We start from the raw sequence: 56,778 nt of genomic DNA on the forward strand, positions 1-56,778 counted from the left end.
CGCGCTCGGCATTTCCTATGGTTCAGCAGGACGACCTTCCGTGGCCAAGACCGACCGGATCATTCCCCTGCTGGTGCCCAAGTCAGGCGGCTGAAGCCGTTTGAAACTCCACTCCGGCGGCCATCTGGCGCGCCGGAGCGACTTTCAATTCGGGCTTCGTCAACCTCTCAAACAGCCGTCATCCACTTCGCCAGCCGGTGCGCCGCCTCCTCGAGCTGGTCGAGACGGCGGTGGAAGCACAGCCTGAGGAAGGCTTCGCCGCCCGGGCCGAAGGCCGTGCCCGGCGCCAGGCCGACATTGGCCTTGTCGACAATCTCGAAGGCGGCGCTGCGCGAATCGGTGATGCCGTCCACCCTGAAGAACAGGTAGAAAGCACCTTGCGGCACGGTGAACCGGGCGCGGTCGGTGGCGCCGAGAATGCCGCAGACCAGATCGCGCGCCTTCCTAGCCCTCTCCACCTGTTCGGCGACGAAGACATCGCCTTCATCGAGCGCCGCGACCGCGCCGCGCTGCATGAACTGGGCGACACCTGAATTCGAATACTGGATCAGGTTCTCGAACACCTGCTGCAAGCTCGGATGGGTCTTGATCCAGCCGACGCGCCAGCCGGTCATCGCCCAGTTCTTGGAGAAGCTGTTCACGAACAGGATGCGGTCCTCTGCGGTCGCGATGTCGAGGAAGGACGGCGCGCGGCCTTGGCCATAGTGGAACAGCGAATAGATCTCGTCGGCGATGATCCAAAGGCCATTTGCCCGGGCGAGATCGAGAATGGCGCGCAAAGTCTCATGGTCGGCGGTCCAGCCGGTCGGATTGGACGGCGTGTTGATGAACAGCGCCCTGGTCCTGGGCGTGATGGCGGCCGCGATCTTCTCGACGTCGCACGACCAGCCATTGCCGGATTGATCGAGCGTGACCGGCACCGGCACTGCACCGGCGATGGCGGCGGCGGCGTCGAAATTCGGCCAGGCGGGCGACAGATAGATCACCTCGTCGCCGGCACCGGCGAGCGCGTCGAGCGCAAGCTGGATCGCATGCATGCCCGAGCCGGTGACGATGAATTCGTCCTCGGCGAAGTGTTTGCCGAAATGCCTCTGGTAATAGCGGGCAAGCGCCTGCCTGAGATCGGGGATGCCCCTCTGCCAGGTGTAGAACGTCTCGCCACCGGCCAGCGCCTTCGACGCGGCATCGGTGATGAAGGACGGCGTCGGCAGATCGCCCTCGCCGGCCCAGAGCGGGATCAAGCCGTCGCGCAGCCTGCCATAGTTGACGACGGCGACGATACCGCTTTCAGGCGCAGCCAGGGCCTCGGGGCGCAGGTTCTGGATCAGGGTCATGGGCAGGTCCGTTCGAACAGGGATAGCATGCCGGCTGTTCTACTACGGGCGAAAGCAAAAAACCCCGGCCGTGAACGACCGGGGTTTTGGTCCAGAAGAACCTGATGTCTTTATCTCCTGGCGAGCAGATCGCGGATTTCGGTCAGAAGCTGCACATCGGCAGGCGGCGGCGCGGCGGCAGGCGCGGGCTTTTCGGCCTCCAGGCGCCTGCGCAGGTTGTTCACCGCCTTGACCATCAAGAAGATGATGAATGCGAGGATGAGAAAGTTCAGCACGACGGTGATGAAGCTGCCATAGGCGAAGACGGCGCCCTCTTTCTTTGCCTCCGCCAGCGTGCCCGAGTGGACGTTCGAGGACAGTCCGAAGAAGTAGTTGTTGAAGTCCAACCCACCGAAAATCGCGCCCACGATCGGCATGATGATGTCGTTGACAAGGGAATCGACGATCCTGCCGAAAGCAGCGCCGATGATGACGCCGACGGCCAGGTCCATCACATTGCCCTTGGAAATGAATTCCTGGAATTCTTTCAGCATTTCGACCCTCCTTGCCATGATCGGCCGCATTCTCCAGCGCCGGCCAAGCCCACAATAGCAAAAACCTCCGGTTGCAAAACCGGAAAAAGGGCCAAGGCACCGGTTTGTTTTTACCCGCATCATCAGACGTCCATGCGCCGAACGCCGCGATGGACTCAGCTTCCAAGCTGTGGTTGCGTGCGGTGAGCGGGCGTCGAGCCGGCCAGGGAGGAAGCGCGAGCCGTGCAGGGCTTGTTCATCGTTGTCATCGCGATCGCTTATGTGACGCTTCTGTTCGCCATCGCCAGCCTTGGCGACCGCCGCTCGGCCAGCTCCGGGCCCGGTCGCGCACGTCCGTTCATCTACGCGCTCAGCCTGGCCATCTATTGCACCTCCTGGACGTTTTTCGGTTCTGTCGGCCTGTCTTCCGAGCGCGGCCTGGAGTTCCTCGGCATCTATACCGGCCCGGTGCTGGTGTTCGTGTTCGGTTTTCCCTTGCTCAACCGTCTCGTGCGGCTGGCCAAGACCGAGAAGATCACCTCGATCGCCGACTTCCTCGGCGCGCGCTATGGCAAGAGCTTCACCGTGGCCGCCATCGCCACGCTGATCGCGACCATCGGCGCGGTGCCCTATATCGCGCTGCAGCTGAAGGCGATCTCCGGTTCCGTCAGCCTGATGGTCGAGCATTACACCGGCTCGCCGCCCTCGTTCGATCCTTTCGTCAGCGACATCTCGCTGGTGGTCGCCATGCTGCTGGCGCTGTTCGCGGTGCTGTTCGGCACGCGCCACGCCGACGCCACCGAGCACCAGGACGGGCTGGTGCTGGCGGTGGCGGTCGAAACCGTGGTCAAGCTTGCCGCCTTCCTGGCGATCGGCCTGATGGTCACTTTCCTGATCTTCGGCGGGCCCGGCGACATGTTCGGCAAGCTGGCCGAAAACGGCCAGGTGCGGCAGGCGATGAGCTATTCGACGTCACTCGCCACCTGGCTGGTGCTGACCTGCCTGAGTGGCTTCGCTATCATCCTTCTGCCCCGGCAATTCTACGTCACCATCGTCGAGAACCGCAGCGAGGCGGAACTGCGCACCGCGACATGGGTGTTTCCGCTCTATCTGGTGGCGATCAACCTGTTCGTGCTGCCGATCGCCTTCGCCGGACTGTCGCTGGTCGGCACGAAGACGAGCAGCGACCTATATGTGCTGTCGCTGCCCTTGTTCGGCGGTCACGATTTCCTGGCCATGGCTGCCTTCATCGGCGGCCTGTCGGCGGCCACCGCCATGGTCATCGTCGAGAGCGTGGCGCTGTCGATCATGATCTCCAACGACCTCATCATCCCGCTGTTCGTGCGGCGGCTGCTGAGGACGACGTCTTCCGAAAACGAGGACTGGTCGACGCTCATCCTCAACGTGCGGCGGGCATCGATCTTCATCATGCTTTTCATCGCCTTCCTCTACTACCGCGAGAGCACCGACAGCGCGCGGCTGTCGTCGATCGGCCTGATGTCGTTCGCGGCGATCGCGCAATTCGCGCCGGCGCTGATCGGCGGGCTGATCTGGCGCGGCGCCAATGGCAGGGGCGCGGCCCTCGGCATGGTCGCCGGCATCCTGATCTGGGGCTACACGCTGCTGTTGCCATCGCTCGTCGCGCCCGAAACCGGCATATTGGTGCATGGCCTGTTCGGCTTCGAAGCGCTGCGGCCGCAGGCGCTGTTCGGCACCGTTGCGGAGCCGTTGAACCACGGCGTGCTGTGGAGCCTGTCGATCAACGCACTGTTTTTCGTGCTGGGCTCGCTGTCGCGCGCCGCGGTGCCGCTGGAGCGCATCCAGGCGTCGATCTTCGTGCCGCGCGAAGCCGGGCCGATGCCCAGCCTGCGCCGTTTCCGCACCGCCGTCACCGTCAACGACCTGAAGGACACCATCGCGCGCTATCTCGGCGTGCAGCGCACCGAGCGGTCGTTCCAGTCCTTCGAAAAGACCACCAACGTCATCCTGCATGGCAATGAGCAAGCCAGCATGGACGTCATCCGCTTTTCCGAGCAGCTTTTGGCCAGCGCCGTCGGCTCTTCGTCGGCGCGGCTGATCCTGTCGCTGCTGTTTCGCCGCCACGACCGCGAATCCAGGGATGCCTTCCGGCTGCTCGACGACGCCACGGAAGCGTTGCAACACAATCGCGACCTGTTGCAGATCGCGCTCGACCAGATGGAACAGGGCATCACCGTCTTCGACCGGGATTTCCGGCTGATCTGCTGGAACCGCCAGTACCGCGAGCTGTTCGACCTGCCCGACGACATGGGCCAGGTCGGCGTCTCGCTCGACCAGATCCTGCGCCATCTGGCGGAGCGCGGCGATATCCCGACCGACCAGCGGGTGACGATGCTCAACCGGCTGACCAGCTTCGTCAGCCCCTGGCAGATGGAACTGAAGACCAGCGGCCGGATCCTGGAGCTGCGCTCCAACCCGATGCCGGACGGCGGCATCGTCGCCACCTATGCCGACATTTCCGGCCGCGTCGAGCAGGACCTGGCGCTGAAGCGGGCGAACGAGTCGCTGGAACAGCGGGTGAAGACCCGCACCATCGAACTGACCAGGGTCAACGAGGAGTTGACCCGGGTCAACGAGGAACTGGCGCAGGCGCAGATGCTTGCCGAGGAGGCCAATCTGGGCAAGACGCGCTTCCTCGCCGCGGCCGGCCACGACATCCTTCAACCGCTCAACGCCGCCAGGCTCTACTGCTCGTCGTTGATCGAAAAGGCCGGCAAGGGCCCGGCCGGCAAGGCCGCGGTCAACATCGACTCCTCGCTGGAATCGGTCGAGACCATTCTGGGCGCCGTGCTCGACATTTCCCGCCTCGATGCCGGTGCCATGAAACCGGACGACACGGCCTTCAACCTAGACGCATTGCTGCGCCAGATCGGCAATGATTTCCGGCCGCTTGCCGCGGAAAAGCAACTCAAGCTGACGATCATGCCCTCGTCGCTGACAGTGATGACGGATCGCAACCTGTTGCGCCGCCTGATCCAGAACCTCGTTTCCAACGCCATCAAATACACACGTCACGGCCGCATCCTGGTTGGCGTGCGGCGGCGCGGCGAACTGGCGGAAATCCAGGTGATCGACACTGGCATCGGCATTGCCGGCGACAAGCTGAACACGGTGTTTCGCGAATTCACCCGGCTGGACGAAGGCGCGCGCGAGGCCGAAGGCCTCGGCCTCGGCCTTTCGATCGTCGATCGCATCGCGCGGGTGCTGAGGCTTGAAATCCGTATTTTCTCCAATCCGGGCAAGGGCACGCGCTTTTCCGTCATCCTGCCGGTGGCGGCCGTGCAGGAACCGAAACGCGAGGTCGAAACCAGGGCGCCGGCCCGCGCGGCGGCTTCGCTGGCCGGACTGAGCGTGCTGTGTATCGACAACGACGCCCGCATCCTGGAAGGCATGCGGCTGCTGCTCGAAGGCTGGGGCTGCGCCGTCGAGACCGTGTCCGGCACAACGAACCGGGATATCGCGATCCGCCGCCCGGACATTGTCCTTGCCGACTATCATCTCGATGGCGAAACCGGCCTCGACGCCATCGTCGGGCTGCGAGCGATCCACGGCGACGACCTGCCCGCCGTGCTGGTCACCGCCGACCGTTCCAACGAGGTACGCACGGCGGCGGCCGGGCTCGACGTCCCGGTGATCAACAAGCCGCTCAAACCGGCCGTGCTGCGCTCGATGATGGCCAGGGTCAGGCCGCTGGCGCCGGCGGCGGAGTAACTGTCAGATCTGCTTCATTTCGGCCCCGCCGACGGCGCCCAGGCTTCGAGATAGGCGCAAAACATGTCGGCCATCGCTTCGGCATGGCTTCTATCTCTGCCGACGGGCGAGGCGTTTCCGAAAAACTGGTCGCCGGGCCGACATCCGCATAACCATCCGCCAGGTTCGGGCGCTCAGCTCACCGGCTGCAGCGGATCGCTGCCGATCTTGGACAGCAGGATCACCGCCTGGGTGCGGCTGTCGACGCCGAGCTTCTGCAATATCGCCGAGACATGCGCCTTGATCGTCGCCTCTGAGACGCCGAGCTCATAGGCGATCTGCTTGTTGAGAAGGCCTTCCGCCAGCATGCCGAGCACGCGGGTTTGCTGCGGCGTGAGCGCCTGCAAGCGCTTGATCAGGTCCGATATTTCGGGATCGCGCTCGACACCGAGATCGATGCCGGCCGGTGCCGCGATATCGCCCGCAAGGACCGATCGCACGGCGTCGCGGATTTCCTCCATGCTGGCCGATTTGGAGATGAAACCGGACGCGCCGAGGTCGAGCGCGCGCCGGATGGTCGCCGGGTCGTCATGGGCGGAGACCACCACCAGCGGCGCCGCCGGATGGATGCCGCGCAACGAGATCAGGCCGGAAAGGCCGCTCGCGCCCGGCATCGACAGGTCGAGCAGCACCAGATCGACCTCCTCGTTGGCCACGACCAGCGCCTTGGCGCTTTCGAAATCGCCGGCTTCGTGAATAGCGGTGACATTGCCGATGCCGGCAAGCGCTTCGCGCAACGCACCGCGAAACAGCGGGTGATCGTCGGCGATGACGAAAGAATAGCCTGATGGCAAATATCCCTCCCCGGATCCCTTGATGGTCTTCTGTTTTCTCGGGACCTGATGCAACGATTATGAGGCGCTTCGCGCTGTTTTCAAGCAGCAAAGCCGGCGCACCGGATTTCCCCAGACGGCCTGTCTTCAGGTCTTCTGCGAGTTGGGTTTGGCGCCGTCGCCGCTGTCCTTGTCCATATCTTTGACGATGCCCATGAAGCCCTTCAGGAAACGCTCCATGTAGCTCATCGTCTTGTTGAAATCCTCCTCGCTCGGCAATGTCGATTCGAGGCGGGCCGAGAGCGAATTCTCGAGCCTGGTGACGCGCTCGTCCATGGCTTTCATCGAGGTTTGCAGGCGATCGACCTCGTCCTGGAAGGCAGCGCGTTCATCGGCCGCCATCTTGCAGACGAGTTGGCCGGAGCGCTCCTCGCAGATCGACATCGCGCCCGTCTGTGTGTCCATGCGGACATAGCCGTTGGCGGATTTCTCCAGACGATAGCGGTCGGTCTCCTCGGAAAAGGCGGACGCCGCGACCAGCGAAACGAGCGCGGCGGGGATCAAGATGTGCTGCAGACGCATGTTGTCCTCCATGGCCAAAGCCTGAGATATCGCATGTTTGCGCCGGAAATGGGGAAGATCCTTGGCACGGCCTTCCCCGCACGGCTGGTTCGGACTATAGCGCAACCATGTCTCAGATTATCTACAAGATAACCCCGGAAGGGCCTTGGCGCGAGGCCGAAGCGAACGGCCGCTTCACCGGAGCGCCGATCGATGTCGCCGACGGCTTCATCCATTTCTCCACGGCGGCACAGGTCAAAGAGACGGCGGCGAAACATTTTGCCGGCCAGGCGGGGCTTCTGCTGGTCGCCATCGACGGGACCAGCCTGGGCGATGCGCTAAAATACGAGGCCTCCCGCGGCGGCGCGCTGTTTCCGCACCTCTACGGCGTGCTCGACCTGAAAGCCGTGCTGTGGGTTCGGCCGCTGCCGCTCGGCGCCGACGGCACCCACCAGTTCCCGGCGCTGGAGGCCGAATGAGCGTGCTCGACCGGATTGGCCAGAAGCTGCTCTTCACGTTCGACCCGGAAACCGCGCATGGCCTGTCGATCGCGGCGCTGCGCTGCGGCCTGCCGGTCGGCGCACGGACGGCGCGCGATGCGCGGCTGAAGGTCAGCCTCTGCGGCCTCGATTTCCCCAATCCGCTCGGCATGGCTGCCGGTTACGACAAGAATGCCGAGGTGCCCGATGCGCTTCTCGGCCTCGGCTTCGGCTTTGCCGAGGTCGGCACGGTGACGCCGCTGCCGCAGCCTGGCAATCCGAAGCCGCGCATCTTCCGGTTGCCGGCGGATGAAGCGGTGATCAACCGGCTCGGCTTCAACAATGAAGGCCATGCGGCCGCCGAGAAACGCCTGGTCGGCCGCAAAGGGCGCCCCGGCATCGTCGGCGTCAACATCGGCGCCAATAAGGACAGCGCCGACCGCGTCGGTGACTATGAGCGCGGCGTCATCCGCTTCGCGCCCTACGCCAGCTATCTCACCGTCAATATTTCCTCGCCCAATACGCCCGGCCTGCGCACCATGCAGGCGCGCGAACAGCTTGGCGAGCTCCTGTCGCGCGTCATGGCCGCGCGCGCGGCGGCGGCAAGGCAGCCGCCGGTGTTTCTCAAGATTGCGCCGGACCTGGTCGAAGCCGAGCTGGAAGACATCGCCGCCGAGGTCACCCAGAAGGCCATAGACGGCATCATCGTGTCCAACACCACCATTTCTCGCCCGGCGCTACGCTCCAGCGGCGCGGCAAGCGAGACCGGCGGGCTTTCCGGCCGGCCGCTATTCGAGCGCTCGACCATCGTGCTGGCCCGTATGCGCAGGCTGCTGGGGCCGGACATGGCCATCACCGGCGTGGGTGGGGTCAACTCCGCCGAGACGGCGCTCGAGAAGATCCGCGCAGGCGCGGATCTCGTCCAGCTTTACACCGGCATGATCTATGCCGGGCCGGCGCTGCCGGGACGCATCGTCGCCGGCATGGCGCGTTTCGCCGACACGGAACGGCTCAACTCCATCAGCGATTTGCGCGACCGCCATCTCGACCAATGGGCTTCAAGGCCGCTCAACTGAATGCCGTCCGCAGCCGCAACCGCAGGATAGCCAGCAGGCTGAGGCCACGCACCAGCAGGAAGACATGCAATGCCGCCCACAGGCCATGATTGCCGAAAGCGGGCGCCAGCGTAATCAGCGCGGCGGCGAAGGCCAGGAAAGACAAAAGCATCATGTTGCGCATGTCGCGCGACCAGGTCGCGCCGATGAAGACGCCGTCCATCTGGAAAGCCAGCACGCCGCTCAGTGCGGTGAAGGCCGCCCAGGGCAGGTAGGTGTCGGCCACCGAGCGGACTTCCTGCGACGTTGTAACGACGGCAACCAGATTGGCACCGGCCAGCAGAAGCACCAGGGTTGCGGCGCCCGCCAATCCGAACCCCCAGAACAGGGTCAACCGCACCGCGCGCCGGAACGGGTGCTCAGCCCGCGCACCGACGGCGCGGCCGGCGAGCTGTTCCGCGGCGGTGGCGAAACCGTCGAGGAAATAGCCTGCGACGAGGAAAAAATTCATCAGCACGGCGTTGGCGGCCAGCGTGACCGTGCCGAATTGCGCACCCTGGCGGGTGAACAGCGCAAAGGCGGCAAGCAGCGAGAACGAGCGGATCATGATATCGCGGTTGAGCGACAGCATGCGCAGGAACGCGCTCATGTCGAGCAGGCGTTGGCGTGGCACGGGCGGACTTGCCCTGAACCGCCTGATGACGATGGCGAGGCCAAGTAACATGGCCAGGAATTCGCCGGTGACGGTTGCCCATGCGACGCCGGCGACGCCCCAGCCAAGCTCCAGGCCAAGCAGGATGCAGAGCGCGATGTTGATGCCGTTCAGCACCAGCTGCAGCACCAACCCGAGCCCGCCCTCGCCTCGGCCGAGGACATAGCCGAGAATGGCGTAGTTGATCAGCGAGAAAGGTGCCGCGAGCAATCTGATGCCGATATAGACGCCCATCGCCTCGCTGACGCGCGGCCCGGCATCCATGAACCACCGCCCGCCGGCCGCGATCAGCGGCGAAAGCGCCGCCAGCACGATGCCGGCGACAACAGCGATCAGCACCGCGCGCCAGAACACCGCCTGTTCCTCCAGCGCGTCGTTGCGCCCGAAAGCCTGGGCGACCAGACCGGTGGTGCCGGAGCGCAGGAAATTGAAGGTGGTGAAGACGACGTCAAAGACCAGTGCGCCTGCCGCCAGGCCGCCAAGCAAGGCGGCGTCGCCGAGCTGTCCGACAACAGCCGTATCGACCATGCCGAGCAGCGGCGTCGTCAGGTAGGCGAGCGTCATCGGCACGGCGATGACGAGCACCGTGCGGTTGGTGACGACAAAGGATCCGGGAACGATTGGGGATCCGGCGTCGGCTGGGATTGCACCCTTCTCCAAAGAATTGCTGCCTTGCTGATTGCGGCTTGATCGAACAGCCGGTGTGCCCCATTTTCCGGCCACCGCGCAATCCACCCTTGCCATGGCGGCCAACCGAAATTCCGGTCTGGCGCGAGCCGCCGGATCCGGTCCATGTCCCTCCAGATCGTCCATCATCCCGACTACGACGCCGGCTTCGCCGTCAACCATCGCTTTCCGATGAGCAAATATCCGCTGCTGATGGAGGCCTTGCGCGCACGCGGACTGGCCGTGCAGGGGGCGCTCAGCATGCCGGAAGCGGCACCCGCACCATGGCTGAAGCGTGCCCATGCGGCTGACTATGTCGACCAGGTCATCAGCTGTTCGGTGCCGGAAAAGATCGAACGCGAGATCGGCTTTCCGGTCGGCCCGCGCGTCTCGCTGCGCGCCCAACTCGCCACCGGCGGCACCGTGCTGGCGGCCCGGCTGGCCTTGCGCCACGGCATCGCCTGCAACACCGCCGGCGGCAGCCATCATGCGCGGCGCGCGCAAGGCGCGGGCTTCTGCACCTTCAACGACGTCGCCGTCGCTTCGCTGGTGCTGCTTGCCGAAGGCGCGGCGCGGAACATACTCGTGGTCGATCTGGATGTGCATCAGGGCGACGGCACGGCGGATATCCTGGCTGGCGATCAGCGCGTGTTCACCTTCTCCATGCATGGCGAGCGCAACTACCCCGCGCGCAAGATCGCCTCCGACCTCGATGTCGCACTGCCCGACGGCACGGGCGATGCCGCCTATCTCGAAAGGTTGGCCGCCATCTTGCCGGAGCTGTCCGCCCATGCGCGCTCGGACATCGTTTTCTACAATGCCGGCGTCGACGTCCATGCCGAGGACCGGCTCGGCAGGCTGGCGCTTTCAAACGACGGGCTTCGCGCCCGCGACGCCATGGTGATCGGTCACTTCCGCTCGCGCGGCATCGCGCTATGCGGCGTCATCGGCGGCGGCTATTCGACCGACGTGGCCGCGCTCGCGGCGCGCCATGCCATTCTGTTCGAGGCGGCGGCGGACTACGCCTGACCGCTATTTCCTGTAGTTGGCGATTCTGAGCAGGATGAACGCCGGAACCACGATCGCCGCACCCAGCAGAATATAACCCAGGAAGCGGTCGATGGCATGGAAGCCCAGATTCCAGAGATCCAGGAAGAATTTGCGGATGCCATAGAGCACGTCCATCGGCGACCAGCCGAAGGCGGTCATGACGAGGCCGACGAGGAACGACACCACCAGCAACTTCAGGAGTACCCTGAGCGGGGTGTCGCCGAGAAAGCGCGTCAATGCGGACAAGACCTGTCTCCGGCTCTGATCGCCCGATTCGGCGACAGGATCAGAAATACGCACTTGGCCGCCCCGCTTCAAGCCGGACGGGCCAAGCCGCCGAACCCTGGCCGACAAAGCCTGTGGCGGCCAATCCGGCTGTGCGGCGGTTTTCTTGTTAGGATTTTTTTCCTTGACGGGGTGAGGGCAACTATGGTAGATATTTGGTTATGGTGCTGAGTTGCGCCAGGGACCCGCCGCACAGGCGGGTTTATCCGTTCAAGGCTCCGTCAACAGCGCGCAGTCGAAGGCTCCGAAGGAACTCGTTAACGCGGATCGTGCCCTGGTACCAAGCCGGCGACCATAGGCGCATGGCAGGCGAGCAGCCGGTGGCGGCTGATCGCGGCCGGCTTATCTGTTTTCTAACCAATTGCCGCTATTGCCATTCCTGGAGCGGGAGCCAGGCTTTGATGGAAGCGGAAAAAATCGGCGCGCGCCGCGCGGTCATGCTTTCGGTTGTCGTGCCGTGCTATAACGAGCGGGACGGCGTGGCTGAGCTTCACCGACGCGTCACCGCCGCTTGCCTGGCGCAAAACCCTTCCTACGAGATCGTGCTCGTCATCGACGGGGCGACCGACGGCACCCGCGAGGCCGTTTTCGAACTGGCGCAAAAGGACGACCATGTCGTCGCCATCGACCTTGCCCGCAACTATGGCCACCAGATCGCGCTGAGCGCGGGGCTGGAGTTCTGCCGGGGCCAGCGCATCCTCATTCTCGATGCCGATCTCCAGGATCCGCCTGAACTGCTCGGCGCGATGATGGCCAAGATGGATGAAGGCTTCGATGTCGTTTACGGTCAAAGGGCCAAGCGTGATGGCGAAGGCTGGTTCAAGCTGGCTTCCGCGTCGATGTTCTACCGGCTGCTGCGCCGGATGGTCGACGTCGAGATCGCGCCGGACACCGGTGATTTCAGGCTGATGAGCCGCCGCGCCCTCGACCATCTGAACGCCATGCCGGAGCGCTACAGGTTCATTCGCGGCATGGTGAGCTGGATTGGGCTGAGACAGGCCGCCTTCTCCTATGAGCGGCAACGGCGTTTCGCCGGCGCCACCCACTATCCGCTCAAGAAGATGGTCCTCCTGGCTGTCGATGCGATGACCAGCTTTTCCATCGCGCCGTTGCGGTTTGCCTCGCTTCTGGGAATGCTTTCCGGCGTGCTGGGGATGGTCGTGCTCGGCTATACGCTGCTCGAGTGGTCGCTGGGAAACGTGCTGCCGGGTTGGACCAGCCTTGCCGCGATCATGCTGATCCTGGGCAGTGTTCAGCTTCTGGTGCTCGGCATATTCGGCGAATATCTCGGCCGGATGTACATGGAGACGAAGCGGCGGCCGCTCTATTTCGTCAACGAGATCGTTTCGCGAAGCGATGTGGCCGTCGAAAACCAGGACCTGCCTGTCCACCGCCTCCAGGAAATGGTGAAGAGAGCCGCGCGTGGCTAAGGCGACGATCGACCGGCCGCAACGGGACCTCTCGACCGGAACGAACGCGAAATGGCCGGGAGCCGCGACATGAACCAAGCCACGGCAATCGCGATGGCTACGCCGTCGCTCGAGGATGCACAGCGCAGCAGGCTGTTGTTCTGTCTTTTCTGCGCCTGCACCGTTGCCTACGTGCTGATGAGGCATGCCAACTCCCTCCTTCTGGATCCTGACAGCTGGTGGCAGGTGAAGGTCGGGCTGGATTTCCTGGCGAACCGGACATTTCCGACCGTCGACCCCTATTCCTATACCTTCGCCGGCCAGCCCTGGATCGCCAAGGAATGGCTGGGGCAGGTGCTTCTGGCGCTCGCCTATGGCGCCGGTGGCTGGAATGGCGTCGTCACGCTGATCATCGCCACGATCGGCCTGACAGTCTTCCTGATGGGATGGTTCCTCAGCGCATGGCTGAAGCCGGTGTTAGCGGTGGTGCTGGCTTTCGTCGCGGCTTTCCTTGTCGCCCCGATCTATACGGCGCGCCCCCACGTTTTCACGTTGCCGATCATCGTCATTTGGACGGCAATGCTGTTTCGCGCGGCGCGGGAGGAAAGAGCGCCATCCCCGTGGCTGCTCGCGCTCGTCGTGTTGTGGGCGAACCTGCATGCCACGTTCACCTTGAGCTTCGTCATCGCCGGCTTTGCCGGTCTGTATCTCCTGTCGCGCACAGGCCTGTCGAAACCAGCTCTTTTGGCGAAATGGGTCGCGTTCGGCCTGCTTTGCCCAGTGGTCAGCCTGGTCCATCCCTATGGCGTCAAGGCCATCCTGGCGACGCTTACCGTCGCCTATGGCAACGAGGCGGTGCCGCTTATCCTGGAGTGGCGGCCCTTCAACGCCCAGGAAGAACTCATCAAGGAAGCCGTGATGCTGCTGGCGCTTTTCGGGCTGCTGGTGTCACGGCTGCGGATCGGCTGGGCCAAGGCACTGTTCATCGTCTTCACCTTGCATGCCTATCTCAGTCACCAGCGGTTCATGTATCTGTTCTTCCTTCTGGTTCCGCTGGTGATCATGGCTGAGGTCGCACAGCAATATCCCGCACTTTCAGCCGCGACCTGGCTGGCGCAAAAGCGCGACGGATTGGAAAAAGTCTTCGCCAGGCATTACTACGCAATCTCAGGCGCGGTGGCCGTCCTGCTGATCGGCGCGGTCTCGGTCCTCGGCAGCGTCCAACAGATCGCGCCGAGCCCGAAGACGTCCGCCAGCGGAGCACTCGCCTTCGCAAGGGATCAGCACCTGTCCGGCAACGTGCTGAATTCCTACAATTTCGGCGGCACGCTGATCTTCCACGGGATCAAGACCTACATCGACGGCAGGACGGACCAGCTGTTCCTGGACGGGTTCACGAAAGCCGACGACGCGACCGGACACAGTGACGGCAAACCACTGCTCGAGGCCCGGCTGAAGAAATACGCCATAGGCTGGGCGCTGCTGGCAGCCGGCGACACCCGCATTCCCTTCTTCGAGGAATTGGGCTGGAAGCGGGCCTACGCGGACGAATACGCCGTGATCTACCTGCCCGGCGCCTGATCCGCGGCGCCAGCCCAAACCGGCTTCGGCCCTCCAGCATTCGCCTTGACACCGATGTTGCGGTGCAGCAAATTGCACCGGAGAGGACGAATAAAGTGGGATCGAGAATCAAGGCTTTCTCGCATCGCGGCAATGCCGCCGCATGGGCCGGTGAACCGGGTGCGCCACGACTGCCGCCGGCCATGGCGCGCGAACCGGCCGCATGAACTACAGACGCGACATCGACGGCCTGCGGGCCATAGCGGTGCTGCCTGTCGTCCTCTTTCATTTCGGCTTGTCCGCCATCCCAGGCGGCTTCACCGGCGTCGACATCTTCTTCGTCATATCGGGCTATCTGATCAGCGGCAGCCTGCTCGACGATCTCGAACGCGGCCAGTTTTCGATCGGCCGCTTCTATTGGCGCCGCGCTCGGCGCATCCTGCCGGCGCTGACCTTCGTCATCGTGCTCGCAGGCACTGCCGCCTGGTTCATCCTTTTGCCATCGGACCTGCACGAATTCAGCCTCAGCGTCATCGCGGCCTCGACCTTCTGGTCGAACATCTATTTCTGGAAGACGACGAACTATTTCTCGATCGACGCCGAGCTGCGGCCGCTGCTGCACACATGGTCGCTCTCGGTCGAAGAGCAATATTACATCTTCGCGCCGATACTGGTGTACCTGATCTATCGCTATGCCTCGAAACGCTGGCTGACGATATTGCTGCCGATCGCGATCGGCAGTTTCGTCTTGGCGGTCATGGCGACCTCGATGGCGCCCACGGCGGGTTTCTACCTGTTGCCGACGCGCATCTGGGAACTGGCGCTGGGGGCCATGCTGATGCTGAGAAAGCCGCCGGCACTTGCCAGCCAGCCGGCAATGGAACTGATCGGCCTCGCCGGCTTTGCCATGGTCGCCTTCGGCTTCGTCACGATTTCGGAGAGCGACCCCTTTCCGGGCTACAATGCCTTGTTCCCCTGCATCGGCACCGCGCTGCTCATCTATGCCGGCCACGAAAGGGCGGGCGAACAGGGGCCGGCAACCATCGCCACGCGGGTGTTGCAGTTTCCGCCGCTGGTCTGGATCGGCCTCATTTCCTATTCGCTCTACCTCGTTCATTGGCCGATCAATTCTTTCGTCCATTACGTTTCGCTGAAAGCCATCGGCGTGCCGACGATCATCGCCATGACCGTGGCAAGCTTCGCCCTGGCGGCGTTCTCGTGGAAATATGTCGAGCAGCCGTTTCGGCGGAAACGGGCCTACACCGCACCGCTGCCTATCTTCGCCTTTTCCACGACGGCAATCGTCCTGCTCTGCGTCGGCGGCGTGGCCGGGGCGCTCGGCAACGGTTTTCCGCAACGCTTCCCGGACTTTTCAACGGAACGGATCCAGGTTGGCGACTGGCGCAACGGCATCTGCTTCAACGAAGGCTCGAACCGGATCGAGGACTGGAACCTTGCCGCCTGCACCCGAACGAGCGGCTTTGCCACCAATGTGCTGTTGTGGGGCGATTCCTTCGCCGCCCACTATGTCTCGGGACTTGAAGCCAACGCCCAGAAAATCCAGGCTAACGTCATCCAATACACCTATGCCGGCTGCCCTCCGGACCTGACCTATTTTTCCTACGCCCGACCCGCCTGTACCAGCTTCAACGAGCGAGCCCTGTCGATCATCCGCGAAGCCAACATTCAGGCCGTGATCCTGAGTGGCCGATGGACCGACTACGAGGTCAGGGGCTTCGGCGGCCTCCAGAAGACGATCGACCGGCTTCGCCAGATGGGCGTCAAGGTCTACGTCATCGGCCAGTCTCCCGAATTCATCGCCGACGTCCAGAAAATCGCCTTCTTCGCAAGACGAGGAGATACCGCGAACATGTCCTGGCCGATGGCCATGGATCCGGACATCAACAAGCGGGTTCTGCCCTTCGTCAAAGGCGCTGACTTCATAGACCCGCTGACCTATCTGTGCGACGCCGCAGGCTGCTCGTATGCCGATGCCGGCAACAAGCAATTTCTCTATTTCGACTATGGTCACTTCTCTTCCGCGGGCGCCGCACTCGCCATCTCGAGATACTGGCCGAGCTTTGCAGCCGGCACCGAGATCGCGAAAGTGAAATAGCAGGCGGAACCGGCATGCGGCGCGCCGGTCGCTGGGACGGTACCGTGTGGAAAGTGAGCCGCTTTGCGATTGCCCGATGGCCAGCCCTCATGGTAACGAGGCTGCTGCGCGGGTATGATGTAATGGTAGCCTGTCAGCTTCCCAAGCTGAACGCGCGGGTTCGATTCCCGCTACCCGCTCCAGCAAACGTCGCAAGGGCTGGAGCCTGATTGAGAGAACCCTGAAAACCAGCGGTTTTACAGGACTCTGTTCGCTGGTGGCTCCGTCCGGCCTTGGTGGCGGTCCGTTTACCTACATCCGAAGAATGGCTTGTTTTCTTGTGCACTGCACTATATGTCGGATGAGGAATTTGTCTTCCCAGAACGGAACTTCCTGATAGGATGCCGCTTATGGGAACAACCGCTTCGCGGCTGAGATCGGCTAGAAAGCCGACAATTGCGAAGCGACCAGGTTAACGTGGCGTTAACCGTGATGATGCATGTTGTCACGAGTATTGCGTCTCAGTGTGAGCCTGACAGAGGAGCGCGAAGGCAATGCATGAAGCTCGACGCACGGATCTGCAAGTCGAACAGAAGACGGTGAAGGCTACCGGCAGTTCGGTGAACCGTCGCGATATTGTCGATGCTGAATCGAGCATGCTGGTCAAGAACCCTGCTCCGGATTCTTCTCCTTCGCGAAATCCGTCTGAGACTCTGACGCTGGCAATCAGCTGTTAGAAGTCCTCGGGAACCGCATATTCCGCCCAACTGACATGAAGCACCCGGATCAATTTCCGGAGTTCGACTGCGTATGCCCTGCCCTGTGAAAAGTGGCCGAGGGTCGGCGGGTTGGTGGATTCCAACAACTGAAGGTCAAATGTGCTCGGAGGGTTGAGGCCAACCGAGGCCGCATCGTTGACGTCACGGAATAGGCAAGGAAGATGCGTTGCGCCGGCGGCACGCAGTCCGACGGCTCGATGGAATCCATTGTGAAGGTAGCAACGGCCGTTGAACCTGACCACGTGGACGTGCGGCAAGCTTACTCCGAAAAACAGTCCCATAGCTTGGCCGTTCATCACGCCAGCTTGCATCGTCCGAACATTCAGGCTTTTCGAGCGCAGCATGGCAGAGTTGCCATTCAGCACAGCCGAGACCGCTTCATTCACCTGTGCCTGAGGAAGACATATCGGGAAAAGGTCACCCAGTGGAGGAGCGGGTGGGAGAGCGCCGCAATGATGCGCCGATCTGCCATCGTCGACAGTTGCCTGATAGGCAAGTAGCGGCTCGATTTCCACCAGCCGGACAGCGACACCCTGCAACTGCGGAGCGTAGTGGGAATTGTTCAGGAGATCGTCAACGTACCGGTGATGAGCCTGCGGGATGTCCAGGACTTCTGGATGGCCAGCGTTGGCGATGGGCGGTCCCAGCATTCCACGAGCCGCGTTCCACTCCTGAATCAAAGCTGCGTCGGAAGGATCGGCCGGAATGCATCCGTTGCGCAGATGCTGGATTGCATTTCCGATATCCATAAATCCCACGAGGGAGAGGCCTGGATTTGGCATCGATTCCTTCCTGATACTGCTTCGATTCCTTCCATCTATACTATTAGAGCTGTCTAAATGGAAAAAATCCGGCGATCTGATGTAAGGACCCTGACAACAGATTGTCAGGATGTGAGCTTCCCTTGGACCGCGTTCAGACGCTTCATCATATCCTTGATCGCAGCGGAACGACCGACGTAACGGCGGATGATACGGGAGACGTTGTCTTCCTCGTGACATGACCTCAGCGATCTCGCGCTCGGTCAGGCCGTTAACGTAGAACTTCGTCGCCGCAGTGCCGCGGAGATCGTGAAAATGGAGGTCGCAGCCTTCCGACCATACATCCTTCTTAGCCTGGATGAACGAGCTTCCGAGGCCATCCTTGTTCCACGGTCTTCTCATGCTCGAGGTCAGGATGACGGGCGAGCGGAACGGGATGCGCTTCAGCAGGCGCGCAGATCGTCATAGAGGCGGGATCGCAGCCTTGCGGCGGCGTGCGGCCGGATGCGGGCCAGATCGGCATCGGTTCAGATGATCTCCGAGCGCGAGCCGCTGTAAAGCTGCTTGGTAGCCTCGCAGGGGTTCAGCGCAAGCGCGCCGCGGGCGACCTCGAACAGCACGCGCGGCAGACCTGCATGCGCGCGGCGTCGCCTCGAACTTCGCGCGCAGCGCCCGGATCCTCGGCCTGATCTTCTCCGGCCGGTCGCACTTGCGAACCGACAGATTGCCGAAATGATCGGAGATGCGGTCGAGCCATGGTCCCGGGAAAACCGCTCCAGCCGTTTTCCCGGTATCGTTTTAGAGCCAAACACTAACCCAGACGCGCCTGCGCCAGCAGCGGACATGGCGGCGGCCGCGGCGCCAATAGCTGCGGCAGACCCTGCGCCAGGCGCGGCGGCGCCCATGACGACGGTGCCGGCGATGCCACCGGCGATGCGAGATCTGCTCCACCTCGGCTTGATCGTCTCCTTCGAAGACGGCCGCATCAGCCCTGTCGAGGTCGTCCTTGTCGAGCTCGTCAAGGATTCCGTTGCCGTTCGGGACCCCGGCAACTGCTGTGCCGGGCCTGGCCAGGCCTGCAAAAGCAACGGCCCCCGCGACGCCAAGCATTCCAGTAAGAAACAACCGACGTTCCATCAAAATCTCCCGAGTTGTTTATCATCGGCGCATCGTTCCCCGGCTCAAAACGAGCTCCGGCGCGAACGCCGATTGGCCTTTGAACGCACTTACCTGGTTTTTGTTCCGGTCATCCCACTTCGCGCAGGATGAAGTCATGCAGCATCTTTGCCGCCGGCGACAGGGCGCGGTTCTTCACTGTGATCAGGCTGTAGGGCCGGACCTCGATGTCGAATTCGGTCTGGACGACATCGATGGCGCCGGCCAGCCCTTCGGGATTCTGGATGAATTTCGCCACCTGGATCGAGACCGGCGCGATGGCGTCGGAGTGCGCGACCATGACCAGGGTCAGGAGCAGCGAACTGGTGTTGAGGATGCGGTCCGGCAGCGCGATGTTGCGGTTCAGGAAATTGCTCTCCATGGCCTGGCGCAGCGGCGAGCCGCCGGACTGGAAAACCCAGTCATAGGCCGCGGTCTCCTCCAACCGCACCGCCTTGCCCTCGGTCAGCGGATGGCCCCGGCGCACGATCAGGCAGGCTTTCTCGACGCCGATCACACGGGACTCGAACAGCCGCGGGTTGAGATCGTCGGGGATGCGCGCGATGATGAAGTCATGGCGCGACGCGATCAACTCGCGCGCCAGCACGTTGGAGGTCTCGACCTGCATGGTGATCTCGATGCGCGGGTAGATGCGGCGGATTTCGCGGATCGCCGGCACCGCGAGCTCGATCGCGGGCGCCGTCACCGCACCAAGGAACACCGAGCCGCCCTTGCCCGCCTTGAGTTCGGAGATCTCGCGATCGACCTCGCGCATCTCCAAGAGGATGGAGCGCGCGCGCCTGGCGAGCGCCTTGCCATAGGGCGTCAAGGTGACGCCGCGCGGCAGCCTTTCGCAGAGCGTGACGTCCAGCACGGCTTCCATCTCGGCGATCATGCGCGAGGCCGCCGGCTGTGAGATATTCATGACCTGGGCGGCGGAACTGACCCGGCCGTGATCGTCCAGTGCAACGATCATGCGCATATGGCGCAGGCTGAGGCCGCTGCGCAGCAGGGTCTCGCCGTCACCGGGGAGCACCTCGTAACCTTCTGAAATCCCGCCAGGATTGCGCAACGTTGCCATTGATTTCCCTTCGCTCCCAATGCCCTTGAGTTTAGCGTCAACGTATACCAGTTTCGGTATAGCAATCATCAAAGATCGCATTTGACAGTTATGGCAAAGGGACACACCCTTCGCGCGTCCTGGGGCGTGCCAGTCGATGACGAGGAAAATCGTGTCGATTGAAATCAGTCCCAGGGCCGATTGGGAGGATACCGGAGATCGATAGACGACAGCGGCGCTTGCGCTCCTGCTCGCCTGCGCGGCCCGCGAAGCCCCGAGGTGTCGCGTCCATCAACCAGGGAGAGTAATTGTGAAGATCATCAAGACGCTGGCCGCCGTCGCGGCCCTTGGCATCGCTGCCATGACCTATTCGGCGCACGCCGCCGACAAGGGTCTCGTCGGCGTGCTGATGCCCACCAAGACCTCGCAGCGCTGGATCAACGACGGCGATGCCGTCAAGTCCCAGCTCGAGGCTTTGGGCTATACGGTCGACCTGCAATATGCGCAGGACGACATCCCCAACCAGCTCAGCCAGCTGGAAAACGAAATCACCAAGGGTCCGAAGGCGCTGATCATCGCCTCGATCGACGGCACCACCCTGTCGGATGCGCTGCAGAAGGCCGCTGATGCCGGCGTCGTCGTCGTCGCCTATGACCGCCTGATCAAGAAGACGCCCAATGTCGACTACTACACCACGTTCGACAATTTCGGCGTCGGCGTGATCCAGGCGAATTCGCTGGTCAAGGGCCTCAAGGAGCGCTTCCCGAATACCAAGCCGTGGAACGTCGAACTGTTCGGCGGCTCACCCGACGACAACAACGCCTTCTTCTTCTACAACGGCGCGATTTCCGTCCTGCAGCCGCTGATCGACGACGGTTCGATCAAGATCAAGTCCGGCCAGACCGGCATGGACAAGGTCGGCACGCTGCGCTGGCTCGCCGCCACCGCCCAGGCGCGCATGGACAATCTGCTGTCGGCCAACTATTCGGACGGCAGCCGCGTCGATGGCGTTCTGTCGCCCTATGATGGCCTGTCGCGCGGCATCACCGCCTCGCTGCGCGCTGTCGGTTACGGCACGGAGGCCCAGCCGTGGCCGATCGTGACCGGCCAGGACGCCGAGACCGCCTCGGTGAAGCTGATCATCTCGGGCGAGCAGTACTCGACCGTGTTCAAGGACACCCGCGAACTGGCCAAGGCCACCGTCGAGCTCGTCGACAAGGTGCTCTCGGGCGGCAAGCCGGAAGGCCTCGACACCAAGACCTACAACAACGACGTCAAGGTCGTTCCCTCGATCCTGCTGACGCCGCATGAGGTCGACAAGTCGAACTACCAGGCCCTGGTCGTCGACTCCGGCTACATCAAGGCCGACGAACTGAAGTAAATTCGGTTGCATAGCCAGGGGTCCTGCGCAACGCAGGGCCCCTTTTCGTTCACCAGCGACCCCGGTATTGTTGCGGGTCTCGCAGGAGCACTTTACCCATGGCCTCGACGATTTTGGAGATGCAGGACATCACCAAGACGTTTCCCGGCGTCAAGGCGCTGTCGAACGTCAACCTTCGGGTCGAGGAAGGCGAGATCCACGCCGTGGTCGGCGAGAACGGCGCCGGCAAATCGACGCTCATGAAGGTGCTGTCGGGCGTCTATCCCTCCGGCACCTATGACGGCCAGATCATCTTTCAGGGCCAGGAATGCCAGTTCAAAGGCATTCATGACAGCGAACGCAAGGGCATCGTCATCATCCACCAGGAGCTTGCGCTGGTGCCGATGCTGTCGATCGCCGAAAACATCTTCCTCGGCAACGAACACGCCCGATACGGCGTCATCGACTGGAATGCCAACGAGGCGCGCACCAGCGCCCTGCTGAAGAAGGTGGGCCTCAAGGAGGACCCCAAGACGCTGATCACCAATATCGGTGTCGGCAAGCAGCAGCTGGTCGAGATCGCCAAGGCGCTGAGCAAGGAGGTCAAGCTCCTGATCCTCGACGAGCCGACGGCGTCGCTCAGCGAAAAGGACAGCCAGGCGCTGCTCGACCTTCTGCTCGAATTCAAGCGACAAGGCATGACCTCGATCCTGATCTCGCACAAGCTCAACGAGGTGAACCGGGTCGCCGACAAGGTGACCGTCATCCGCGACGGGCGAACCATCGAGACGCTGTCCAGGAAGGACATCTCGGAAGACCGCATCATCACCTCGATGGTCGGCCGTTCGCTCGACGACCGCTATCCGCCGCGCGAGCCCGATATCGGCGAGGTCGTGTTCGAGGTGAAGAACTGGTCGGTCTATCACCCGCTCCACGCCGAGCGGCAGGTGATCAAGGGCATCGACATCAATGTGCGCAAGGGCGAGGTGGTCGGCATTGCCGGGCTGATGGGCGCCGGGCGAACCGAATTCGCCATGAGCCTGTTCGGCCGCTCCTATGGGCGCCGCATCACCGGCGAGGTGCTGCTCAAGGGCAAGCCGATCGACGTCTCCTCTGTGAGCAGGGCGGTCGAACACGGCATTGCCTATGTGACCGAGGATCGCAAGACCTACGGCCTCAATCTCATCGACCATATCAAGCACAACATTACGCTGGCCAATCTCGGCGGCGTGTCGCGCCACAGCGTGATCGACGATTTGCGCGAGCTTGCCGTCGCCAACGACTATCGCAAGCAGACCAACATCCGCGCCTCCAGCGTCTATCAGATGACCGGCAATCTTTCCGGCGGCAACCAGCAGAAGGTGGTGCTGTCGAAATGGCTGTTCGCCGACCCGGAAGTGCTGATCCTGGACGAGCCGACGCGCGGCATCGATGTCGGCGCCAAATATGAAATCTATACGATCATCGCGCGCCTTGCGGCCGAAGGTAAGGCGATCGTGGTCATCTCGTCGGAAATGCCAGAACTGCTCGGCATCACCGACCGCATCTATGTCATGAACGAAGGCCGCATCGTCGGCGAAATGCCCGCGGCGGACGCAAGCCAAGAAAGAATAATGCGCGCCATCGTTCGGGGAGAAGGAAAAGCAGCATGAGCACGGAAAGCGCCCCCGCCCCGCAGAGCAACGTCGCCGAAGATGTAGGGCAGCGTCCACGCATCGCCGTATCGGCGCTGGCGACGAACCTGCGCGAATACGGCCTGATCCTGGCGCTGATCGCCATCATGGTGTTCTTCCAGTTCACCACCTCGGGAACGCTGTTCAAGCCGGTGAACCTGAGCAATCTGGTGCAGCAGAACTCCTTCATCATCGTGATGGCGCTCGGCATGCTGCTGGTCATCGTATCGGGTCATATCGACCTCAGCGTGGGGTCCGTGGCCGGCTTCATCGGCGCGCTGGCGGCGATGATGATGGTGATCTGGCCTCTCGGCATATTCAGCAACCCGCTGGTGGTCTCCATCGTCTGCCTGATCGTGGGCGGCCTCATCGGCGCGGCGCAAGGCTACTGGATCGCCTATCACCGAATACCGAGCTTCATCGTGACGCTGGCCGGCATGCTGATCTTCCGCGGCATCTGCCAGGCGCTGCTCGGCGGCGGATCTTCGGTCGGGCCGCTGCCGCCCGAGTTCAAGGCACTCAGCTCCGGCTTCATTCCAGATGTCATCGGACCGCTGACGCTGATCCCGCCAACGGTGAATGCAGCCGGCAAGACGATTATGGGCAGCGGCCTGACGCTGCACATGACGACGATCGTGCTGGGCCTGATCGCCGTGCTGGCCTATGCCTATTTCGGGCTGCGGACGCGACGCAAACGCGAACGCCACGGCTATGAGGCCGAGCCCTTTACCCTGTTCGTCATCAAGACGCTGGTCGGCAGCGCGCTGGCGCTGTTCCTGGTCTACCAGTTCGCCAGCTATCGGGGCCTGCCGGTGGTGCTGCTCGTCATGGGCCTGCTGATCTCGCTGTTCGTCTTCGTCACCAAGCGCATGACGATCGGCCGCCGCATCTATGCGATGGGCGGCAACGCCAAGGCCGCGCAGCTGTCGGGCATCAAGACCGAGCGGCTGACGCTTTACGTGTTCGTCAATATGGGCGTGCTGTCGGCGCTTGGCGGCCTGATCATCGCGGCGCGCCTTGGCCAGGCCGTGCCGGCGGCAGGCCTCGGCAGCGAGCTCGACGTCATCGCCGCGGTGTTCATCGGCGGCGCCTCGGCGATGGGCGGCGTCGGTCAGGTCATCGGCGCGGTGGTCGGCGGCTTCATCATGGGCGTGATGAACAACGGCATGTCGATCATGGGCGTCAATGTCGACTGGCAGCAAGTGGTCAAGGGCCTGGTGCTGCTCGGCGCCGTGATCTTCGACGTCTACAACAAGAACAAGGCCTGAACAGGTTTCAGGCGAGGCAAGCAGGAGGCATACGGTCGCGGCGCTGCCGGCAATTCGCCGGCTTGAAGAAGTCCTTCAGGGACCGGGCTCGCGAGCGCAATCCGGACGACGAGTTCAACCCGTGGCACGGCCAGTCCGAGCCGCGCAGGTCAGGGTTTGCCAGAAGGCAGCCATGCCAAGATATGAGAGAGGACTGATCATGCTGATCTCGCAGATTCTCGACGACGCCGAGACCATCCGTGTCGTTGCACGCACGGGCGGCAAGACCCGGATCATCAACGGCGCGCGCAGCGTCTATTCGCTGGCGATGGAAGCCGCTCGTACCGGCGTGGGCCTTGCCGCGCTGATCGAACGCAAGGGACTTGGCGAGACCGTCGATCTCGACGCCGCCTACAAGAAGGGGCGGCTGCTGTCGCCGATCAATCATCCCGATCCGGCGCATCTGCATCTGACCGGCACGGGGCTCACGCATCTCGGCTCGGCGGCAACGCGCGATTCCATGCACAAGAAGCTCAGCACCGACGGCGAAGAGCAGCTCACCGATTCCATGAAGATGTTCCGCATGGGGCTGGAAGGCGGCAAACCCGCGAAAGGCCAGATCGGGGTGCAGCCGGAATGGTTCTACAAGGGCAATGGCACGATGGCCGTGGCGCCGGGTGCCGCGCTCCTGTCACCTGCCTTCGCCAAGGATGCCGGCGAGGAGCCCGAGGTTGCCGGCATCTATGTCATCGGCGACGACGGCGCGCCGTTCCGGGTCGGCTTCACGCTGTCCAACGAATTTTCCGACCATGTGACCGAACGCGTGAACTACCTCTTCCTCGCCCATTCCAAGCTGCGCAACGCCTCCTTCGGACCTGAGATCCTGGTCGGCGACCTGCCCGCCGACATCAGGGGCTCCTCACGCATCTGGCGCGACAGCAAGTTGATGTGGGAAAAGCCGTTCCTGTCGGGCGAAGCGAACATGTCGCACACCATCGCCAATCTCGAACACCACCATTTCAAATATTCGGCTTTCCGCCAGCCGGGCGACGTGCATGTGCACATGTTCGGCACCGCGACCCTGTCCTTCGCCGACGGCATCAAGACCGAGGCCGGCGACGTGTTCGAGATCGAGGCCGGCGATTTCGGCCTGCCGCTGCGCAACCCGCTCGAAATCGAAAAGCCGGTGAAGGTGGCGGTGAAGGCGCTCTGAGGGTGGCCATCATTTCCTTCTCCCCTGTGGGATCCGAAGGACGGGGCGAGACCCGTGGCTTGCCCCAGGGCAGTGGATCAGCGCGCAGCGCCGAGACGGTTGAGGGGTGCTGGCCGGAGTGAGGCGTTGGCGTTCCCTGGAACACCCCTCATCCGACCTCGCTTCGCGAGGCCACCTTCTCCCACAAGGGGAGAAGGTAAGAAGCGTCTCAGATCTCAATAAATATCGAAATCGAAATACTTGTCCTGGATCTTCTTGTAGGTGCCGTCGGCGACGATGGCGTCAATGGCTGCGTTGAGCTTGTCGCGCAGCGCCGTATCCTCGAGGCGCACGGCAATGCCGGCTTCGGTCTCGGTGCCCTTGACGTCGCCGACCATCTTGCAGCAACCGTCGCTCGCCTTCTTCATCCAGTCCATCAGCACGAACTTGTCGGAAAGGACGGCGTCGAGGCGGCCGTTCTGGAGATCGGTGATTGCCTCTTCCTGGGTCGGATAGAGCTTCGCTTCGGCGCCGGCCTTGCCATAGACGTCCTGGGCGTAATTGGCCTGCGTGGTCGCCGCCTGGGCGCCGACCGTCTTGCCGGTGAGTGCCGCCGGTTCGGTCGAGGCGATGTCGCTGTCCTTCAGGGCGACGAGCGACAGCGGCGTCGTATAGTATTTGTGGGTGAACGCAACCTGCTTCTTGCGCTCCTCGGTGATGCTCATCGAAGCGATGATGGCGTCGAACTTCTTGGCCTGCAGAGCCGGTATGATGCCGTCCCAGTCCTGGGTGACGATCTCGCATTCGACCTTCATCTGCGCGCACAAGGCGTTGGCGATGTCGATGTCGAAGCCCTCGACCTTGCCGTCGGGCGTGATGGTGTTGAACGGCGGATAGGCGCCCTCGGTGCCGATCTTGATTTTCTCCGCCGCATGCACCGACAGGACGCCGGCACCAAGCGTCAGCATGGCGGCGGCCGCCGTCGATACGATCCATTTCGAAATCTGCATTTTCATTCCCCTTGAGCGCCGCCACGTCGGCGGCCGGCGAGGTAGCCAAGCATGGCGAGCCGGCGCAGGCAAGTATCTTGCCTGACGGTGATGAGCGTTCAGGGCGCGGCGCGAAAGTGCTTGGACAGCTTCAGGCCCTGCGCCTGGTAGTTCGAGCCGAGCTCGGTACCGTAAAGCGCCTGCGGCCGCTTCAGCATATGTTCGTAGACCAGCCGGCCGACGATCTGGCCATGATCGAGGATGAACGGCACCTCATGGCTGCGCACTTCGAGCACGGCGCGGCTGCCGGTGCCGCCGGCCGCCGAGTGGCCGAAGCCCGGATCGAAGAAGCCGGCATAGTGGACACGGAACTCGCCCACCAGTGGATCGAAGGGCGTCATTTCGGCCGCGTAGAGCGGCGGCACATGCACCGCTTCCTGGCTGACGAGGATGTAGAACTCGTCCGGATCGAGCACCAGCTCGCCGGCGCCGCTCTTGTGGATCGGCTCCCAGAAGTCGACGATCTCCTGCGCCGCGCGTTTGTCGACATCGACGAGGCCGGTATGGTGTTTGCCGCGATAGCCGACCAGCCCGTCACTGTCGCCGTTGAGATCGATCGACAATGCGATGCCGCCGCCGGAGATGTTCGGCGGTTCGGTGGCGACCAGCATTTCGGCCCGGTGCAATTGATGCAACTCTGCTTCCGAGAGCAGCGCATTGCCGGTGCGGAAGCGTATCTGCGAAAGGCGCGAGCCGGCGCGCACGACGATCGGGAAGGTGCGTGGGCTGACTTCGAGATAGAGCGGACCATGATAGCCGGCGGCGATCTTGTCGAACTCGTGGCCGCGATCGGTCATCACGCGGGTGAAGATATCGAGCCGCCCGGTCGAGCTCTTGGGATTGGCGGACGCCGAAATTTCCGCCGGCAGCGCCAGGCTTTCGAGCAGGGGCACGATGTAGACGCAGCCGGTTTCCAAAACGGCGCCGTCGGCCAGGCTGATCTCGTGCAGCTTCAGCCGGTCGAGTTTTTCACTGACCTTGTGGTTGGGACCCGGCAGGAAGGACGCGCGCACCCGCCACGCCTTGTCGCCGAGCCTCAGATCGAGGCTGGCCGGCTGGATCTGGTCGGCGTCGAGCGCACGCGACGACTTCAGCGCGCCGGACTGGAACAGCGCCGCAATGTCCTGATCGGGAAGAATTCCTGTCTGCCGCAAAGTCTGGCTCCGCTCTGCTGGTACAAGTCTCTTAATGAAGCCGGCAATTGACGCAAGCGTGGCGCGGGTCTAAAGGGTCGTTATCCCGTGGTGATTTGGCCGGTCGGCTTGCAGCCACGTTAAACAAGTCGCTAAAGGACCGTCGGGCCGCAAGGCCGCATGGACCGGTTGCGACTTTTTCGCGGCCGGTTTTTTTGTGTTTGGATAGGACGATGACGAGCAAGACGCGCAACTGGAAGCCTCAGACCGCACTCGTGCATGGCGGGACTCTGCGTTCCGGCTTCGGTGAAACTTCCGAGGCGATGTACCTGACCCAGGGCTATGTCTATGAAACGGCCCAAGCCGCCGAAGCCCGCTTCAAGGGCGAGGAACCGGGCTTCATCTATTCGCGCTACGCCAATCCGACCGTCGACATGTTCGAGAAGCGCATGTGCGCGCTCGAAGGCGCCGAGGACGCGCGCGCCACCGCGTCCGGCATGGCGGCGGTGACGGCAGCACTCCTGTGCAGCGTCAAGGCCGGCGATCATATCGTTGCGGCGCGCGCCCTGTTCGGCTCCTGCCGCTGGGTGGTCGAGACGCTGGCGCCGCGTTACGGCATCGAGGCGACGCTGGTCGACGGCACCGACATCGCCAATTGGGAAAAGGCGGTTCGGCCCAACACCAAGCTGTTTTTCCTGGAAAGCCCGACCAACCCGACGCTTGAGGTGGTGGACATCGCCGCCGTCGCTTCGCTTGCTAATTCGATCGGCGCGCGGCTGGTCGTGGACAATGTCTTCGCCACGCCGCTGCAGCAGAAGCCGTTGCAGCTCGGCGCGCATATCGTGGTCTATTCGGCGACCAAGCACATCGATGGCCAGGGCCGATGTCTCGGCGGCGTCATTCTGTCGGACAAGAAGTGGATCGACGAGAACCTGCACGATTATTTCCGCCATACCGGCCCCAGCCTGTCGCCGTTCAATGCCTGGACGCTGCTGAAGGGCCTGGAAACGCTGCCGCTGCGCGTGCGCCAGCAGACGGAGAGCGCCGGCAAGGTCGCCGATTTCCTGGCCGAGCAGCCGGAGATCGCCCGCGTGATCTATCCCGGGCGCGCCGACCATCCGCAGGCTGACGTCGTGAAGAAGCAGATGTCGGGCGGCTCCACCCTGATCTGCTTTGACGTCAAGGGCGGCAAGCAGGGTGCCTTCGCCTTGCAGAACGCGCTCGACATCGTCCTGATCTCGAACAATCTCGGTGACGCCAAAAGCCTGATCACCCATCCGGCGACGACGACGCACAAGAACCTCAGCGACGAAGCGCGCGCCGAGCTCGGCATCGGACCCGGCACGCTCAGGCTGTCGGTCGGGTTGGAAGATACCGACGATTTGCTGGACGACATCGCGCAGGCGTTGAAGGCCCGATGAGGACTGGCAGACCGAGGATTACAGGCCTGCCGCTTTGCGCAACGCTTCGTTCATGCGCGTCTGCCAGCCATCACCACCGGCCCTGAAACGGTCGACAACATCGGCGTCGAGGCGCAACTGTACCGCACGTTTGGGTCGCGCAAGCGGCGGTCGGCCAACTTTGCGGCGCGAAGCGGCATCGGTCGGCTGCGCATCCGGATCGGCCTCGGCGGCGGCAGTGATCGCAGCATCTTCCTCGTCGGTCCTCGCGCCAAGCGCCTTTCTGGCGAGCCCCAAAGCATCAGCGCGCGACTGCTTTGGGGGAGTAGCCTCGCGGCGCACGATCGTCTTAGAGGTTTTCGACATAGTCCGTAATCTCCTGTCTCGTTGCCTTGCGTAGCGAAATTACGCGGATCGCATGGCTTCGCTCGACATAGACCATCACATAAACGCCAGCCTCGATCAGACCGATGGCAACAAGACGATCCTCGCCAAAATCCTCGCTGTCATCGAGCCGGATAACGGCATTGGCGAAATCGAAGGACGGAGCGATCGCGAAATCCACGCCATGCTTGGCCCTGTTTGTCTTTGCCATGTTTCATCCCACTCGAACAGCATCGCCGTCGGGGCGCTCCATAGGTTATTGTATACACAAAAATAGAGCCTAGTTCAACAATTTTTGTATATACGATAACCTTCCTCGACATCAAGCTGAACCGCCGACATCAAGCGCGGGAGGGCGTCTCTTCGAGCTCGGCCGCCTGGGTGCCGATGGTCATGGCGTTGCCGCGCCAGTCGACGGCCCCGCCCAGCCAACCGCGCATCCAGATCGCGGGCAAAATCAGGTCGCGTGCGATCATCGCGGTGACGATGCGCGGCGACAGATACCAGCCCTTTGCCGAGGCGAGCATGCATTCCGGCAGGTAGGCGAGCGCCAGCACGCAAAGCGCTGTCATGGGCAGGCTGACGCCGGCGCTGGCCGCGGCGATCAATGCCAGCACGAGCGGAGCCGCCACGCCGGTCAGGATCTCGGGTGCGAAGAACAGCGGAAAGGTGACGCGGCGCAGGCGCGCCCAGCGGGCCTGGCGCGACCAGATCTCGCCCGGCATGCGCTGCCCGAGCGGCTGCTCGAAGGGCGAAGCGACGAGATTGACGCGCAGGCCGAGCCTGTTGACCAGTTTGGTCGACGCGGCATCCTCCGCGATCTCGGCGGCGAGCGCACGGATGCCGCCATTGGCGTCGAGCATCTGCTTGTTCCACAACATGCTCTTGCCCTGGGCAAAGCCGAGGCCAAGCGCCTCGCCGGCATATTGCCAGCGCGCCTGCAGCGTGTTGAGGAAAGCGCATTCGACTTCTGCCCAGAAGCCGTCGGGCCGCGAACCGATCGGCGTCGAGCAAACCAGGCCGGTGTCCCGCCGCCATGCCGCCATCAGGTGCTGGACGTAGTCTTTCGGCATCAGCACGTTGGAATCGGCGAGAATGACCCAGTCGTGGCGCGCTGCCTCCCAGCCCTTGACGCAGTTGTTCAGTTTCGGGTTGGCGCTGACGCGGTCGTCGCCGGTGAGCAGGCGGGCCGGCACGGCTGGAAAGCGGGCAATCGCGGCGCGGATCGGCTTGACCGCGGGGTCGTCGGCATGGGCGACACAGAAGATCAGTTCGTAGCGCGGCCAGTCGAGCGAGAAAGCGCGCTCAAGCGTCTCATGGGTAAACGGCTCGACGCCGCGCGCCGGGATGACGATCGAGACAGGCAGCGGCTTGCCGGCCGGCGGCGCGATGGCGGCGCGCCGTTTCAGGCGCGAGCAGGCGAGCAGGATGCTGGCGAGATTTGAGGCGATGAGAGCGATCGAAAGCGAGCCGGTTATGAGAGCGAGTTCCATCGATATCCGGTCACTCCAGAAAACCCGGCCCGCTTGGCGGCCGTTTTCGACAGTTCGACAGAGCGCCCGAGTCGCCCGGCATTGCTGGTGCACACCATCATTGTCATGTGTCACTCAAATGACATTGTTTGTCGGCACCTGCCCTTCAGGGACAGCAACTCGGACGCGCACGGTTGATCGAACCGCAAAGAGCGCCGAATGTTCCACACCGGATTTGTTTTGGAGCCGCTCATGTACCGCGCCGTCACGCGCAACATCGAAGTGCAGGTCAGGCCGTTCTATCTCGAGGACCGCTCGGATCCTTCGGAAAACCGCTATGTCTGGGGCTACCAGATAACGATCGACAACCAGTCCGACGAATTCGTGCAGCTGTTGTCGCGCTATTGGCACATAACCGACGGCGCCGGCCGGGTCGAGGAAGTGCGAGGCGCCGGCGTGGTCGGCGATCAGCCCGAACTCAATCCCGGCGACAGCTATCAATACACGTCGGGCTGTCCGCTCTCGACGCCGTCGGGGATCATGGTCGGTCACTACACCATGCGCAACGAGCGGGGCGAGACATTCGACATCGCCATCCCCGCCTTCTCACTCGACCTGCCGGGGACAAGGCGGACGGTGAATTAGACCAGGCGAAATCGGCGACAGCGTCTTTCTCCCCGTCACTATACGGCGAGAAATGTCCGGCAGGACAATGAGCGGGCAGCGCCGCCCCTCATCCGCCCTTCGGGCACCTTCTCCCCGTAGAACGGGGAGAAGGTGGAACCCTACTGCGTCGTAAATTCCGCCGGGTCGAAGTCATATTGCGTCGAGCAGAACTCGCAGGCGACGTGGATCCCACCGTCCTCGGTGCTGTCCTTGATCTCCTGCGCGGAGAAGCCCTCGAGGATGCCGCGGATCTTGTCGCGGGAGCATGAGCACTGATCGGCGACGGGAACGCCGCCGAAGACGCGCACGCCATGCTCGTGGAACAGACGATAGAGCAGCCGCTCTGCGCCGATGGTCGGATCGATCAGTTCGGTCGGCTCGATGGTGCCGAGCAGCGCCAGCAATTCCTGCCAGGAATTGTCTGTGGGATCGTGGATCTCCTCGCGCGGATCGCCATCCCCGCCGGGCAGGTCAGGAACGCGCATGCGCTCGGAGGCCTGCGGCAGGAACTGCGCCAGGATGCCGCCCGCCCGCCACTGCTCGCGCGCGCCGCCGGGGCCGGGCGTCAAAAGCTTGGCGACCGAAAGCCGGAGATCGGTCGGGATCTGCTCCGACTGGCGAAAATAGGTGCGCGCGGCCTCTTCCAGGGTCTCGCCGTCGAGCTGGACGATGCCTTGGTAGCGTTGCGTGTGGGCACCTTGGTCGATGGTCAGCGCCAGCACACCGTTGCCGAGCAGCGTTTGCTGCGAGATCTCGCCGGCCGCAATCAGCGCCTCCAGCCGGTCGACATCGAAGCGCGCATAGGCGCGCAGCGCCGAGGGCGTGGAAAAATCCGCGACCAGCATGTCGACAGGCCCGTCGGTGCGGGTCTGCAGGATGAACTTGCCCTCGAACTTGAGCGAGGTGCCTAGCAGCACCGTCAGCACACAGGCTTCCGCCAGCAACCGGGCGACCGGCTCGGGATAATCATGGCGGCCAAGGATCGCATCGAGCATCGGCCCGAGCTGAACGGTGCGGCCGCGCACATCGAGCGGGCCGACCTCGAAGGGCACCACGTGATCATCGCCGGCGTAACCGAATTCGCCGAGTTGGGGGTGATGTTCAGCCACTTGATGGGTTTCCAGCATGACAAAGCTCCAGGGCGCGGCCATGCCGCCCTTTGGGGAGCATGCGTCTAAACGCGCTTGATTTGCGTGATGCCGCGCAGATAGGCATCGCGCCTCCGGAGATCAAGTTCCCCGGCACGTCAAGCGCCAAGACACTTCAAGTCCACTTCAGGCCCCAAGACACCAGGCAAGCACGGCCTTCTGGGCGTGGAGCCGGTTCTCGGCCTCGTCGAAGACCACCGAATGTGGACCGTCGATGACCTCGTCGGTCACTTCCTCGCCGCGATGCGCCGGCAGGCAGTGCATGAACAGCGCGTCGGGCTTTGCCTTGGCCATCAGCTTGGCGTTGACCTGGTAGGGCGAAAACACGTTGTGGCCGCGGGCACGGTGCTCCTGGCCCATCGACACCCAGCAGTCGGTGACGACGCAGTCGGCCTGGTCGACGGCTTCCTCTGGCGAGCGGGTAAAGGAGAGCTTGCCGCCATGTGCGGTTGACCAGTCGACGTGCTTCTGCGCCGGCTCGCTGCCTTCGGGCACCGCGACGTTGAGGTTGAAGCGGAACCGCGCCGAGGCTTCCAGCAGCGAATGCAGCACGTTGTTGCCGTCGCCAGTCCAGGCGATGGTCTTGCCGGCGACCGGACCGCGATGCTCCTCGAAGGTCATGATGTCGGCCATCAGCTGGCAAGGATGGGTATCGTCGGTGAGCCCGTTGATCACCGGGATGGTCGCATTCTCGGTCAGCTCCAGCAGCCGCTCATGCGAGGTGGTGCGGATCATGATGGCATCGACATAGCGCGACAGAACCTTGGCTGTGTCGGCGATGGTCTCGGAGCGGCCGAGCTGCATCTCGGTGCCGGTCAGCATGATGGTCTCGCCGCCAAGCTGACGCATGCCGACATCGAAGGAGACGCGCGTGCGCGTCGACGGCTTGTCGAAGATCATCGCCAGCACCTTGCCTTCGAGCGGTTTCGAGCGCTCGCCCGCCTTGAGGCGCGCCTTGCGCTCCACTGCGTCGGTCAGCATGGAGCGCAGGTCGCCTTCGGAAACGGCGGAGAGGTCGGTGAAATGACGAAGTGACATCAGGAGCTTTCGAATTTACTTCGCGGCTTCAGCGGCGATTGCCTCGGTCAGGGCCTTGGCGCCGGCGCGAATGCGCTCCAGCGCTTCATGGATCTCGCTGTCCGTGACGGTGAGCGGCGGCAGCAGGCGAATGACGTTGTCGCCGGCCGGAACCGCGAGCAGATGCTGGTCGCGCAGCGCCATGTTCACCTTGCCGTTGGGCATGGCGCATTTGAGGCCCAGCATCAGCCCCGTGCCCCTGATGTCCTCGATGACCTCGGGGAATTCGTCGGCCACCCCTGCCAGCCCTTGCTTCAACAACAGCGCCTTGCGCTGCACATCCGCCAGGAAGCCCTCCTCCAGCACCACGTCGAGCACGGCATTGCCGACCGCCATGGCCAGCGGGTTGCCGCCGAACGTAGTGCCGTGGACGCCCGCGGTCATGCCGACAGCCGCCTCGTCGGTGGCAAGGCAGGCGCCCATCGGGAAGCCACCGCCAATGCCTTTGGCGATGGCCATGATGTCTGGAGCGACCCCCGACCATTCATGCGCGAACAGCTTGCCGGTGCGGCCGATGCCGCACTGGACCTCATCGTAGATCAACAGCAGGCCGTGCTGGTCGCAGAGCTGCCGCAGCCGCTTCAGCGATTGTGTCGGCACCGGGCGGATACCGCCCTCGCCCTGCACCGGTTCGATCAGGATCGCCGCGGTATCCGGCGTGATCGCCTTTTCGGCGGCGTCGATATCGTCGAAGCCGACCTGGTCGAAACCCTCGACCTTGGGGCCGAAACCTTCGAGATATTTGTACTGGCCGCCGGCCGCGATGGTCGCCAGCGTGCGGCCATGGAAGGCGCCCTCGAAAGTGATGACGCGGAAGCGCTCGGGATGCCCCTTGACGAAATGGTAGCGCCGCGCCGTCTTTATCGCGCATTCCAGCGCCTCGGCGCCAGAATTGGTGAAGAACACCTTGTCGGCGAAGGTGGCGTCGGCCAGCCGCTCGCCGAGCCGGCTCTGCCCCGGGATCTCGTAGAGATTGGAGACGTGCCAGAGTTTGGCAGCCTGCTCGGTGAGCGCCGCGACCAGATGCGGATGGCCGTGGCCCAGCGAATTGACGGCTATGCCGCCGGCAAAGTCGAGATATCGCTCGCCCTTGTCGGTAACCAGCCAAGTGCCTTCCCCGTGATCGAAGGCCAGGGGTGCGCGAGCAAAGGTCTCGAAAAGCGCCGAACCGCTCATTATATGCGTCTCCGGAACCGGAAAATCAAAAAAGCCGCCAAAGCGGCGGCCTTTGCGGCTTATCGGGTTTTTCAGCCATGAAGTCAACGAAAACGTCGCGTAGTGGCGCGCGGCAAGCCTCCCGACGGGACGCCGGCTCATAAGTGAGCTGGCAAGTTGGGGAAAACCGAAAAAACCGATTCGTGTTGCACTTCGGACTCTTGTCACCGAGTCAGCGCATAAGGTAGTTGTAGTCGGGAAATAACTAGATTTCGTGCGGCGGACCTAATCACCAGATATATGTGGTGTCTGCCCCAGCAGTGGTGCTGGGCCGGGAATGGATTCCGATTGCCGTACGCTTAGCAGGAGCGCGGTCATGAATTGGACTGACGAGCGGGTCGAACTCTTGAGAAAACTGTGGTCGGAGGGTCTGAGCGCAAGCCAGATTGCTGCCCAGCTTGGAGGGGTCAGCCGCAATGCCGTCATCGGCAAGGTGCACCGGCTGAAATTGTCGGGCCGCGGGCGCGCCACGGCAGCGCCGGCACGCCAGAAGAAGACGGCGCAAGGGTCGGGCGCGCAGAAATCGGTGTCGCGCCCCGCGAGTGCGACCCGCCACGTCACGACATCGATCGGAGCAACGGCGCTGCAAGCGCAGTTCGATGCCGAGCCGGTGGCCCGCCACTATATCCGGCCGGTCGAGAATGTGGTGGTGCCGATCTCGCGGCATCTCCAGCTCACCGAACTCACCGAGCGCACCTGCAAATGGCCGAACGGCGATCCGCTGTCGGAGGACTTCAATTTCTGCGGCAACGAAGCCGCCGAAACCGGACCCTATTGTAAATACCATGCCCGCGTGGCGTTCCAGCCGGCAGCGGAGCGGCGGCGGAATAGATAAGGGACTAAGGCAGTAGGGCAGTCTGTTTTGAATTTGCGCTCCCGAGCGTTCTCTAAACCTACTGCCCTACTGCCCTACTGCCCTACTGCCCTACTGCCCTACTCTCACAGCCATCCATTCTTGCGAAACCGCCAGTAGAGGAAGCTGCAGATCAGCGCGATCGCCAGCAGCACCATCGGGTAGCCGTATTCCATCTTCAGTTCCGGCATGTCGCTGAAATTCATGCCGTATATGCCCGCGAAGGCTGTCGGCACGGCCAGGATTGCCGCCCATGAGGCGAGCTTTTTGGAGATCGCCGTTTCCTGGCTCTGGCCCACCAGCAGGCTCGCCTCGAAAGCAAAGGCCAGCACTTCGCGCAAGCTGTCGATCTTTTCCTGGACGGTGCGGATATGGTCGGTCACGTCGCGAAACAGCGGGTGCATGGCTGAATGGATCTGCGGCAGGTCGGCGCTGGTCAGCCGGCGGCAGACCTCCACCAGCGGCAGTGCGGCATTGCGCAGCCGCAACAGATCGCGACGCAGCATATAAAGGCGTTCGATATCGGGGCCGGTCATCGGCTTCAGCAGGACCCGGTCCTCGATCGCCTCGACCTCATCCTCGATCTGCTCGAGCACCGGCATGTAGTTGTCGACGATGAAATCGAGAATGGCATAGAGGACGAAATCCTCGCCCTTGGCCAGTGAATGCGGGCAGCTTTCCCAGTGCTGGCGCACCACAGCATAGGATGTCGAAGGGCCGTGCCTGACGCTGACGATGTAGCCGCTGCCCACGAACAGATGCGTCTCGCCGAAGGTGACGCGGCCCTCGATCAGCTGCGCGGTGCGGGCGACGATGAACAGCGCATCACCATATTGCTCGATCTTCGGCCGCTGGTGCGGATGCTCGGCATCCTCGATTGCGAGCTCATGCAGATGAAATTGCGCCTGCACGCGCAGCAGAAGCTCGCGGTCGGGTTCAAGCAGCCCGATCCACACGACGTGTCCCGCTTTCCTGGCCCATGTGCCGGCTTCCTCGATCGGGATGTCGGCGATGCGGCGCCCGGCTGTGTAGACGCTGGAGGCGATGACGGCCGATGTCGGCGGCGCGGGCTTGAAGTCCCGGACATATTCCATCGCAGCCTCCCGAAGCACTGCCTTTGCGGGGAACCAGCAGGCTTGCCTCAGGGATAGTCTAGCGCAATACGACCAAGCGTTCGAGAGAAAGTGCGTTCACTTGATCGGCTGCGTTGCGGAAAGGCCGATCTTGTCCGTCTTGTCGCCCTTCGGCCGGTCGGCAGGCATCTGGTCGCCGGTGACGATATAGTAGATCGTCTCGGCAATGTTGGTGGCATGGTCACCGATGCGTTCGATGTTCTTGGCGCAGAACAGCAGATGCGTGCAGGGCGTGATGTTGCGCGGATCTTCCATCATGTAGGTCAGCAATTCGCGAAACAGCGACGTGTACATGGCGTCGATCTGGTCGTCGCGGTCACGTACGAAGCCGATCCTTTCGACCGAGCGCGAGGCGTAGACGTCGAGCACTTCCTTGAGTTGGGTCAACGCCAGGTCGGCCAGGGCTTCGAGGCCGCGGAACAGGCTGGTCGGCTGGCGCCCGTCGGCAACCGCCACCACACGCTTGGCGACATTCTTGCCGAGATCGCCGACCCGCTCGAGATCGGCCGAGATGCGGATCGCGCCGACGATCTCGCGCAAGTCCGTCGCCATCGGCTGGCGCCGGGCGATGATGATGATTGCCCTGTCGTCGATTTCGCGCTGGCCTTCGTCGAGGACGGCGTCGTCGCGGATCACCTTCTGGGCAAGGCCGGGATCGGCATTGACCAAGGCGGAGATCGCCTGTTCGACCATGCGTTCGGCATGTCCGCCCATGGCGGCGATGCGCTTCGACAGATCTTTCAGCTCCTCGTCATAGGCGCTGACTATGTGCACGGACTGCATGACCGGATGCCTTCCCACGGATGATCTGATTTTGAGTCGTTTCCTCGAATCCCCGCTGATACGCTAACCGGATGACAGAAAAAAGAAATGGCACCTTGGAAACTAGGGCGGCTCAGGTCGCCGGCAAATGAACCGAGAAGGCGGCGCCCTTGCCGACTTCGGACTTGATCGAGAGCCTGGCGTTGTGGCGCGTCAGGATATGCTTGACGATCGACAGGCCAAGGCCTGTGCCCTTCTGGGTTCGACTGCTCTCGACGTCGACGCGATAGAAGCGCTCCGTGATGCGCGGAATGTGCTCCTCGGGAATGCCGGGGCCAAAATCCCTGATCGTCACGTCGATGCCCGCTTCGCCCTCGGCGTCGCCGCGCTCGATCGACACCACCACGCGGCCGCCCGACTGCCCATATTTGCAGGCGTTTTCCAGAAGGTTCTCGAAGACCTGGAACAGTTCGTCGCGGTCGCCCGGCACGTCGAGAGGGCCGTCGGCGAAATCCCGCTCGATGACGACGCCGTTTTCCCGCGCCAGCGGGGCCAGCGAATCGATGACGCTGTCGACGGTCTGGCGCAGGTCGACCTCGGTCCCCGGCCGCAGATAGGGCTTCATCTCCAGCCGCGACAGCGACAAAAGGTCATCGATCAGGCGTGCCATGCGGCCGGTCTGGTTCTGCATGATCTGCAGGAACTGCTCGCGCGCCGCCGGGTCATTGCGGGCCGGTCCGCGCAGCGTTTCGATGAAACCCGATATCGAGGCGAGCGGCGTGCGCAATTCGTGGCTGGCATTGGCGATGAAATCTGCGCGCATGCGGTCGATGCGGCGCGCTTCGCTCTGGTCCTTGAACACCATCACGTAGAGATCGGTGCCGTGACCGACGGAGGAGGCACTGACCCGGTAAGTCCGCTCGACCGGCAGCCTCTCGGTGTAATCGATGACATCCGACGCGACCTCGCCCGACAGCACGCCGTCCAGAAGAGCCTGCATTTCCGGCGCCCGGAATTTCAGCGACAACGATACGCCAGGCGCGATGCCGCCGAAGGCGGCGAAGGCGGCGGCGTTGGCATGAACAATGGCCGCGGCATGGTCGAAGATGATCAAGGGGTCGGCGACGGCCGCCGCCAGATATTCGCCGGACAGGCGTTGCAGGCCGATGGCCTCGATCGCCGCGCCGCTTTCGCCGGGCTGGCGCGTGGCTCCAGCCGGTATCATCGCCGCCACCAGCAGCAAAGCCAGCGCCGGCAGCAGCACATAGGCGGAAATGCCCGCAAAGGCATAAACCGCCATGACCGCGACAAGACCGGCGACCAGCAACCATCGGCTGTTCCACAGCCGCGCGGCAAGCGCCTGCGTCACGCCCTTCTCATCTGCGCCCTGGTCCGCCATTCGCGCCTGCGCCCCGCTCCCGGTCCGGCAATTTCGCTGGACCGGCCTGGCGCATGACGCCGAAAAATCAGAATCGATTTTCGGAAAGGATCATGCGCAAAATCCAAAAGTGCAGCGCCCTTTGCGTCTGAAGCGGCGCGCGGCACTGCAATGGCTCAATAGCACGAGTCCGTAAGCTGGAAAGGTTCGTCTCGATGAAAAAAGCCAAGGAAAACACCGCCGCGCCGACCCCGGGGCCGCTGAAGCTCAGGATCAACGGCAAGGAGCGGGAGTTCGACATCGAGAATCCAGCACTGCCGGACTGGATCGAGGAGCGCAAGCTGACCGCGGGCGGCTATCCCTACGACAAGAAGATGAAAAGCGACGAATATGACGAGACGCTCGAGGCATTGCAGATCGAGCTGGTCAAGGCGCAGGCGTGGCTGCAGTCGACAGGCAGGCGGATGATGGCGCTGTTCGAGGGCCGCGACGCGGCCGGCAAGGGCGGCACGATTTTCGTCCTGCGCCAGTACCTCAATCCGCGCACGGCACGCAACGTGGCGCTGACCAAGCCGACGCCGACCGAGCTGGGGCAATGGTACTACCAGCGTTATGCGGACCACTTCCCGACCGCGGGCGAATTCGTCACGTTCGACCGTTCCTGGTACAACCGCGCCGGCGTCGAACCGGTGATGGGCTTCTGCACGCCAGAACAGCACGAGAAGTTTCTCGACGAGACACCGCACTTCGAAAGGATGATCGTCAATGACGGCATCCACTTCTTCAAATTCTGGCTGAACATCGGCCGGGAAACGCAGCTCGAGCGATTTCACGATCGCCGCCACAGTCCGCTGAAGAGCTGGAAGTTTTCGCCGATCGACATTGCCGGCATTACCAAGTGGGACGATTACACCAGGGCGCGCGATACCATGTTCGAGCGCACCCACAAGGAATTCGCTCCGTGGATCATCGTGCGTGCCAACGACAAGCGCCGCGCGCGGCTGGCGGTGATGCGGCGCATCCTCCTGTCGCTGCCTTATGACGGCCGCGACCTCGACATCATCGGCAAGGAAGACAAGAAAATCATCGGCGAAGGGCCGTCATTCCTGGCAAAACAGGACTGACGGTGCCTGCGCCACGCGGCACTGGACCGCGTGGCGCAACGCCTTCGGCGCGACGCTCAGGCCGCCAACCGGGCAATCCGCTGCAGCCGCCGCAGCGTGGTGTCGTCCTGCAGCGCCTGCTGGAACAGCGAGATCTCCTGATCGATGCGTTCGCAAAGTTCCGCGGGGTTCCCCTTGAGCAGGCCCCGCGTCTGCAGCAACGCGGCGACCGGCTTCCTGGCGAGCTGCCTTGCCCGGCCGAGGGTTGCCTCCTCGACGCTGCCTTCGGAGACAATCTCGGCGACCAGCCCGAGCGCCCTGGCGTCGTCGGCGCGCAGCGTGTCGCCGAGGCAGAAAAAGCGGAAGGCGCCGGCGTAGCCGAGCTTCTGCGGCGCCAGGATGCTGGTCGCGGCATCCGGCACCAGGCCGAAATCGACGAACGGCACCCGGAACGTGCTTTCGGCGGACGCGATCACCATGTCGCAATGGAACAGGATGGTGCAGCCGACGCCGACCGCATCGCCGTCGACACAGGCCAGTATGGGTTTGGGGAACGTCGCCAGCGTGCGGAACATGTCGGTGACGGCGGCGATCAGCTTCTGGTGCTTGGTAGCGTCGAGGAATTCGGAAAAATCGCCGCCGAGGCAGAAGCAGCCCGCCAGGCCGCGCAGCACGACGACACGAACGTCGTCATTGTCGGCGGCTTCGTGGAACGTCCTTGCCAGGCTTTCATAGGCCCTTCTGTCGAGCACCGGCCGGCCGTCGGTCGACGATACGGTGACGATCAGCGTGTGGTTGCGCAGTTCGGGTTGCGGGTGCGCGTTCATGGCCGTTTCCGATCTCATGACGCCCGCCTTTGCCCGAACATATCGGGATATCCCCTGGCCAGAACGGGAGCGTGGTGATTGCGGCGCGAACGCACCACATCCAGCGTGTGCTCATTGAAGGTGAGCAGCGTCGCGACGACCTGCTGGTTGCCATAGGTGCGCTGATAGCCCAGCGGCGTGGCCAGGAAATGCAGCTGCAGCGCGCGCAGCACCCACATCGGCTCGAACTCGATGATCACCTTGTCGACGCCGCGCTTCAGCCCCCACTCGACGAAGCCGGCAATGAGCTCGGTACCGACGGTCGAAACGCCTCGGCGGCCGTCGCGAAAGCCGGGTGCCACTGCATAGCGGGTCAGTTCCCAGATGTTCGGACCCGACGGCGGCGTTCCCACGGAAAGATCGGCCAGCACCTCGGTCAAGAGATGTGGCCGCGTGGTCGGCAACATCCTCTGATAGCCCGCGACCTCGTTGCCTCTGATGACGATCTGATGCACCGCTTCGTCATGATCGAACTGGTCGATCTCGAAGCCATCGGGGCGCCGCAGGTCCTCCCACCCCATTTCCTCGACGAAAATCCTGTAGCGCAGCCGATGCACGGCCTCCCACAGATCGGGATGTTCCATCAGTTCTTTTGTTGTAAGGGAAAAAATCATTTTGCCGTCTCCTGTTCAAGAGGAAGATACGGCCGTGCCCTCGCAAGAAAATTACGCGATCACGTAGGCAGGAATTTCTAGGCCGACCCGGCCGACCTAACTAATATAGCCGCGCCTTATCGCTTCAGCGACTGCCTGTACGCGGTTGACGGCGCCGAGTTTGCTTTTGGCGTTAAGGAGGTGTTTCTCCGACGTGTGTTCCGAGATGCCGAGGATTTGCGAAATCTCCCATTCGGACTTGCCGACGGCGGCCCATTGCAGGCATTCGCGTTCGCGCGGTGTCAGCTCTACGCTATCGATGGTCTTGCTGGCCTTCGTGTGAAGCTGCATGGCGCGGCCCACCGCATAGGTCGACACCAGCGACACCAGGCCGAACTCGGCGGCGGACAGTTCCACGGCCTCGCCGCCCAGTGACACCATGACGATCTGGCCGTCGAGCGTGATCAGCGGGAATGCCAGCCCGTCGCGCAGCTTGAACACGACGGCGTCGCCCATCACTTCGCCGCTGCTTCTGTCGATGCTAACGCCCTGGGCCGCTTCCCGCCACTGGAACGGCGCCTGCAACTGTTTCATGTGGCTGACGATCGGGTCGTGATCGACATAGTTGCGCGCCACGTAGCGCTCCAGCCATTCGACAGGCCAGTCGCAAAGCAGCACATGCTGCTTTTGCTGGCCGGTCGGCGTGCCCGGTTGCGGTACGGTGCCCGCCATCAGAGCGGTCAGGCCAAAATCCGACGTTATGCCCAACAGCCTCTCGCAAACCGCAGCCGCCGTTCCGGCATGCTGCAGGTGATCTATGTATTCCAGCGTGCGATCGAACTGACCCATCGCAACATCAAACCCCATGTTGCCTCGTTGAAATCGATGATCCGTGCCTTGTTGGCACTTCGCCACCGACTAGGGATTGCAAAGCGTTGCCTTGTGGTTGTGGTTCTCGACCCTGGTCCCCCACCAGGGCAGCCACCGCTGTTTGCAAACCTGCTAAAGCATATCCTGAAATCGACGCGTTGAAATCAAAAAGCATTGTGCCTGTACTATTTTCGTACCAGAACCGATGCGAACACAGGTGCGGTGGAAGTTTATCATGGCGTTCCAGCGGAGTTCTCTCGTCCTTGCGTCGATGCTGATCGCGTCGCTGGCGTCGGGGGAGGGCGCGCGCGCGGCCGAGCCGCAGGTGCCGGTGCTGTGGGATGCCAAGGAGCGGCTGCCGAAACCGGATCTCTCCGCACTGCCGCGGCTGCGGTTCCTGACCACAACCGATTTCCCGCCCTTCAACTTCCTGGACGCCGCGGGAAAGCTGTCCGGTTTCCACATCGACCTGGCGCGCGCCATCTGCGCCGAGCTCGGCATCGTCGACAAATGTCAGATCCAGGCATTGCCGTGGGCCGAGCTCGAAGGAGCGCTTGAGAAAGGCGAAGGCGAAGCGATCATTGCCGGCATCGCCGCGACGCCGCAGTCACGCCAGACATACGCCTTCTCGCGCTCCTACCTGCAATTTCCGGCGCGCTTCATCATGCCGAAGGGCGAGGCGCTGACCGAGCCGCTGTTCGCCAAGCTGCGCGGCAAGCGTGTCGGCGTGATATCAGGCTCGGCGCATGAGCGCATGCTGCGCGATTATTTCAACACCGTTCAGGTCGTCACCTTCGACAGGCCGGAAGACCTCTACGCCAACCTCAAGGCCGGCAAGATCGATGCCGCCTTCGGCGATGGCATGCGTTTCGCCTTTTGGCTGGGCGGTTCGGATGCGGCCGGCTGCTGCCGCTTTGCCGGCGGACCTTATCTGGCGCCGGAATATCTGGGTTCGGGCATGGCCATCGCCGCCCGATCCGATGACCCGGCGCTGGCCGCCGCTCTCGACTACGCGCTGCAGGAGATTTCGCTGAAGGGCACGTTCGCCGAGTTCTACCTGCGCTATTTCCCGGTCAGTTTCTTCTGATCCGGTCCCGGTCAGTTTCTTCTGATCCGGTCCCGGTCAGCTTTTTCTGATCCGGTGCCGGTCAGTTTCTTCCGGTCGGGTTGAGTGTCGCCGCTCAGGTCAGCGTGCGCAGGCGCGCCTTGGCCGCACGCGCGATCGCCGCGACGGTCAGCGTGTCGAGATCGAGCTTGAGGCGAATGAGCTGGAGCACCCGCACCTCCTCCATCCGCATTTCGAGATCGACGGCCGCGACCTCGAAGGCGGCCGCATAGGCGGTGTCGCGCAGGCGCTCCGGCAGGGCCTCGGCCACGTTTGCCAGGACACCCTCCAGCCCGCCCTTTTCATGCAGCTTCTTCTGGCAGGCCTGGGCGACGCCAACCAGGCGGTCGTGGTCGAAATCCTCGAACACCGGCCATGAGCGGACGACCTCGCCGATCCGCGCCAGCTCGACATCCGTCATGTCGCGGTCGGAGGCGGAGGTGATGACCATCAGGTAGATCAGCGCTTCATGCGGGGTCGGCATTCAACAACTCCTCGATACGGGCTGCGAAGGTAGGAACGCCTTCCCTGCGCTGCAAGGAAAAAGCGCCGCGCTCGTTGACGCTCCGGTCAGGCGCGCATAGAGACCGGTTGAAAATCCTCACTTGCGGCTTTGCCGGCGTCTAATTTGGAAAACAGTGACATGGCGGGATCAAACATCATCGATCTCAATCCCGAAGTGCTGACGGCGGCGGCCGAAAGCAAGGCGTGGCCGTTCGAGGAAGCCCGCAAGATCATCGAGCGCTACAAGGGCCGCGAACTCCCGCAAACGGTGCTGTTCGAAACCGGATATGGCCCGTCCGGCCTGCCGCATATCGGCACGTTCGGCGAGGTGGCGCGCACGTCGATGGTGCGGCATGCCTTCCGCGTCATCACGCAGGACAAGGTCGCCACCAAGCTGCTGTGCTTTTCCGACGACATGGACGGGATGCGCAAGATACCCGACAGCGTGCCGGATCGCGCGGCGCTGGAGCCGCACCTGCACAAGCCGCTGTCTTCGGTACCCAACCCTTTCGGCGGGGATTATGCGAGTTTCGCCGACCACAACAACGCGATGCTCTGCCGCTTCCTCGACACGTTCGGCTTCGACTACGAGTTCGCCAGCGCGACGCAGTACTACAAGACCGGCCGCTTCGACGCGATGCTGTTGCGCGCGGCCGAACGCTACGACCAGATCATGGCGGTGATGCTGCCGACGCTGGGCGAGGAGCGGCAGGCGACCTACAGCCCGTTCCTGCCGATCTCGCCGAAGAGCGGCCGCGTGCTCTACGTTCCCATGAAGCATGTCGATGCCAGGGCGGGCACCATCACCTTCGACGATGACGGTACCGAGACCACGCTTCCGGTTACCGGCGGCAAGGTGAAGCTGCAGTGGAAGCCCGATTTCGGCATGCGCTGGGCGGCCCTTGGCGTCGATTTCGAGATGTTCGGCAAGGACCATCAGACCAATGCGGTGGTCTATGACCGCATCTGCAACATCCTCGGCGGGCACGCGCCGGAGCATTTCGTCTACGAGCTGTTCCTGGACGAGAACGGCCAGAAGATCTCCAAATCCAAGGGCAATGGGCTGACCATCGACGAATGGCTGACCTACGCGCCGACGGAGAGCCTGGGACTCTATATGTACCAGCGGCCGCGACAGGCCAAGAAGCTCTATTTCGACGTCATCCCGCGGGCCGTGGACGAATATTACACCTTCCTTGCAGCCTATCGGAGGCAGGACTGGAAGGAACGGCTGGGCAACCCGGTCTGGCACATGCACGACGGCAATCCGCCCGCCATCGACATGCCCGTGCCGTTCTCGCTGCTGCTCAACCTGGTCAGCGCCTCCAATGCGCAGAACAAGGACGTGCTGTGGGGCTTCATCTCGCGCCATGTGCGGGGCGTGACGCCGGCGACCCACCCTGAGCTCGACAGGCTGACGGGTTATGCGATCCGCTATTTCGACGATTTCGTGAAGCCGACGAAGACCTTCCGCGCGCCCGACGACGTCGAGCGGGAGGCGCTGGAAGCGTTGGATCAGGCGCTTGGCGCCCTGCCGGCGGGCTCGGACGGCGAGGCGATCCAGAACGCCGCGCTCAACGTCGCCCGCAAGGTGGAACGCTATCAGGATCATTCCAAGAAGAGCCCCGAAGGTGGTCCGGGCGTTTCGGGCGCCTTCTTCCAGATGATCTACCAGGTGCTGATCGGGCAGGAGCGCGGACCGCGCTTCGGCTCGTTCGCGGCACTCTACGGCATCGCCGAGACGCGCGGGCTCATTCAGAAGGCGTTGGCTGGTCAGCTGGCTTGAGAATGCCGCCGACCTCTTCCAAGATCGAGCCCGGCGCTTGCGGCGCCGGGGCGCGGGCGGCCGGCATCGAAGGCACGCCTGAAAGGCTTGGCGCCGATCCGAAAATGCCTTTCCTTTCGCTGCGCGCTTTTTCCCCGACTTCGACGTAAGGGCCGCCTTTGGCGGCGCGCGCCCAGCCGTTCTCGACCAGCCATCGGCCGACATCCTGCTTGCCGATCCGGCAGTCGGCGGCGATCAGGTCGCGGCCGCCTTCCGGCGGCACGGCGCAGACCACCGCCCGGCCGCGCAGGAAGGCGCGGAACGCCGTGCGCGCGCGGACGCCGCAGGGCCAGGATTTACCGTCCGAGGTGCAGGTCTCGTCCTGCCCGACAATGTCGACGCCGGAAACCGCGACAGAATAGCCCTTCGCCTCGATCAGTCCGGCGGCGGGCGCGACCGGCTGGAACAGCTTCGTCCCTTTCCAGTCGTCCGGCATTTTCGGCTTGGGCGGCATGGCCAGCGCCAGCTTGCTCAACGGCGCGCGCGGCTCCACCCGCTCCAGCTCCTTGCTGGGAAGCTCCGGCGGCGCCACGACTTGGGGATCGATCGCACGCGAGTGCGGGCTAGCGGCGGGGGGCGGCGGAGCGGCAATGGCCGATGTGGCCGGCTCCTCCGGCACGCCGTCGGTGCCTGGCTGAGAGACCGTATCGGCGCTCGGATCGATCTGTTCCACCGCGACGGCAGCTTCGCCGCTCTTCAGCGCGCGGCCGCCGGCGACTACCAGCGCGGCCATTCCAGGGACCATCAGAACCGCAAGGACAAGATGAGGAAGCCGCACCAGCCCGCACCCTATTGGCTTGCCCAGACGATCCGCGCCACCCATTCAACCTCGCGCATGGGAATGTCGCGGTCCGGATGATCGGGATTGAGCGAAACCAGTGCGATCGACCTGGCGGTCTGGCGATCGAGCACCTTGGCCATCACCTCGCCGCCCGTCGTCTTGACGACGACGCGATCGCCCTTGCGGATGAGGGCTGCCGGCTCGACGATGAGCACGTCGCCATTGCGGTAGAGCGGCAGCATTGAATCGCCTTGCACCTGAAGCGCATAGGAACTCTCGGTCGATTGCGCCGGCAGTTCCACCAGATCCCAGCCTTGACCGGCCGGGAAGCCGGCATCGTCGAAAAACCCGCCGGCGCCGGCCTGGGCAAAGCCGAGCAGCGGAACGGCACGCCCGCGGGCGGGCATCGCGCCGTGGCCGGCCCGACCTTCTATCAGCCCGGTGAATTCGTCGAGCGAAGCGCCCGTCGCCTCGATGATCTTGGCCAGCGATTCGGTCGAGGGCCAGCGTGGCCTGCCGTCCGACGACAGTCGCTTCGACTTGTTGAAGGCAGTCGAATCAAGGCCGGCCCGCTTCGCCAAGCCGGAAGCCGAGAGCGAATACCGCTCGGCCAGAGCGTCGATGGCGGCCCAAACACGGTCATGCGAGAGCAATTCCGCTCTCCTTGCAAAAAGGAAAAAATGCCTTTCCTTTCTAGTCTTCGAATGAAGGTTTGTCCACCGGCTGTGGCATCGCATCACATCTTCCTGCTGGCCGCGCCAATTCCGGTTCCCGGGTCAACCGATCCGCTTGGCCTGCTCGCGGAGGTTCCGGTGCGAGGCCATGAACGCCCGCTCGGCTTCGCTGGGCGGACGCGGCTGGGCGGAGCGGCCAAGCGCGGCGACGACCTCGTCAATATCGAGAAAGCGCCGGGCGGCGCGGTCGTAGACGCCGGCTGTCGTCATGATCAATGCGGCGGTCTCGCCATTGTCGAGGACGAAACGGTGCTTGCCGATGACCTGGCTGCCTTCCCAGGTCTCGATCGAAGACACCACTTCGAAACGCCGCCACAGTTTGATCTCACGCACATAGGCCGATTGCAGCCCGCCGATCATCGGCGCCCAGCCATTCGTTCTCGCCAGAGTGATGAGGCCGGCGCGGATGAAGATATCGATGCGGCCAAGGTCCGCCAGCATCATATAGCGGGCATTGTTGAGATGGCGGTTGAAATCGATGTCCGTCGGCAGGCAGCGAAAGGCCAACCGGCTTTCATCACCCATCTGGTAGGAGCCACGGCTGCCCGCCGTGGCCATCATACGCGCAAGGCGCCCCCAGACATACATTACGGCGCGGCGCGTCTTTTCGGACGCGCAAGGGACGCCGCGGCACCTTTGATTCCGACCACGCTCAGGCCGCCTGCTTCACGTCGGCCTTCGCGTAGGGGTCGAAGCGCTGGTAGAAAGTCTCGCCCTTTTCGGCCATGTCGAGCAGCAGCCTGGGCACCTTGAACTCGGCGCCGTATTTCTTCTGCAAGCCCTTTGCGATCTTGACGAACTGCCCGGCGCCGATGCCGTCGATGTAGGACAGCGCGCCGCCCGTATAGGGCGCGAAGCCGAAGGCCAGGATCGAGCCGACATCGGCCTCGCGCGGATCGGTGACGATGCCCTCCTCCATCACCCGAGCCGCTTCCAACGCGATGGTGACCAGCAGGCGCTGCTGCAATTCCGCATAGTCGACCTTCTCCGGCTTGAGCTGCGGATAGAACTCCCTAAGGCCCGGCCACAGCTTCTTCTTGGCCGGCTTGGCCGGATAGTCATAGAAGCCCTTGCCGTTCTTGCGGCCGAAGCGGCCGTGGTCGTCGACCATGGTGTTGATCAGCGCCATCTGCTTCGGGTCGACCGCCTTGTCGCCGAGATCCCTGATGGTCTGCTTCATGATCTTCTGGGCGAGGTCGATGGCCGTCTCGTCGGTCAGCGCCAGCGGGCCGACCGGCATGCCGGCGGCCTTGGCGGCGTTCTCGATCATCGGCGCCGGAACGCCCTCGATCAACATCTTGTAGGCTCCCGACATATAGCGCAGGACGCAGCGGTTGACGTAGAAACCGCGCGTATCGTTGACGACGATCGGCGTTTTCTTGATGGCGCGCACGAAGTCGATCGCGGTGGCCAGCGCCTTGTCACCGGTCTTCTTGCCAAGGATGATTTCGACCAGCATCATCCTGTCGACGGGCGAGAAGAAATGGATGCCGATGAAATTCTTCGGCCGCGCCGAATTCTTGGCCAGGGCGGTGATCGGAATGGTCGAGGTGTTCGACGCCAAGACCGCCGACGACTTCAGCACCGCTTCCGCCTGTTCGGTGGCGCTTTTCTTCACCGCGGAATCCTCGAACACCGCCTCGACCACGAGATCGCAGCCGGCAAGGTCGGCATAGTCCGATGTCGGCGTGATCAGCGACAGGAGCCTGTCCTTGTCCTCAGGCTTGGCACGGCCCTTCTTCACCTGATCCGAGATCAGGCCATCCGAATGGGCCTTGCCCTTCTCGGCGGACTCCATGTCGCGGTCGAGCAGCACCACCGGAATGCCGGCTTTGGCCGTGACATAGGCGATACCGGCGCCCATGAAGCCGGCGCCGAGAATACCGATCTTCTTGAACCTGGTTTCCGGCACGCCGGCCGGGCGGCGCGCGCCCTTGTTGAGTTCTTGCAACGACACGAACAGCGAGCGGATCATCGCCGCCGCTTCCTTGGTCTGCATGATCTCCGTGAAATAGCGCTGTTCGATCCTGAGCGCGGTGTCGAACGGCACCAACAGGCCCTCATAGACGCATTTCAGGATCGCCGCAGCGGCCGGATAATTGCCATAGGTCTCGCGGCGCAGGATGGCGATGGCCGGGGGCCACAGATTGGCGCCCGCCGCCGAATAGACCGGACCGCCGGGCAACTTGAATCCCTTCTCGTCCCACGGCGCTACCGGCTTGAGGCCGTTCCTGATCATGGCCTTCGCAGTCTCGACCAGCTTGGCCGGCTCGGCGATCTCGTGGATCAGGCCCATCGACTTCGCCTTCTGCGGCGACAGGTTCTGGCCGGAGGTCAGCATTTGCAGCGCCTGCTGCTGGTCGGTGAGACGCGGCACCCGCTGGGTGCCGCCGGCGCCCGGGAAAATACCGATCTTCACCTCGGGGAGCGCCATCTTCACCTTGTCGGAATCGGCGGCGACGCGGCCATGGCAGGCCAGCGACATTTCGAAGGCACCGCCCATGCAGGTGCCGTTGATTGCTGAAACCCACGGCTTGCCCGATGTTTCCAGCTTTCGGAACAGGCCGGTCATGATGCCGGCGTTTTCGAACAGCGCCCTGGTGGCCTTTTCGAGATCCTTGCCCTTTTCAGTCGCGAAGGTCGTCAGCATCTTCTGGAGCATGGTGATGTCGGCGCCGCCTGAGAACGTATCCTTGCCGGAGGTGATGACCGCGCCCTTGATGGCGGCGTCGCCCGCCACCTTGTCGACAATGGCGTTCAGCTCGCGCATCACCTTCTCGGTGAAGACGTTCATCGAGCGGTCCGGCATGTTCCAGGTGACCAGCGCAATGCCGTCGGCGTCGATGTCGAGGGTGAAATTGGTGTAGCTCATCGTTTCTCTCCCCGTCAGACGCGTTCGATGATGGTTGCGGTGCCCATGCCGGCGCCGATGCACAGCGTCACCAGCGCGGTGTTCAAATCACGGCGCTCGAGCTCGTCCAGCACGGTGCCGAAGATCATCGCGCCGGTGGCGCCCAGCGGATGGCCCATGGCGATGGCGCCGCCATTGACGTTGATCCTGTCGTGCTCGATATCGAAGGCCTGCATGTAGCGCAGCACCACGGAGGCGAAGGCCTCGTTGAGCTCGAACAGATCGATGTCCGACAGCTTCATCTTGGCGCGCTTCAACAGCTTCTCGGTGACGTCAACGGGGCCGGTCAACATCAGCACCGGCTCGGAGCCGATGTTGGCGAAGGCGCGGATGCGCGCGCGCGGTTTCAGGCCCATGGCCTTGCCGGCCTTCTTCGAACCGAGCAGCACGGCCGCCGCGCCATCGACGATGCCCGACGAATTGCCGGCATGGTGGACGTGATTGACCTCCTCCACTTCCGGATGCTTCTGCACCGCGACGGCGTCGAAGCCGCCCATTTCGCCGGGCATGACGAAGGAGGGATTGAGCGAGGCCAGCGACTGCATGTCGGTCGATGGGCGCATATGCTCGTCATGGTCGAGGATGGTGAGACCATTCTGGTCCTTGATCGGGATCACCGAATTCCTGAAGCGGCCATCGGCCCAGGATTTTGCCGCGCGCTTCTGGCTCTCGACGGCGTAGGCGTCGACATCATCCCGGCTGAAGCCGTATTTTGTGGCGATCAGGTCGGCCGAAATACCTTGCGGCACGAACCAGCCGGGCAGGCCGACCGAAGGGTCCATGAACCAGGCGCCACCCGAGGCGCCCATGCCGACGCGCGACATCGATTCGACACCGCCGGCAATGACGATCTCATCGGCGCCCTGGGCTATCTTGGCGGCGCCGAAATTGATGGCGTCGAGGCCGGAGGCGCAGAAGCGCGAGATCTGCATGCCGGGCGCCGAGGTCGCGTAGCCGGCCTCGAAGGCCGCGGCGCGCGGAATGACCGACCCCGCCTCGCCGACCGGGTCGACACAACCGAAGATGATGTCGTCGACAGTTGCAGTGTCGAGCCCGTTGCGGTCGCGCAGCGCCTCCAGCGTCCTGCCGGCGAGCCGCACTGCCGGCACTTCGTGCAGCGAGCCATCCTTCTTGCCCCTGCCGCGCGGCGTGCGAACGGCGTCATAGACGTAAGCTTCGGCCATTTTCCTGCTCCTTGGGTTTGCGGATCGATGCTCAGAGCGAGCGGCCAATCAGCAATTTCATGATCTCGTTGGTGCCGCCATAGATGCGCTGGACGCGGGCGTCGCGGAACATGCGGGCGATCGGATATTCATTCATGTAGCCATAGCCGCCATGCAATTGAAGGCATTCGTCGACGACTTTGCCCTGCAGGTCGGAAAGCCAGTACTTGGCCATCGACGCCGTCACCGGATCGAGACCGCCATCGATGTGGCGCGCCACGCAATCATTGTAGAAGACGCGGCCGATCGTGGCCTCGGTCTTCAGTTCGGCCAGCTTGAACTGGGTGTTCTGGAAATCGATGACCGCCTTGCCGAACGCCTTGCGCTCCTTGACGTATTCGATGGTCAGCGCCAGCGCGCGCTCGACCATGGCAATCGCGCCGGTGCCGATCTGCAAACGCTCCTGCGGCAATTGCTGCATGAGCTGGATGAAGCCTTGTCCCTCCTCGTGGCCGAGCAGGTTGGAGGTCGGCACACGCGCATCGTTGAAGAACAGCTCCGATGTGTCATTGGCTTTCAGGCCGATCTTGTCGAGGTTGCGGCCGCGCTCGAAGCCATCGACCTCGTCGGTCTCGACGACGATCAGCGAAGTGCCCTTGGCGCCCTTGTCCGGATCGGTCTTGGTGACGACGATGATGAAATTGGCAAGCTGGCCATTGGTGATGAAGGTCTTGGAGCCATTGATCTTGTATTGGTTGCCGTCCCTCTCGGCCCGCGTCTTGACGCCTTGCAGGTCGGAGCCGGCGCCGGGCTCCGTCATGGCGATAGCGCCGATCAGTTCGCCGGTGGCGAGCTTCGGCAGCCATTTCTTCTTTTGCTCCTCCGAGCCGTAGTGGAGGATGTAGGGGGCGACGATGGAATTGTGCAGGCCGATGCCGAAGCCATCGACGCCGACATGGCCGATGGCTTCGATGATGGCGCTCTCATGGGCGAAGGTGCCGCCCGATCCGCCATATTCCTCCGGCATGGAGGCGCAGAGCAGGCCGGCGGCACCGGCCTTCAGCCAGCTCTCGCGGTCGACCATTTCGTTCTTCTCGAACTCGTCGTAACGCGGCGCGATCTCTTCGGACATGAAGCGGTGCGCCATGTCGTAGAGCATGCCGACCTCGTCCGCCGCCCAGGCGGGCTTCGGCAGGCCAAGGATTTCGGCTGGGTTGGTCATGCGATGATCTTCCTCCCAAGGTCTGCCATCGAAATTGAGATCCGCGCACTGTCGCGGCGCCCCCTCCCGGCCCCTCTGGACCGCCCTCCCCTCAAAGGGAGAGGGACCATTTCTAGAACGCTTCCGCCGGCAGTGCCATCAACGTATCGGCGCCACTGGAGATGCGGGCGAGACGCGTCGCGGTTTCCGGCATGATCCGCTCCATGAAGAAGCGCGCCGTCACCAGCTTGTTGTCGTAGAAGGACGACGCGCCGTTGGCGCCCGGCTTGCCTTGGGCGGCCCTGGCCATCTGCGCCCACATATAGCCGAGCGCCACGAGGCCGAAGAGATGCATGTAGTCGGTCGAGGCGGCGCCGGCATTGTCGGGCTTGGCCATCCCGTTCTGCAGCAGCCACATGGTCGCCGTCTGAAGATCGTTGAGGCTCTTCTTCAATGCCTTGGTGAAGGGGGCCATCTTCTCGTCGGCGCGGTTCTCTTCGCAGAATTCGCCGACTTCCTTGAAGAAGGCCTGCACCGCGCGGCCGCCGTTCAGACCCAGCTTGCGGCCGACGAGGTCGAGCGCCTGGATGCCGTTGGCGCCTTCATAGATCATGGCGATGCGGGCATCGCGCACGAACTGGCTCATGCCGTGCTCTTCGATGTAGCCATGGCCGCCGAACACCTGCTGCGCCATCACGGCGTGATCGAAGCCCTTGTCGGTGAGCACGCCCTTGACCACCGGCGTCATCAGCCCGGTGTAGTCGTCGGCCGCCTGGCGGTCCTTGTCGTCGGCGGAGCGATGGGCGATGTCCGACTTGATCGCCGTCCACAGCGCCAGCGCACGGCCGGCCTCGTTGAAGGCCCTCATGGTCATCAGGCTGCGGCGGATGTCGGGATGGACGATGATAGGATCGGCCTTCTTGTCCGGCGCCTTCGGCCCCGACAGCGAGCGGCCCTGCAAGCGGTCCTTGGCGTAGGCGACGGCATTCTGGTAGGCAATCTCCGACAGCGACAGCCCCTGCAGGCCGACGCCGAGCCGTGCCTCGTTCATCATCGTGAACATCGCCTTGAGACCGCCATTGGCCTCACCCAGCAGCGTGCCTTGCGCCTCGTCATAATTCATGACGCAGGTCGAATTGCCGTGGATGCCCATCTTCTCCTCGATCGAACCGCAGGAGACGGTGTTCCTCTCATCGGGATTGCCAGAAGCATCGAGCTTGAGCTTCGGCACGATGAACAGCGAGATGCCCTTCACCCCTTCGGGCGCCCCCTCGATGCGGGCCAGCACCAGGTGGACGATGTTGTCCGCCATGTCGTGCTCGCCGGCCGAGATGAATATCTTCTGGCCCGAGATCTTGTAAGTGCCGTCGCCATTCGGCACGGCCTTGGTGCGCAGCAGGCCCAGATCGGTACCGCAATGCGGCTCGGTCAGGTTCATGGTGCCGGTCCAGGCGCCCTCGACCATCTTCGGCAGCCATTTGGCTTTCTGCTCGTCGGTGCCATGGGTGATGATCGCCGCGATCGCGCCCTGCGTCAGGCCCGGATACATCATCAGCGACATATTGGCCGACACCATATACTCGGCCACGGCGGTATGCACGGCATAGGGCAGGCCCTGGCCGCCGAACTCGACGGGCGCCGCCAGCCCCATCCAGCCGCCCTCGCGATACTGATCGAAGGCTTCCTTGAAGCCCCTCGGCGTCGTCACCGAGCCATCGTCATGGCGCACACAGCCTTCCATGTCGCCGACACGGTTGAGCGGATGCATTACGTTTTCCGCGAGCTTGGCGCCCTCGGCGAGGATCGCCTCCAGCACGTCGGGCGTTGCATCAGAAAAGCCGGGGAGATTGGAATAGCGCTGGTAGCCCAGCACCTCGTTGAGCACGAACAGCGTATCCTGCACCGGCGCCCTGTAGATCGGCATGCTCTTCTCCACCCTGCGGACCTGATCCGAAACCCCCGAATTCATGTCAGGCGGCATGCGGACCCGTGTTCAGCGGGAGATAACAAAAATTGACGTTTGCGTAAACGTCAATTCAGCCGATGCGACAAAATTTCTCCTGCACCGCAGCAAACCGCACGCGATGCAGTACATGTGTTGGAACCCTTAATGACAAAAGCCGCGTGGCGCTCGCCACACGGCTTTTTTCGATCATGGATGTTGCGCCGCAAGGCGGCGGCCCAAATCAGCCGGCGACGCTCGCCTGCGGCGCCGAGCGCTCGACCAGCATCTGCCGGACGGTAGCCATGGAGGTGCTCAACTCGCTGATGGCGTCATCGATGAGCGTGCGCTGCTTCTGGAGGCGGGCAAGCTGCTTCTCCGACTTGTCCAATGCCAGCCGCAACTGCTTGGTGTTGGAGCCGGTGGGATCATAGAGATCCATCATCTGCTTGACGTCGCGCAACGAGAACCCGACCTTGCGGCCGAGCAGGATCAGTTTCAGCCGAACCCTGTCGCGGCGCGTGTAGAGGCGGGTTGAACCGTCGCGCTGCGGGTTGAGCAGGCCCTTGTCTTCGTAGAAACGCAGCGTGCGCAGCGTCACGCCATATTTCTTGGCCATTTCGCCGATGCGGACGAGGTCCTCGCCCGAGTCAACGGATATAGTGTTGGTATTGGCCGCGGTCTCGCCGGCCGAGATAAGCTTCATGGTCACTGGCTTTCCCCGTCTGTGGCGTCGCGGTCCTGGACCAAGCGATGCCTGACTGAAAGCGGGGGCGTGCTTCCAGCCGTGGTTTCAACAAACAAATCGCAAACAGCACGCTTGATGCGCCTTTTACGTTTACGTCAATTCTATACCGATAGCCCTCACATGACGCAAGGGCGTTGTGCGGGCGGCGCTTTATGCCGCAGCGGCTGGTTCACCGCGAACTTCGTCGCAACTTCTTAAGCTTGGTTAACGCGTTGTTTACCACGTTGGGCGAATTGTGCGCATGTCGGCTACCCGTGTTTATCCTGTATCGATTTTTTCACGGTTTTTCGGAGCGCGGGTGAACCCGGGAGGCTTGTCTTCCACCGTGGTGCGGTCGCCTTCGTTCCGGCGAGGATTTGGGGAGCTGGTCGCAAACCGGCCAATCTGAAAGACGGACGCACCGATGAACAGCAAGCGGTCCTACCTCGACACACTCAACGCCGGCAGGCAGCGCAGGCCTCAGACCACGCTCGAGCAGTTGAACCGCTCGCTGGAGACGCTGGAACAGCGGCTGGAGAGGACGCGCGAGGATACGATGGCACGTCCCGATCCCCGCCAATATGGCGCCGAACCGCGCTATCCCGCAGCACAGCCTTCGGCTCAGCCGCGCTGGTACCAGGATCCGCAGCCCGCGCCGCATCCGCAGGCGCCGATGCCGGCGCCGGCCGTCGGCCAGAACTACCAGAACCTTGCCCGCGATATCGACCGCATCCGCGGTCAGGAAGACAGCGTTGCCATGGTCGGCAAGATAGCCGGCGAGCTGCGCGGCATGCGCGAGGAATTGCGCCACCAGATGACTGCCGGGCTGCAGAGCGAATTCGAGGCGCTGCGCAAGGACATCGACCGCGCACTGCTGGCAAACGCCAAGTCAGGCGCTTCGGGCAAGGGCAGCGCCGAACTTGGCCTCGAATTCGAGCGGCTTTCCGGCGCCATCAAGACGCTGTCGGAAAAAAGCGACGACAGAAGCGTCAACATGCTGCGGCTCGAACTCGAACAGGTCAAAGCCGCGCTCGACACGCTGGCGCGCGAGGAGAGCGTTCAGAAGGTCGACCGCCGCTGGGACGATTTCGATCGTCGCTGGACAGCCTTCGAGGACCGCGTCGACGCCGACCAGCGCAACCGCTCACCGGACCCCGCCATTTCGGGCCTGACCGATCGGCTGGAGCAGATCAGCAACGCCGTCAACAACCTGCCGGAATCGCTATCCCTGCGCTCGCTGGAGGAAAAGGTCCGCACGCTGGCCAGCGCCGTGGAT

At 63.2% G+C, this 56,778-nt stretch carries 50 protein-coding genes, 1 tRNA gene and 1 riboswitch (1 of these 52 only partly in view); of the genes, 20 read left to right on the plus strand and 31 right to left on the minus strand.

The features are described from left to right. Positions 1-167: 167 nt before the first annotated feature. Positions 168-1,334 carry a pyridoxal phosphate-dependent aminotransferase gene (locus tag FJ443_RS10435; protein WP_140496579.1) on the minus strand — a complete coding sequence of 389 codons (1,167 nt, stop codon included), beginning with the start codon at positions 1,332-1,334 and terminating at the stop codon, positions 168-170. A 110-nt stretch (positions 1,335-1,444) separates the two neighbouring features. Next, positions 1,445-1,867 carry a large conductance mechanosensitive channel protein MscL gene (gene mscL / locus FJ443_RS10440; protein WP_140496583.1) on the minus strand — a complete coding sequence of 141 codons (423 nt, stop codon included), beginning with the start codon at positions 1,865-1,867 and terminating at the stop codon, positions 1,445-1,447. A gap of 222 nt (positions 1,868-2,089) precedes the next feature. Here mscL and FJ443_RS10445 point away from each other — a divergent pair, with 222 nt between their 5' ends. Further along, positions 2,090-5,596 (plus strand): PAS domain-containing hybrid sensor histidine kinase/response regulator, encoded by a 3,507-nt coding sequence (locus FJ443_RS10445; protein ID WP_140663888.1) that lies wholly within the window; start codon positions 2,090-2,092, stop codon positions 5,594-5,596. Between the two features lie 173 nt (positions 5,597-5,769). On the opposite strand, the gene FJ443_RS10450 is transcribed toward FJ443_RS10445, so the two are convergent. Together FJ443_RS10450 and FJ443_RS10455 are read right to left on the minus strand one after the other, a co-directional pair. Next, positions 5,770-6,429 (minus strand): response regulator transcription factor, encoded by a 660-nt coding sequence (locus FJ443_RS10450; RefSeq protein ID WP_140513279.1) that lies wholly within the window; start codon positions 6,427-6,429, stop codon positions 5,770-5,772. 126 nt (positions 6,430-6,555) lie between these two features. Next, the gene (locus FJ443_RS10455; protein ID WP_140496589.1) at positions 6,556-6,990 is read right to left on the minus strand and encodes a hypothetical protein; all 435 of its coding nucleotides are present in this window, start codon (positions 6,988-6,990) and stop codon (positions 6,556-6,558) included. Between the two features lie 107 nt (positions 6,991-7,097). Here FJ443_RS10455 and FJ443_RS10460 point away from each other — a divergent pair, with 107 nt between their 5' ends. Next, positions 7,098-7,448, plus strand: a complete 351-nt coding sequence (locus tag FJ443_RS10460) for a DUF952 domain-containing protein (RefSeq protein ID WP_140496591.1) — start codon at positions 7,098-7,100, stop codon at positions 7,446-7,448. Then, entirely contained in the window at positions 7,445-8,524 is a 1,080-nt protein-coding gene (locus tag FJ443_RS10465) for a quinone-dependent dihydroorotate dehydrogenase (RefSeq protein WP_140629520.1), read from the plus strand. Before FJ443_RS10460 ends, FJ443_RS10465 begins: the two co-directional genes overlap by 4 nt. Here FJ443_RS10465 and FJ443_RS10470 read toward each other — a convergent pair. Continuing rightward, positions 8,517-9,779, minus strand: coding sequence for an MATE family efflux transporter (locus FJ443_RS10470; RefSeq protein ID WP_224518988.1), 1,263 nt, complete (start codon positions 9,777-9,779; stop codon positions 8,517-8,519). The genes FJ443_RS10465 and FJ443_RS10470 overlap by 8 nt on opposite strands. Before the next feature lie 228 nt (positions 9,780-10,007). Here FJ443_RS10470 and FJ443_RS10475 point away from each other — a divergent pair, with 228 nt between their 5' ends. Further along, positions 10,008-10,910, plus strand: a complete 903-nt coding sequence (locus FJ443_RS10475; RefSeq protein ID WP_140663890.1) for a histone deacetylase — start codon at positions 10,008-10,010, stop codon at positions 10,908-10,910. A gap of 3 nt (positions 10,911-10,913) precedes the next feature. Here the strand turns inward: FJ443_RS10475 and FJ443_RS10480 are convergent, their stop codons facing one another. Beyond that, a complete protein-coding gene (locus tag FJ443_RS10480; protein ID WP_140496599.1) occupies positions 10,914-11,177 on the minus strand; it encodes a DUF6460 domain-containing protein in 264 nt (87 codons plus the stop codon). Positions 11,178-11,617: 440 nt separating this feature from the next. On the opposite strand from FJ443_RS10480, the gene FJ443_RS10485 reads away from it, so the two are divergent. The 4 genes from FJ443_RS10485 to FJ443_RS10500 all read left to right on the plus strand — a co-directional run bounded on the left by FJ443_RS10485 (position 11,618) and on the right by FJ443_RS10500 (position 16,483). Further along, positions 11,618-12,646 (plus strand): glycosyltransferase family 2 protein, encoded by a 1,029-nt coding sequence (locus FJ443_RS10485; RefSeq protein WP_140513269.1) that lies wholly within the window; start codon positions 11,618-11,620, stop codon positions 12,644-12,646. 69 nt (positions 12,647-12,715) lie between these two features. After that, positions 12,716-14,206 (plus strand): hypothetical protein, encoded by a 1,491-nt coding sequence (locus FJ443_RS10490; protein ID WP_140663893.1) that lies wholly within the window; start codon positions 12,716-12,718, stop codon positions 14,204-14,206. Positions 14,207-14,408: 202 nt separating this feature from the next. Then, a complete protein-coding gene (locus tag FJ443_RS10495; protein WP_140629530.1) occupies positions 14,409-16,301 on the plus strand; it encodes an acyltransferase family protein in 1,893 nt (630 codons plus the stop codon). Positions 16,302-16,409: 108 nt separating this feature from the next. Continuing rightward, positions 16,410-16,483, plus strand: a tRNA-Gly gene (locus FJ443_RS10500). 530 nt (positions 16,484-17,013) lie between these two features. On the opposite strand, the gene FJ443_RS10505 is transcribed toward FJ443_RS10500, so the two are convergent. Next, on the minus strand, positions 17,014-17,841 hold the full coding sequence (locus tag FJ443_RS10505; RefSeq protein ID WP_140629535.1) for a hypothetical protein: 828 nt from the start codon (positions 17,839-17,841) through the stop codon (positions 17,014-17,016). 882 nt (positions 17,842-18,723) lie between these two features. On the opposite strand from FJ443_RS10505, the gene FJ443_RS31130 reads away from it, so the two are divergent. Then, the gene (locus tag FJ443_RS31130; protein WP_140624801.1) at positions 18,724-19,089 is read left to right on the plus strand and encodes a hypothetical protein; all 366 of its coding nucleotides are present in this window, start codon (positions 18,724-18,726) and stop codon (positions 19,087-19,089) included. Here FJ443_RS31130 and FJ443_RS10515 read toward each other — a convergent pair. Further along, positions 19,067-20,056, minus strand: a complete 990-nt coding sequence (locus FJ443_RS10515) for a LysR family transcriptional regulator (protein WP_140496609.1) — start codon at positions 20,054-20,056, stop codon at positions 19,067-19,069. The genes FJ443_RS31130 and FJ443_RS10515 overlap by 23 nt on opposite strands. Positions 20,057-20,345: 289 nt before the next feature. Here FJ443_RS10515 and chvE point away from each other — a divergent pair, with 289 nt between their 5' ends. From chvE to araD1, 4 genes are all read left to right on the plus strand, one after another. Continuing rightward, positions 20,346-21,416, plus strand: a complete 1,071-nt coding sequence (gene chvE / locus FJ443_RS10520) for a multiple monosaccharide ABC transporter substrate-binding protein (RefSeq protein ID WP_140496611.1) — start codon at positions 20,346-20,348, stop codon at positions 21,414-21,416. A gap of 98 nt (positions 21,417-21,514) precedes the next feature. Next, complete coding sequence (mmsA, locus tag FJ443_RS10525) at positions 21,515-23,047, plus strand: multiple monosaccharide ABC transporter ATP-binding protein (protein ID WP_140496613.1); 1,533 nt, start codon at positions 21,515-21,517, stop codon at positions 23,045-23,047. Continuing rightward, complete coding sequence (gene mmsB / locus FJ443_RS10530; RefSeq protein WP_140496616.1) at positions 23,044-24,336, plus strand: multiple monosaccharide ABC transporter permease; 1,293 nt, start codon at positions 23,044-23,046, stop codon at positions 24,334-24,336. The genes mmsA and mmsB overlap by 4 nt, the downstream gene beginning before the upstream one ends. Before the next feature lie 199 nt (positions 24,337-24,535). Beyond that, positions 24,536-25,528, plus strand: coding sequence for an AraD1 family protein (gene araD1 / locus FJ443_RS10535; protein WP_140550479.1), 993 nt, complete (start codon positions 24,536-24,538; stop codon positions 25,526-25,528). Positions 25,529-25,743: 215 nt separating this feature from the next. Here araD1 and FJ443_RS10540 read toward each other — a convergent pair whose 3' ends face one another. Both FJ443_RS10540 and FJ443_RS10545 read right to left on the minus strand, forming a co-directional pair. Continuing rightward, complete coding sequence (locus tag FJ443_RS10540) at positions 25,744-26,475, minus strand: ABC transporter substrate-binding protein (protein WP_348640461.1); 732 nt, start codon at positions 26,473-26,475, stop codon at positions 25,744-25,746. 140 nt (positions 26,476-26,615) lie between these two features. Then, entirely contained in the window at positions 26,616-27,710 is a 1,095-nt protein-coding gene (locus FJ443_RS10545) for a 2'-deoxycytidine 5'-triphosphate deaminase (RefSeq protein ID WP_140496624.1), read from the minus strand. A 77-nt stretch (positions 27,711-27,787) separates the two neighbouring features. Then, a riboswitch (SAM riboswitch) is annotated at positions 27,788-27,865 on the plus strand. Between the two features lie 57 nt (positions 27,866-27,922). Here FJ443_RS10545 and FJ443_RS10550 point away from each other — a divergent pair. Next, a complete protein-coding gene (locus FJ443_RS10550; RefSeq protein ID WP_140663896.1) occupies positions 27,923-29,110 on the plus strand; it encodes an O-succinylhomoserine sulfhydrylase in 1,188 nt (395 codons plus the stop codon). A gap of 18 nt (positions 29,111-29,128) precedes the next feature. On the opposite strand, the gene FJ443_RS10555 is transcribed toward FJ443_RS10550, so the two are convergent. The 3 genes from FJ443_RS10555 to FJ443_RS10565 form a co-directional block, all read right to left on the minus strand. Further along, positions 29,129-29,455 carry a BrnA antitoxin family protein gene (locus tag FJ443_RS10555; RefSeq protein WP_140496628.1) on the minus strand — a complete coding sequence of 109 codons (327 nt, stop codon included), beginning with the start codon at positions 29,453-29,455 and terminating at the stop codon, positions 29,129-29,131. Next, positions 29,439-29,684, minus strand: a complete 246-nt coding sequence (locus FJ443_RS10560) for a BrnT family toxin (RefSeq protein ID WP_140663899.1) — start codon at positions 29,682-29,684, stop codon at positions 29,439-29,441. The genes FJ443_RS10555 and FJ443_RS10560 overlap by 17 nt, the downstream gene beginning before the upstream one ends. Before the next feature lie 130 nt (positions 29,685-29,814). Then, a complete protein-coding gene (locus tag FJ443_RS10565) occupies positions 29,815-30,966 on the minus strand; it encodes a ceramide glucosyltransferase (RefSeq protein WP_140560867.1) in 1,152 nt (383 codons plus the stop codon). 231 nt (positions 30,967-31,197) lie between these two features. Here FJ443_RS10565 and apaG point away from each other — a divergent pair, with 231 nt between their 5' ends. After that, positions 31,198-31,590 (plus strand): Co2+/Mg2+ efflux protein ApaG, encoded by a 393-nt coding sequence (apaG, locus tag FJ443_RS10570; protein WP_140496634.1) that lies wholly within the window; start codon positions 31,198-31,200, stop codon positions 31,588-31,590. A 140-nt stretch (positions 31,591-31,730) separates the two neighbouring features. Here apaG and FJ443_RS10575 read toward each other — a convergent pair whose 3' ends face one another. The 3 genes from FJ443_RS10575 to FJ443_RS10585 form a co-directional block, all read right to left on the minus strand. Beyond that, the gene (locus tag FJ443_RS10575; protein ID WP_140580387.1) at positions 31,731-32,762 is read right to left on the minus strand and encodes an Hsp33 family molecular chaperone; all 1,032 of its coding nucleotides are present in this window, start codon (positions 32,760-32,762) and stop codon (positions 31,731-31,733) included. A gap of 123 nt (positions 32,763-32,885) precedes the next feature. Beyond that, on the minus strand, positions 32,886-33,797 hold the full coding sequence (gene argF / locus FJ443_RS10580) for an ornithine carbamoyltransferase (protein ID WP_140580389.1): 912 nt from the start codon (positions 33,795-33,797) through the stop codon (positions 32,886-32,888). 15 nt (positions 33,798-33,812) lie between these two features. Beyond that, positions 33,813-35,012 carry an aspartate aminotransferase family protein gene (locus tag FJ443_RS10585; protein ID WP_140663903.1) on the minus strand — a complete coding sequence of 400 codons (1,200 nt, stop codon included), beginning with the start codon at positions 35,010-35,012 and terminating at the stop codon, positions 33,813-33,815. A 355-nt stretch (positions 35,013-35,367) separates the two neighbouring features. Here FJ443_RS10585 and FJ443_RS10590 point away from each other — a divergent pair, with 355 nt between their 5' ends. Next, on the plus strand, positions 35,368-35,886 hold the full coding sequence (locus tag FJ443_RS10590) for a GcrA family cell cycle regulator (protein ID WP_140496642.1): 519 nt from the start codon (positions 35,368-35,370) through the stop codon (positions 35,884-35,886). 104 nt (positions 35,887-35,990) lie between these two features. Here the strand turns inward: FJ443_RS10590 and FJ443_RS10595 are convergent, their stop codons facing one another. From FJ443_RS10595 to FJ443_RS10605, 3 genes are all read right to left on the minus strand, one after another. Next, positions 35,991-36,998, minus strand: coding sequence for a magnesium and cobalt transport protein CorA (locus tag FJ443_RS10595; RefSeq protein WP_140496643.1), 1,008 nt, complete (start codon positions 36,996-36,998; stop codon positions 35,991-35,993). Positions 36,999-37,094: 96 nt separating this feature from the next. Beyond that, positions 37,095-37,820: a phosphate signaling complex protein PhoU gene (phoU, locus tag FJ443_RS10600; protein WP_140496645.1), complete on the minus strand. Its 726-nt coding sequence runs from the start codon at positions 37,818-37,820 to the stop codon at positions 37,095-37,097. 112 nt (positions 37,821-37,932) lie between these two features. Further along, positions 37,933-39,198: an ATP-binding protein gene (locus FJ443_RS10605; RefSeq protein ID WP_140663908.1), complete on the minus strand. Its 1,266-nt coding sequence runs from the start codon at positions 39,196-39,198 to the stop codon at positions 37,933-37,935. A gap of 194 nt (positions 39,199-39,392) precedes the next feature. Between FJ443_RS10605 and ppk2 the strand changes: the two genes are divergently transcribed. Then, positions 39,393-40,301: a polyphosphate kinase 2 gene (gene ppk2, locus FJ443_RS10610; protein ID WP_140496649.1), complete on the plus strand. Its 909-nt coding sequence runs from the start codon at positions 39,393-39,395 to the stop codon at positions 40,299-40,301. Positions 40,302-40,357: 56 nt separating this feature from the next. On the opposite strand, the gene FJ443_RS10615 is transcribed toward ppk2, so the two are convergent. From FJ443_RS10615 to FJ443_RS10625, 3 genes are all read right to left on the minus strand, one after another. Beyond that, positions 40,358-41,107 (minus strand): enoyl-CoA hydratase-related protein, encoded by a 750-nt coding sequence (locus tag FJ443_RS10615; protein WP_140496652.1) that lies wholly within the window; start codon positions 41,105-41,107, stop codon positions 40,358-40,360. 14 nt (positions 41,108-41,121) lie between these two features. Next, positions 41,122-41,760: an acyl-homoserine-lactone synthase gene (locus tag FJ443_RS10620; protein ID WP_140496654.1), complete on the minus strand. Its 639-nt coding sequence runs from the start codon at positions 41,758-41,760 to the stop codon at positions 41,122-41,124. 96 nt (positions 41,761-41,856) lie between these two features. Next, complete coding sequence (locus tag FJ443_RS10625; protein ID WP_140564989.1) at positions 41,857-42,588, minus strand: LuxR family transcriptional regulator; 732 nt, start codon at positions 42,586-42,588, stop codon at positions 41,857-41,859. A 256-nt stretch (positions 42,589-42,844) separates the two neighbouring features. On the opposite strand from FJ443_RS10625, the gene FJ443_RS10630 reads away from it, so the two are divergent. Next, entirely contained in the window at positions 42,845-43,696 is an 852-nt protein-coding gene (locus tag FJ443_RS10630) for a transporter substrate-binding domain-containing protein (RefSeq protein ID WP_140663911.1), read from the plus strand. Positions 43,697-43,790: 94 nt separating this feature from the next. On the opposite strand, the gene FJ443_RS10635 is transcribed toward FJ443_RS10630, so the two are convergent. Beyond that, positions 43,791-44,198 carry a tellurite resistance TerB family protein gene (locus FJ443_RS10635; protein ID WP_140663913.1) on the minus strand — a complete coding sequence of 136 codons (408 nt, stop codon included), beginning with the start codon at positions 44,196-44,198 and terminating at the stop codon, positions 43,791-43,793. 159 nt (positions 44,199-44,357) lie between these two features. On the opposite strand from FJ443_RS10635, the gene FJ443_RS10640 reads away from it, so the two are divergent. Next, positions 44,358-46,004: a lysine--tRNA ligase gene (locus tag FJ443_RS10640; protein WP_140523947.1), complete on the plus strand. Its 1,647-nt coding sequence runs from the start codon at positions 44,358-44,360 to the stop codon at positions 46,002-46,004. On the opposite strand, the gene FJ443_RS10645 is transcribed toward FJ443_RS10640, so the two are convergent. The 8 genes from FJ443_RS10645 to FJ443_RS10680 form a co-directional block, all read right to left on the minus strand. Beyond that, entirely contained in the window at positions 45,970-46,821 is an 852-nt protein-coding gene (locus FJ443_RS10645) for a thermonuclease family protein (protein WP_348640298.1), read from the minus strand. The two genes, FJ443_RS10640 and FJ443_RS10645, sit on opposite strands and share 35 nt — an antisense overlap. A gap of 11 nt (positions 46,822-46,832) precedes the next feature. Next, a complete protein-coding gene (locus FJ443_RS10650; RefSeq protein WP_140496665.1) occupies positions 46,833-47,477 on the minus strand; it encodes a helix-turn-helix transcriptional regulator in 645 nt (214 codons plus the stop codon). 123 nt (positions 47,478-47,600) lie between these two features. Then, entirely contained in the window at positions 47,601-48,146 is a 546-nt protein-coding gene (locus FJ443_RS10655; RefSeq protein WP_140624808.1) for a thioesterase family protein, read from the minus strand. A 64-nt stretch (positions 48,147-48,210) separates the two neighbouring features. After that, a complete protein-coding gene (locus FJ443_RS10660) occupies positions 48,211-50,430 on the minus strand; it encodes a 3-hydroxyacyl-CoA dehydrogenase NAD-binding domain-containing protein (RefSeq protein ID WP_140663916.1) in 2,220 nt (739 codons plus the stop codon). Positions 50,431-50,444: 14 nt separating this feature from the next. Next, a complete protein-coding gene (locus tag FJ443_RS10665; RefSeq protein ID WP_140663919.1) occupies positions 50,445-51,653 on the minus strand; it encodes an acetyl-CoA C-acetyltransferase in 1,209 nt (402 codons plus the stop codon). Positions 51,654-51,684: 31 nt separating this feature from the next. Beyond that, entirely contained in the window at positions 51,685-52,854 is a 1,170-nt protein-coding gene (locus tag FJ443_RS10670; protein WP_140496673.1) for an acyl-CoA dehydrogenase family protein, read from the minus strand. Positions 52,855-52,966: 112 nt separating this feature from the next. Further along, complete coding sequence (locus FJ443_RS10675; protein WP_140663922.1) at positions 52,967-54,757, minus strand: acyl-CoA dehydrogenase; 1,791 nt, start codon at positions 54,755-54,757, stop codon at positions 52,967-52,969. Between the two features lie 262 nt (positions 54,758-55,019). After that, positions 55,020-55,481, minus strand: coding sequence for a MerR family DNA-binding transcriptional regulator (locus FJ443_RS10680; RefSeq protein WP_140630160.1), 462 nt, complete (start codon positions 55,479-55,481; stop codon positions 55,020-55,022). A gap of 445 nt (positions 55,482-55,926) precedes the next feature. Here FJ443_RS10680 and FJ443_RS10685 point away from each other — a divergent pair, with 445 nt between their 5' ends. Beyond that, positions 55,927-56,778: the start of a peptidoglycan-binding protein gene (locus tag FJ443_RS10685; RefSeq protein ID WP_140663925.1), read on the plus strand. The gene runs 3,159 nt beyond the window's last position; the window shows 852 of its 4,011 coding nt (coding positions 1-852); the start codon lies at positions 55,927-55,929; the stop codon falls past the right edge of the window.

The sequence above is a fragment of the Mesorhizobium sp. B2-6-1 genome, from assembly GCF_006440475.1.
Classification (GTDB): domain Bacteria; phylum Pseudomonadota; class Alphaproteobacteria; order Rhizobiales; family Rhizobiaceae; genus Mesorhizobium.

What these genes read in the sequence shown, in the direction of transcription:
- FJ443_RS10435 (WP_140496579.1), bottom strand. Translation starts at nt 1,334, where the DNA reads ATGACCCTGATCCAGAACCTGCGCCCCGAGGCCCTGGCTGCGCCTGAA.
- mscL (WP_140496583.1), bottom strand. Translation starts at nt 1,867, where the DNA reads ATGCTGAAAGAATTCCAGGAATTCATTTCCAAGGGCAATGTGATGGAC.
- FJ443_RS10455 (WP_140496589.1), bottom strand. Translation starts at nt 6,990, where the DNA reads ATGCGTCTGCAGCACATCTTGATCCCCGCCGCGCTCGTTTCGCTGGTC.
- FJ443_RS10460 (WP_140496591.1), top strand. Translation starts at nt 7,098, where the DNA reads ATGTCTCAGATTATCTACAAGATAACCCCGGAAGGGCCTTGGCGCGAG.
- FJ443_RS10465 (WP_140629520.1), top strand. Translation starts at nt 7,445, where the DNA reads ATGAGCGTGCTCGACCGGATTGGCCAGAAGCTGCTCTTCACGTTCGAC.
- FJ443_RS10470 (WP_224518988.1), bottom strand. Translation starts at nt 9,779, where the DNA reads ATGACGCTCGCCTACCTGACGACGCCGCTGCTCGGCATGGTCGATACG.
- FJ443_RS10475 (WP_140663890.1), top strand. Translation starts at nt 10,008, where the DNA reads ATGTCCCTCCAGATCGTCCATCATCCCGACTACGACGCCGGCTTCGCC.
- FJ443_RS10485 (WP_140513269.1), top strand. Translation starts at nt 11,618, where the DNA reads ATGGAAGCGGAAAAAATCGGCGCGCGCCGCGCGGTCATGCTTTCGGTT.
- FJ443_RS10490 (WP_140663893.1), top strand. Translation starts at nt 12,716, where the DNA reads ATGAACCAAGCCACGGCAATCGCGATGGCTACGCCGTCGCTCGAGGAT.
- FJ443_RS10495 (WP_140629530.1), top strand. Translation starts at nt 14,409, where the DNA reads ATGAACTACAGACGCGACATCGACGGCCTGCGGGCCATAGCGGTGCTG.
- FJ443_RS10505 (WP_140629535.1), bottom strand. Translation starts at nt 17,841, where the DNA reads ATGCCAAATCCAGGCCTCTCCCTCGTGGGATTTATGGATATCGGAAAT.
- FJ443_RS31130 (WP_140624801.1), top strand. Translation starts at nt 18,724, where the DNA reads ATGACGACGGTGCCGGCGATGCCACCGGCGATGCGAGATCTGCTCCAC.
- FJ443_RS10515 (WP_140496609.1), bottom strand. Translation starts at nt 20,056, where the DNA reads ATGGCAACGTTGCGCAATCCTGGCGGGATTTCAGAAGGTTACGAGGTG.
- mmsA (WP_140496613.1), top strand. Translation starts at nt 21,515, where the DNA reads ATGGCCTCGACGATTTTGGAGATGCAGGACATCACCAAGACGTTTCCC.
- mmsB (WP_140496616.1), top strand. Translation starts at nt 23,044, where the DNA reads ATGAGCACGGAAAGCGCCCCCGCCCCGCAGAGCAACGTCGCCGAAGAT.
- araD1 (WP_140550479.1), top strand. Translation starts at nt 24,536, where the DNA reads ATGCTGATCTCGCAGATTCTCGACGACGCCGAGACCATCCGTGTCGTT.
- FJ443_RS10540 (WP_348640461.1), bottom strand. Translation starts at nt 26,475, where the DNA reads ATGCTGACGCTTGGTGCCGGCGTCCTGTCGGTGCATGCGGCGGAGAAA.
- FJ443_RS10550 (WP_140663896.1), top strand. Translation starts at nt 27,923, where the DNA reads ATGACGAGCAAGACGCGCAACTGGAAGCCTCAGACCGCACTCGTGCAT.
- FJ443_RS10555 (WP_140496628.1), bottom strand. Translation starts at nt 29,455, where the DNA reads ATGTCGAAAACCTCTAAGACGATCGTGCGCCGCGAGGCTACTCCCCCA.
- FJ443_RS10560 (WP_140663899.1), bottom strand. Translation starts at nt 29,684, where the DNA reads ATGGCAAAGACAAACAGGGCCAAGCATGGCGTGGATTTCGCGATCGCT.
- FJ443_RS10565 (WP_140560867.1), bottom strand. Translation starts at nt 30,966, where the DNA reads ATGGAACTCGCTCTCATAACCGGCTCGCTTTCGATCGCTCTCATCGCC.
- apaG (WP_140496634.1), top strand. Translation starts at nt 31,198, where the DNA reads ATGTACCGCGCCGTCACGCGCAACATCGAAGTGCAGGTCAGGCCGTTC.
- FJ443_RS10575 (WP_140580387.1), bottom strand. Translation starts at nt 32,762, where the DNA reads ATGGCCGCGCCCTGGAGCTTTGTCATGCTGGAAACCCATCAAGTGGCT.
- argF (WP_140580389.1), bottom strand. Translation starts at nt 33,797, where the DNA reads ATGTCACTTCGTCATTTCACCGACCTCTCCGCCGTTTCCGAAGGCGAC.
- FJ443_RS10585 (WP_140663903.1), bottom strand. Translation starts at nt 35,012, where the DNA reads ATGAGCGGTTCGGCGCTTTTCGAGACCTTTGCTCGCGCACCCCTGGCC.
- FJ443_RS10590 (WP_140496642.1), top strand. Translation starts at nt 35,368, where the DNA reads ATGAATTGGACTGACGAGCGGGTCGAACTCTTGAGAAAACTGTGGTCG.
- FJ443_RS10595 (WP_140496643.1), bottom strand. Translation starts at nt 36,998, where the DNA reads ATGGAATATGTCCGGGACTTCAAGCCCGCGCCGCCGACATCGGCCGTC.
- phoU (WP_140496645.1), bottom strand. Translation starts at nt 37,820, where the DNA reads ATGCAGTCCGTGCACATAGTCAGCGCCTATGACGAGGAGCTGAAAGAT.
- FJ443_RS10605 (WP_140663908.1), bottom strand. Translation starts at nt 39,198, where the DNA reads ATGGCGGACCAGGGCGCAGATGAGAAGGGCGTGACGCAGGCGCTTGCC.
- ppk2 (WP_140496649.1), top strand. Translation starts at nt 39,393, where the DNA reads ATGAAAAAAGCCAAGGAAAACACCGCCGCGCCGACCCCGGGGCCGCTG.
- FJ443_RS10615 (WP_140496652.1), bottom strand. Translation starts at nt 41,107, where the DNA reads ATGAACGCGCACCCGCAACCCGAACTGCGCAACCACACGCTGATCGTC.
- FJ443_RS10620 (WP_140496654.1), bottom strand. Translation starts at nt 41,760, where the DNA reads ATGATTTTTTCCCTTACAACAAAAGAACTGATGGAACATCCCGATCTG.
- FJ443_RS10625 (WP_140564989.1), bottom strand. Translation starts at nt 42,588, where the DNA reads ATGGGTCAGTTCGATCGCACGCTGGAATACATAGATCACCTGCAGCAT.
- FJ443_RS10630 (WP_140663911.1), top strand. Translation starts at nt 42,845, where the DNA reads ATGGCGTTCCAGCGGAGTTCTCTCGTCCTTGCGTCGATGCTGATCGCG.
- FJ443_RS10635 (WP_140663913.1), bottom strand. Translation starts at nt 44,198, where the DNA reads ATGCCGACCCCGCATGAAGCGCTGATCTACCTGATGGTCATCACCTCC.
- FJ443_RS10640 (WP_140523947.1), top strand. Translation starts at nt 44,358, where the DNA reads ATGGCGGGATCAAACATCATCGATCTCAATCCCGAAGTGCTGACGGCG.
- FJ443_RS10655 (WP_140624808.1), bottom strand. Translation starts at nt 48,146, where the DNA reads ATGTATGTCTGGGGGCGCCTTGCGCGTATGATGGCCACGGCGGGCAGC.
- FJ443_RS10660 (WP_140663916.1), bottom strand. Translation starts at nt 50,430, where the DNA reads ATGAGCTACACCAATTTCACCCTCGACATCGACGCCGACGGCATTGCG.
- FJ443_RS10665 (WP_140663919.1), bottom strand. Translation starts at nt 51,653, where the DNA reads ATGGCCGAAGCTTACGTCTATGACGCCGTTCGCACGCCGCGCGGCAGG.
- FJ443_RS10670 (WP_140496673.1), bottom strand. Translation starts at nt 52,854, where the DNA reads ATGACCAACCCAGCCGAAATCCTTGGCCTGCCGAAGCCCGCCTGGGCG.
- FJ443_RS10675 (WP_140663922.1), bottom strand. Translation starts at nt 54,757, where the DNA reads ATGCCGATCTACAGGGCGCCGGTGCAGGATACGCTGTTCGTGCTCAAC.
- FJ443_RS10680 (WP_140630160.1), bottom strand. Translation starts at nt 55,481, where the DNA reads ATGAAGCTTATCTCGGCCGGCGAGACCGCGGCCAATACCAACACTATA.